Consider the following 49471-nt stretch of genomic DNA (forward strand, 5'->3'; position numbering starts at 1 on the left):
CGTTCGTCCTGAGCCAGGATCAAACTCTCCAACAAAAACTTGGAAAACATGTCCCGACAACAAAAAGTGTTGCCAAAGGAATCCCAACCAGCCAACCCACAAAAGGGTCAACCAGTCCGGGGTATAAAACAATTGGCACTGGCTTATCAAGCACCCTGTTGAGTTCTCAAAGAACAACCACACACCATCCGAACCCCCACCAAAGGGGACCCGTCCGGGGTCATCGCTCCACCCGACACTCTCGCGCCGAGCACTTTTACTACGTTACCTCACCGTCTCTGCCGTGTCAAACCGTGTGTCCCGGTCTGTCATGCTTCGTACGGGTCGGCACCGTCGATCGCACGCAGCGGTTCCCCGCCTCGCTCGACCGTCGGATTTCAGCAGGCCGGCCGCCGCGGTCTCCCGCTGGCTCGCCCGGTGCCCTGCCGATCGTCAACCATACCCGGTCGGTTCCGCCGCACCAAATCCGCCTCCCGGCGCATCTGGCGGGCACCGCCCGACCGGCGTCGCAGGAGTGGACTCCGTTCACGCCGGCGCCGATCGCGGCCCGGAGCATTTGGGTTTTCACCCTGTTTGCCCCGTTCCGCGCTGGCAGAGGAAAAGTTACGCGTCCGCGGGTTTGAACGTCAAATCGGCGGGTAGCGGCGCGCGTCACACCACCACGGTGCGGGTCACACCGCCGTCGGGAGCTGCCTCTCAACCAGTCGAGGAGCGCCGGAACCTACGGAGACCGCGGACACCGAGCACTCCGACGGCGGTGCCGATCGCGAGTGAAGCGCCGATCAGAAAAGCGTGGATCCACAGGAAACTGGTCGCCGGGAAGTCCCCGACGACGCCGCTCGTCCAGGAGCGCGGGTCCTGCCAGATGGCGACGGCGAAGCGGGGCCAGATCACCCAGGTCCAGATGCCCACCCCGACGAGGAAGAGCGCCCAGCCACGTGACAACACCATGGCGACCGAGTATGCCACCGGCACCAGGCTCGACTTCCCGGCTCGCGACACCCGGCGTCACCAGCCCTGTGGCCCGGCCCGCGCGGCGCGGCGCGGGCCGGGGCTGTGACGGTCAGAAGCAGGTGCCGATGCCGCCGATCGCCGGGTTCGCGCGGTCGTGGTAGTGGATCGTGCCGGACGCGTCTGCCATGAAGCCGCCCCAGATCGTGCACCCGCCCTGGACGTACGCCCGCGTCGGGCCGGCGGCGTACAGCCGGTTCCCGTCGTTCACCTGGGTCGGCAGGTATTGCGCCGCCAGGTAGACCTGGGTGCGGGTCAGCGCACCGACGTACGCGGACTTCACCGTGACCGTGCAGGCGTAGCCGACGAGCGGGTTGTACATCAGGTGGACGGTGCCGAGTTGCTCGCCGGTCTGTGCGTGGTGGATCGGGTCCTGGTCCCGTGCGACGTAGCCCGGGCCGCACAACGCCTGGGGAGTGACCGGGTTTGCGGCGGCCTGCGCGGCGGCAGCGGGCCCGACGAGCAACCCCGCCGCGACCGCGAGCACGATTGCGGTCCCACGAATGGCACGGAACATGATTGTCACCCTTCTCCGGGAGGCGGATTCGGGATCAGAATGGTGTTCCGGTCTGGGCGGCTCGAATGTGCGGCCACGCCACTTGCGATCGGCCGGCGATGTGCCGGCAGCCAATCCGATACGGCCTGGCCAGCCGGAATGGCTCGACTCTCATCGAGAGACACCGATTATGAGGAAGTTCGCATCCGCATGTCCCGGTGAACCACAAATTGCTGGCCGGTGCAGTTCGAATGTTGCGGTTTTCCGTCGCGTACCCCTGAACCGGGCCGTCAGGCGCGGGCCGCGAGGGCCGCCGAGAGCCGGCCAAGGAACTCGCGGATGCTCTCCTCGCTGTGCGGGGCCTCGACCTGGTCGTTGAGCGGTCCCGGGTACCGCAGCGCCTGGGTGAGCGCGTCCAGGGTCTCCACGCGGTCGCCCGGGTAGCTCCCGCCCAGCACGCCGTCGGCGACCCGGGCGACGACCTTGTCGTCGAGTGTCGGGTCGAACTGGATCCCGTAGAGGATCCCGTTGACGTGACCCTTCCAGCTGTCGGTGCTCATGCTCCGCTGTCTCCTAGAAGATCCGGCTGCCGTCCCAGCTGTGGATCGGGACGTCGCCGAGGCCGTTCCGCTTGAACTCGGCGTCCAGGTTGGCCATGTGGCTCGGGTCGGGCTGGTAGTGGCCGCTCCGGGCGGTCGCGAGCTGAACCCTACCGTCCTTGACGACCAGCTCACCGGCGGCGGCGACCGGCTGGCCGTTGCCCAGGGTGGAATGGTGGAAGTCGCCGACCTTCTGGTACGTGGACGCGTAGATGTTGCCGTTGCGGTCCATCACGAAGATGGCCTGACCGTCGCCGCTGAACACGGTGCTGGAGCCGGACGTGTCGTACGGCCGGCCGTCCCTGGCGCTGCGCAGGACGCCGTCACCGTCGAAGAAGACGCGGTGCTCCTCGAGCTGTTCGGGGGTGAGCCGGCGCACCGGTGTCGGGAAGAAGCCGCCCGGCAGGTGCTCGTTCCGGTACTTGTCGAGCATCGGCTTCGTGTTGTGGTAGCGGGGCGTCAGGTGCGGCCCGGGAACGCCCGGTCGTGGACCGCGGCCGGGGCCCCGACCGCCCCTGCGGCTGAACCGGCGCAGCAGCGTCTTCGCCCGCTTCAACAGCTGCGGGATGATCTCCTTGACGACCCGCTCGACGACCTCCTTGACGATCCGCTGGATGGCCATCCGGGCGACGCCGATCGAGACCGGGATCTGGGCGAGCGAGGCGCCGAGGCTGGGCGCGGCGGCGGCCAACGCCATCGCCACCTGCACCACGAGGATCACCAGCTGGATGATCACGAGGATCTTCTGCGTGAGGGTGATGATCGCCATCACGAGCAGGGCCATGCCGATCAGCTCGGCGGCCTGCGCGCCGTCCTCCATCCGGCGCGGCGCGCCCTCCGCACCGCGCCACGCCTGCTCGAACGCGCGGACGTCCGCGCCTCGGTTGGCCCCCCAGACCTGCGCGGCGCCCCGCTCCGCGTCCCCGACGGCGGCACGCAGCCGACCGGCGAACGCGAACCACATCTGCGACGCCTCGAACAGCAGTTCCTCGTCCGCGGTCGGCCAGGTGAAACCGACCCAGCCCAGGGCCTCCGCGAGCTCAGGGGGCAGCTGCATGCCCACCGGGCAGCTCCATCCTGTTGAAGAGGTCGGCGTTGCCGGTCTCGATCGCCTCGTAGGCGTCCGCGCTGCCGGTGAGGTTCTCGGCGACCTCCAGCAGCTGGTCGGCCATCGACCGGTAGACGTCCAGGGCGTGCGTGAGCACTTCGACGTAGACGGCCCCGAAGAGCGAGCCCGCCTCGTCGGAGCCCCACGGGCTGCCCGAACCGGTCACCGTGCCCTCGAGGCTGGTGACCTCCCCACTGAGCTGCTGGCCCGTCGTGTCGAGCGACCCCGCGGCGGCACGTAGCGCCGGGATGTCGACGTCGATCCCGTCGGACATCCTGTCACCGCCGCTCGATCCGCCGGGTGGCGGCGTCGAGGTCGCTGATCATGCGGTCGAAACCGCGGAAGGCGTCCTCCGAGACGCGTTCGAGCTGCCGGGTCAGTGCCGCGGGGTCGGGCACCGCGCCGCCGAGCGTCTCCGCGCGCCGGGTGCGCTCGTCGTCCTGCGCCGCCCGGACGGCCTCCAGCACGTGTTCCGCGACGGCCGCGGTGCCCGCGCGCAGCAGGCTCGGGTCGATCACCAGCGACTCGAGGCGCCCGAAGGCCGACACCTCCGCCTCGACCAGTCCGTCCCCGCCGGTGCCGCGGCCGACCAGCGTGTCGACGTCCGGTGGCTCCGGCCGGTCCGCCGGCTGGGCCGTGCCCTCGCCGGTGGCCTGACGCAACAGCCGCATCGCTTCCTCCAGCGATCGGCTCAGGCCGGACGGATCGATGCCCCCCATTTCCATCACCTCACGGTCCGGTTTTCGTCCTCCCCCGGGACGGGCGAGACTACCAATGGCACGTCGCCGCCACCCAACCGGTGTCGCGTGTGGACCATGGCCCGTCGCCCGCCCCCGTGCAGGAGGAGACCCGTCCGTGTCGCACATCGAGAAGATCGCCACCGAACTGCGTACCCTCGGCACCGGCATCGAGCGGGCGCGGGCGTTGGCCGCGACCGCCGACCACCAGGCGCAGGAGGTCGCGCTGCGCGCCGCCGGCGCCGGCTTCGCGGCGGTCGCGGCCGGCATGACCCGGGTACGCGGTGCGATCGCCGCCCTGCAGGGGCGGCTCGGGGGTCTCACCACGTCGATCGGTGAGGCGACCACGGCGACCGCGGCCGTTCCCCGGGAGGCGACGCCGGAGGAGACGGTCGCCGGGCTTCGCCCGGTACGGGAGGGCATCGCGGGTCTGCGCACCGCGTCCGCCGCCACGATCGTCCAGGTCGGCGACGCACAGCAACTCGTCACGGTCGTCCTGCACGGAGGACAGCCGGGAGCGCTGCTGCAGACGCTGGAGAGCGTCAAGCAGGTCCTGCTGCAGGTGGTGCGGCAGACGTCCACGGCGGAGCGGAGCGTCGAGGAGGCGACCGCCGAGGCCCGGCGGTTGGGCGCATCCGGCACCTGACCGCCCGCGGCCTGCCGAGTTGACTCTCCGGCTCGCGGTGTGACCCGGGCGGGCTCGGCCATCCGCCGAGCCCGCCCGTTCCCGCTCCACCGGAGCCGGATCTGGTCACGCCGTCAGCGTTGCAGCGTCAGCAGGCCCGGCCGGTAGGGCAGGAGACCGTAGTCGCCCCCGGAGTTCGGGGAACGGCCCTGGTAGAGCAACCGCAGGTTGCAGGGGTCGACGGTCATCGTCTGATCGGCGTTGCTCCGGATCAGCTCGCCGTGGCTGATGTCGTTCGTCCAGGTGGCGCCGCTGTTGGCCTTGCCGGCGAAGGGGTTGCTCTCGGTCGCGGCCTGCGGCGTCCACGTACCGCCCAGGCTGGTGGCGGTGAACGAGCGGAAGTAGCGACCCTGCGCGCCGATCGCCTCGACCAGCATGAGGTACCGGTTCTGGCCCTGGAGCTTGTAGACCTGGACTCCCTCGAACAGGTTGTTCGTCGTGTCGGTCATGATCGTCGTGTAGTTCGAGCCGAAGCTGCCCGGGAAGTTCCCGATCGGCATGCTGGCCCGGTAGATCCTGCCGTTGTCACCGGCGAAGAACAGGTACATGTTCTGGTCGTCACCGATGAGAGCCTGGTCGATGGGCCCGGTGGAGGAGTTGGAGATGCTGCCGGTGAAGAGCGTCTGGTGGGCCGACCAGCTGTTCACGTTGGCCGGGTCGGTCGACGTCCGGTAGGAGAACGCCGGCCCACCCCACTGGTACGCGAGCACCCAGATGTTCCGCGGGGCGAAGTAGAACAGGCTCGGCGCGACCGCCGCGAACGGCATCGCGTTCTGGCTGGCCGAACCCATCTCCGACCAGTTCGTGAACAGGCCGAAGTTCATCGAGCCCCAGGTCGTGCCGGTGTCGTGCGTCGTCGCGTAGACGAGCTGCCTGCCGTTGTAGGGGGCGTGGGTGAAGTCCTTGAGCGAGACCCACCCCGACCTCGGTTGGGCGAGCGCACCCGTGGACGACCACCGGTACGTCGACGGGAGATCACACGTGCCGGTCGGCGGCGGCGACGTCGGCGGCGGTGTCGTGGGGTTGCTTCCGCCGTCGACCCGGACGAGTTGCCACTGCTGGTTGGGGCCGTTCCAGTCGTCGTACTGCACGATGTTTCCGCCGTCGGCGGTCGACAGGCCCTGCACTTCCACCACCTTGTTGCTGTGGCGGCTGATCAGCCGGACGTGGCCGGCGTCGGAGTCGGCCAACCGGAACTGCTGGTTGGTGCCGTTGTGGTCGGTCCACTGCACGATGCTGCCGCCGTTGGCGGTCGACCAGTTGTAGACGTCAAGGACCTTGCCGGACAGGCGCGATCGCAGCCGGTAGTAGCCGCCGCCCGAGTCCACGAACTGCCACTGCTGCTGGTAGCCGTTGTTCCGCGTCCACTGCACGATCCGCGCGCCGTCGTTCGTGGCCAGGTTGTACACGTCCAGGGCCTTGCCACTGTTGCGGTTGAGCAGCACGTACCAGGCGCTTGTGTCGACCGTCGCCGCGGCGGCGGGTGTCGACACCACCGCGGCGGCAGCACCACCGACGACCAGCGCCGTCGCGGCGGCGGCGACGACCCGCAGCAACCGCCCACGCCGCCGGGGCGGCGGCTCCACAGATGATGATCTACCAAAGGCGAACATGATCCTCCTTCGACGGCCAGGAGCCGACGGGCCACCGACGATGGGCGCACCGCGTGGTGCTTCTGGCCGGAGCTTGTGTCGATGCTGTTAGCGTTAACAAAGTTGCCTGGCGCACGCCTGATCTGAGAATCGACGAAGCGGGCTTGCCCGGTAAGCCACCGGCATCGTCGGCCTCAGCCATCGACTCTGGGCGATAACATGCCGTTCGTCAAGTCGTAACGTTGGCCGTCGACCGCCGTCGCGACCGGCGCGCAATCACTCGCGCCGCATCCCCGCAGGCGTCGCCCGCGTCCGGCCAGCGGCAGCAGGAGCTCACAGTCGCGGTTCAATGTTGGCGATAACATCGACGTTTGCACATCATTCGGTCAACTGGCGGCCGGATCAGGAGGCTGCGGCGGACCTTCCGCTGGGATCGGCCGACGTGGCGCCGTCAGCGGGACGGCGGGTCAGAACCCGGGGGCCGGAATCCGTGATGGCGACCGTGTGCTCGGAGTGGGCGGTGCGGGAGCCGTCGGCGGAGCGGATCGTCCAACCGTCGTCGTCGAACCTGATCTTGTCGGTGGAGCCGCAGAACCAGGGCTCGATGGCGATGGTGAGGCCGGGTTCGAGCTTCAGGCCGCGGCGCGAGCGACCGTTGTTGGCGACATGCGGCGCCTCGTGCATGGTGCGGCCGATCCCGTGGCCACCGAACTCGCCGTTGACCCGGTAGCCGTAGGAGTGGGCGACCTCGCCGATCGCAGCGGAGACGTCACCGAGACGGCCGCCGGGCTGCGCGGCGGCGATGGCGGCCTCCAAGGCGACCTCGGTGGCCTCGATCAGCTTCAGGTCGGCGGGGTCCGGAGTGCCGACGATGACGGAGAGCGCGGAGTCGGCGGCCCAGCCGTCGACACTGACCGCCATGTCGATGCTGAGCAGGTCGCCGTCGCGCAGAACATAGTCGTGCGGCAGGCCGTGGAGCACCGCGTCGTTGACCGAGAGGCACAGCACGTTACGGAACGGGCCGCGGCCGAACGACGGCGCGTAGTCCCAGTAGCAGGACTGGGCACCGCGTTCCTTGATCCGGTGACGGGCATGCTGTTCGAGGTCCAGCAGGTTGACGCCGACCGCGGCGAGACCGCTCAGCTCGGCGAGCAACTCGCCGACGAACTGGCCGGTCACCGCCATCCGGCCGATCTCCTCGGCGGACTTGAGCTCGATCACGACAGCCTCCCTCTCCGGACCGGTATTTTTATACCATCCCCGCCGGGCCGTTCCGGAGGGATATCCTGCTCGCATGGTTCGCCAACCACTCACCGCCGAACAGATCGCGGCGGGCCAACGTCTCGGAGCCGCCCTCCGGGCAGCGCGGGCCGGCCGCAGCCTCGTCGAGGTGGCCCTGGCAGCCGGCATCTCCCCCGAAACGCTACGCAAGATCGAGTCGGGCCGCCTTCCGGCGCCGGCGTTCGGCACCGTGGTCTGCCTCAGCCAGGCCCTCGACGTCCCCCTCAGCGACCTTGCCGACGTCTGGCTGGCCGACCTGTCCGTCCGACAGGCGTCCTAGCGACCAATCCCGCAGAGCGGACCCCAGGCCTCCCGGCCGACCGGGCCGTGGGGGCCACCGCCCTGTCCCGGTACGGCCAACCATCGCGAGGGCGCTCGATCCATCCGGCGTGACGAGGGGTGCACGCGCTCACCGCCGCCCTGTGGGTCGGCGCCCCGGTGGCGCTGCTGACGGTCCGCCGCAGCCGGCACCACGTCGATCGCGGGGGCGACCCGATGGACTCGCGCGGGCACCGGGAACTTTCTGAGGCACCCGGCCGACTACTCGACCGGGAGACGGCCACCGGGCAACCCATGGCTCTACGGGCACGAGCCACCTCGACCCCGCAAACCTTCATTTCCGATCGGAGAAGTGGATGTCCGTGACCGAACTGCCCGGCGACCACCCGCCGAAGTCCGCCACCGCACCGGACGACGCGCGACCCGCCCGTCGGCCTGCGCCGCTCACCGCGCTGCTGACCCGGCTGCACTTCTACGCCGGCATCCTGGTCGCCCCGTTCCTGCTGGTCGCCGCCCTGACCGGCCTCGCGTACACGATCACCCCGCAACTGGACCAGGCGCTCTACGGCGACCAGCTGACCGTCGCCGCCGTCGGCGACCAGCCCAGGCCTCTCGCCGAGCAGGTCACCGCCGCCCGGGCCGCGCATCCCGACGGCACCCTCTCCGCCGTGGCACCCGGCACCGGCGACCGGACCACCCAGGTGGTGTTCTCGTCGGCGGAACTCGGGGACAAGCAGCACACCGTCTACGTCGACCCGTACACCGGCGAGGTCAAGGGGCAGCTCACCACCTGGTTCGGCTCCACACCGGCCACCACCTGGCTCGACGACCTGCACCGCAACCTGCACCTGGGCGACCTCGGCCGGCACTATTCCGAGATCGCCGCCAGCTGGTTGTGGGTTCTGGTCCTCGGTGGCCCCATCCTGTGGTGGCGCCGACGCAGCGCCACGCGCGTCCGGACGACACACCTGCTCGTGCCGGACCTCTCCGTCCGCAAGGGAGTCCGCCGTACCCGGGGCTGGCACGCCACCACCGGCGTCTGGCTCGCCGTCGGCCTGCTGTTCCTGTCCGCCACCGGTCTGACCTGGTCCCGCTACGCCGGCGCGAACTTCGGCGCCGGCCTGGACGGCCTGCGCGCCGGCACCCCGCAGATCTCCACCGCCCTCGACGGCGCCCCGGCCACCGGCGGTGGGGAGCACGAGCACGGCGCACCGGCGACCGGCACGGCAGACCATCCGGCGACCTACGACACGGTACTGGCCACCGCCCGCGACGTCGGCCTCTCCGGGCCGGTGGAGATCAGCCCCGCCGGGGAACCCGGCAGCGCATGGACCGTCACCCAGGTCGACAACACCTGGCCGGTGGCCAAGGACCGGATCGCCGTCGATCCCGCCACGGGCGTGGTCACCGCCCGCAGCGACTTCGCCGACTGGCCGCTGCTGGCGCAGCTCAGCAGCCTCGGCATCCAAGCCCACATGGGACTGCTGTTCGGCCCGGTCAACCAGATCCTGCTCGCCGCGCTCGCCCTCGGCCTGCTGTGCGTCATCGTCTGGGGCTACCGCATGTGGTGGCAGCGCCGCCCCACCCGCGCCGACCGCCGAGCACCGCTCGGCGCACCGCCCGCCCGCGGCGGGGTCCGAGGGCTTCCCTGGTGGGCGATGCTGCTCGGCCTGCCGGTCACCGTGGCGCTCGGATGGGCGCTGCCCTGGTTCGGCGTCACCCTACTCGCCTTCCTCGTCATCGACGTGATCCTCGGCGCGCTCGCCCGCCGACGACGCCGCGTGGTGCCGGTCTCCCCGGCCCCGGCCGGCTGATGACCGACCGGTCGTCCGGCCGTCACGAACCGGGTGGCGGCCGGACGGCCGGTTTCGACCGGCCCGACCGCAGATCAGTTCCGGAGGGAGCCGCGTAGGTCACCCGAGCCGTCGCTACCCCTGTGGTGTCTCGGTCCGGGAAAGCACCGAGCGCCAGTGCCGCCGCAGCTGCGCCGGGGACGTCAACACGCAGTCGCCGCAGGTGCCGCCGCCTGGGATGCGGTAGTAGAGGCAACAGTTGCGCCGCACCAGAAATCGTCGGGCCCGACCCTCGTCCGGCCGGACGAGGGTGCCGGTGCCGGCCAGCGGCGGCAGCTCCAACGCCTCCGCCAGCACCCCGCCGACCCGCTCGGCGTGTGCCGGCGCGGCGTCGGCGAGCACTCCGGTCGCGCCCGCCATCGCGGACGCGACGTTGCCCCACAGGACCTGCGGTGACAGTCGGAACCGGGCCCGGAACGCGTCCAGCAGCAGCCGCACCGGGCCCAGGACCGCCGTCTCGACAAGCGCCGCCGCGACCGCGCGATCGTCCAGGTCGTCGGTGGGCAGCGCGTCGAGCGGACCGTGCGCGAGCGACCACGCCCCGGCCGCGGACTGTCGCCACACGAGGCCGTCCCGGCCGGCGAGCGGCAGGGCGCCGCCGACGACGGCCGCCCCGAGCGGCGGGGACAACAGCCGCGCCGCCACGCCCAGGAACGTGATCGACGCGACGACGCGCACCGGCACCGCGTCTGCCGGCAGCTCGCACCGCGTACGCAGCGCGTCGGCCGCCGCGTCCACACGCTCGGTCAGGACGTCGCCGTTCAGCAGCTCGGCCAGTGGCCGCCAGCCCGCCCGGTCGGACAGCGCGGACCAGGTGAAGAAGGGTCCGAGCGCGGAGGCCGCCGCCAGCGCCGGTCGGGCGTCGCGGCGTTCGATCGGCGATGGCGGCGGAGCCACGTCATCGGCCGGCGGGCACGGCCACGGTGTGCTGCGACCGGCGCACGCCCCGGTCGACAAGCAGTCCGAAGACCAGTCCGAGCGTCGCCCAGACGACGAGCTGGGTTCCCAACGACGCCAGCCGGAAATTCCAGAGCAGGATCGGCGAGAAGCCCTCCGGGACCTCCTCGATCGACGGCAGCACCGCCAGCGCGAGCCCGACGACCAGGACGAAGGCGCCGACCCCGACGAGGCTCGCGTTCCAGGCGCCGAGCCGTGCAGCCTGCGCCCGGGCGAGGTGTCCGCCGAGCGCCACCGCGGCGAGCGCGATCACCATCATGAGGAAGAACAGCGAGGTGCGTCGACCGATGGTGTCGGGGTCGCCGGTCGCCGGCGGGTTGGCCGGGTACTTGAGCCACGGGACCAGCGCGACCACCACGAATCCGGTGAGCGCGACCAGCACCGCGGTCACCCGCGAGCCGAACCGGCCGATCCGCCCGTAGGCGGCGGCGAACACCATCGCGAAGATCCCACCGAGGGCGACGGCGTAGATGACCGACGCGGTGAGCAGGCCGACGGTGCTCTGCACCGTACGGCTGATGCCCTCCGGCCCGTCGGCGACGGCCGGCTCCGGTGCGGCGTTGGCCTCCTCGAACGCGATGGCCTGGTTGATCGGGCCTTCACCGACGAAGTAGGCGAACACGAACGCCAGGAGTCCGGCGGCGAGGCCGGCGAGCATTCCGCGGACGAGCAGGGCGCGGGGTGACAGCATGGTTGCCGACCCGGCCGTCAGTGGCAGGGGAAGCCGAGCAGGTGCCGGCCGTCGTGCACGAACTCGTGCACGTTCTCGCCGCTGACCAGCTGGAAGACACCCTGCTCGGTGCCGACGAAGTAAAGCAGCACGAGGGCCAGGACGGTGCCGAAGAGCAACCACGGCTGCAGCTCACGCCACGGGATGGCGACGGGCGTGATGGCCGGCTGGGGCAGGGCGGAAGACGGGGTGGACACGGGGCAACCTCCTCGGGATTACGCGTCCCACAACGGGTTCCGGTGACGGTGGCGGGTCTGACTTCCGCGTCCCGAGGTCTCCGGCGGACGCGGTCACAGTGGCGCGACCGTGCCGGAGTTGCACCGGCTTCCGCACATCGTCACTCGCCCCGGACGCTACGGTCGGCAATGCCGGGGTGTCAACCAGTACATCGCCGGTCATCGATGGCATGCGCGTCGGGGGTGAGACATAGGTGACACGCGGACGCGACATCTGGTGTTGCCTGCCCGACAGCAGCGGCAGATATGGTGTCCCACGCAACTGGTTCGGCCGCTCCCGCCCGGGAGTGGTCGAGGCAAGAGGGAATCCGGTGTGAATCCGGGACTGCCCCGCAGCGGTGAGTGGGAACGACCGCCGTCATGAAGCACTGGGCCCGTTCGGGCCTGGGAAGCGACGGCCAGTAGGCGACCGGGGTCCCCGGTCCGGCCCGCGAGTCCGAAGACCTGCCAGCGCGCCGTACGCGTTCGCGTGCGGCGGTCGGAGGCCGCGCGGGACGGCCGACGCCATCTGCCGGCCGCGGCCGGCACGCCGTCCGGCGACCAGTGGCGTTCTCCTGCGCGTTCGTCGACCTCGTCGACAGGCGTGAGGAGGGGACATGACGGCGACGCAGGAGCAGGCTGCGGTCGAGCCGCCGGAGCAGCGTCGGCAGGTTATGCGGGTCCGCAAGCGCAACGGTGACACCGAGCCGGTGGACGTCAACAAAATCGTCAAGGCGGTCGAGCGTTGGGTGGCCGACCTGGACGAGGTGGATCCGCTGCGGGTCGCGACGAAGACGATCAGCGGCCTGTACGACGGGGCGAGCACCGCCGAGCTGGACAGGTTGTCGATCCAGACGGCGGCCGAGCTGATCGGCGAGGAGCCTCAGTATTCCCGGCTGGCGGCGCGGCTGTTGGCCGCGTTCGTGGACAAGGAGGTCCGCGGGCAGGGGGTGGCGAGCTTCAGCCAGTCCGTCCGTTACGCGTACGGGCTGGGCCTGATCGGGGACGACACGGCCGCGTTCGTGGCCCGCAACGCCCGCAAGCTGGACGACGCCGTGGACCCGGCCGGTGATCTGCGGTTCGAGTACTTCGGGCTGCGCACCGTCGCCGACCGGTACCTGCTGCGCCACCCCGAGTCCCGGCTGGTGGTGGAGACGCCGCAGTACTGGCTGCTGCGAGTGGCCTGCGGGTTGTCCGAGACGCCGGTCGAGGCGATCGGGTTCTACCGGCTGATGTCGTCGCTGGCGTACCTGCCCAGTTCACCGACGCTGTTCAACTCGGGTACCCGGCACACGCAGATGTCGTCGTGTTTCCTGGTCGACTCGCCCCGCGACGAGCTGGACTCGATCTACGAGCGGTACCACCAGGTGGCGAAGCTGTCGAAGTTCTCCGGAGGCATCGGCATCGCCTGGTCGCGGGTACGCGGCCGCGGTGCGCTGATCCGCGGCACGAACGGCCGCTCCAACGGCATCGTCCCGTTCCTGAAGACCCTCGACGCCGGTGTGGCGGCGGTCAACCAGGGCGGCCGGCGCAAGGGGGCGGCGTGCGTGTACCTGGAGCCGTGGCACCCGGACATCGAGGAGTTCCTGGAGCTGCGGGACAACACCGGCGAGGAGTCCCGGCGCACCCACAACCTCAACCTGGCCAACTGGATTCCGGACGAGTTCATGCGCCGGGTCGAGGCCGATGGCGACTGGTCGCTGATCGACCCGTCCGACGCGCCGGAGCTGCCGGACCTCTACGGCGAGGAGTTCGACGCCGCCTACCGGATCGCGGAGAAGAAGGCGGTGCGGACGGTCCGGGCCCGGGACCTGTACGGGCGGATGATGCGCACCCTGGCGCAGACCGGCAACGGGTGGATGACGTTCAAGGACCCGTCGAACCGGCTGTCCAACCAGACCGGCGTGCCGGGCAACACGATCCACCTGTCCAACCTGTGCACCGAGATCCTCGAGGTCAACAGCGACACCGAGACCGCGGTGTGCAATCTGGGCTCGGTCAACCTCGGCGCCCACGTCACCGCCGACGGGATCGACTGGGAGAGGCTGCGCTCCACGGTACGGACCGCTGTGGTCTTCCTGGACCGGGTGATCGACATCAACTACTACCCGGCCGATCAGGCGGCGGCGTCGAATCCGCGTTGGCGGCCGGTCGGGCTCGGCCTGATGGGCCTGCAGGACGCGTTCTTCACGCTGCGTCTGCCGTTCGACTCGGCCGAGGCGAAGGCGCTGTCGACCCGGGTGCAGGAGGAGGTCTTCCTGACCGCCCTGGAGACCTCCGTCGGGCTGGCCGAGCGGTTCGGCCCGCACCCCGCGTACGCCGAGACCCGCGCCGCCCGCGGCGAGCTGCACCCGGACCTGTGGGGTGCCGAACCCACCCAGACCGAGCGGTGGTCGGCGCTGCGCGCGGCGGTCGCCGCGCACGGCCTGCGCAACTCGCTGCTGGTCGCGATCGCCCCGACCGCCACGATCGCCTCGATCGCCGGTTGCTACGAGTGCATCGAGCCGCAGGTGTCCAACCTGTTCAAACGCGAGACCATGTCCGGCGAGTTCCTCCAGGTCAACACGTATCTGGTCCGGGAGTTGAAGGCGCGGGGACGGTGGACGCCGGAGATCCGGGAGCAGATCAAGCGCGCCGAGGGTTCGGTGCAGGCGATCGGCGAGTTGCCCCCCGAGGTGAAGGAACTGTTCCGCACCGCATGGGAACTTCCGCAGCGGGCACTGATCGACCTGGCCGCCGCCCGGGCGCCGTACGTCGACCAGTCGCAGTCGTTGAACCTGTTCATGCAGGCGCCGACCATCGGCAAGCTGTCCTCGATGTACCTGTACGCCTGGAAGTCCGGGCTGAAGACCACCTACTACCTGCGCTCGCGACCCGCGACGCGCATCCAGCAGGCCACCGTCGCCGTCAAGCCGGTGGTCACCGCCGGCGACGCCGACGCGCTGGCCTGCTCCCTGGAGAACCCCGAGAGCTGCGAGGCCTGCCAGTGACCACGACGTCCGAACCCCGTACCGACATCCGGCACATGCTTCTCGACCCCGGCATGGACCTGACCCTGCGCCCGATGCGCTACCCGCACTTCTTCGACCGGTTCAAGGACGCCATCAAGAACACCTGGACCGTCGAGGAGGTCGACCTGCACTCCGACCTCGCCGACCTGGCCAAACTGTCCCCCGCCGAGCAGCACCTGGTGTCCCGGCTGGTCGCGTTCTTCGCCACCGGCGACACCATCGTCGCCAACAACCTCGTGCTCAACCTCTACCAGCACGTCAACTCCCCGGAGGGCCGGCTCTACCTGTCCCGCCAGCTGTTCGAGGAGGCCGTGCACGTCCAGTTCTACCTCAATCTGCTCGACACCTACGTCCCCGACGAGAAGGAGCGGTTCGCGGCGTTCGCCGCCGTCGAGAACATCCCGTCGATCCGGCGTAAGGCCGAGTTCTGCTTCCGCTGGATCGACTCGATCTTCGAACTGCGCGAGCTGAAGACCCGCGAGGACCGCCGGGCCTTCCTGCTCAACCTGATCTGCTTCGCCGCCTGCATCGAGGGCCTGTTCTTCTACGGCGCCTTCGCCTACGTCTACTACCTGCGCTCCCGAGGCCTGCTCAACGGCCTCGCCTCCGGCACCAACTGGGTGTTCCGCGACGAGTCGATGCACATGGCGTTCGCGTTCGACGTCGTGGACACCGTACGCGCCGAGGAACCGGACCTGTTCGACGACGAGATGGCCCGCCAGGTGCGCGACATGCTGGCCGAGGCGGTCGAGTGCGAGGCCCTTTTCGCCCAGGATCTCCTCGATCAGGGTGTCTCCGGGCTGTCACCGGCAGACATGCGCGAGTACCTCCAGCACGTCGCCGACCGGCGGCTGGCCATGCTCGGCATCGAGCCCATGTACGGCAGCCGCAACCCGTTCGCGTTCATGGAACTGCAGGACGTGCAGGAGCTGTCGAACTTCTTCGAGCGGCGGGTGTCGGCGTACCAGGTCGGGGTCACCGGGAGCGTCACCTTCGACGACGACTTCTGACGCCGTCGGGCGGCCGGCCCGCCGTCAGCCGGGACGGCGGGCCGCGCCGCCCGAATCCGGTTCAGTCCTTCAACGGGTACGGGACGAAGGTGCTGCGGTTCTCGTCCACGTCGAGCTGGCGGCTGATCGGGGCGGCGGCCCGCTGCGGGCAGGTCATCCGCTCGCAGGTCTTGCAGCCCGGGCCGATGGGTGTGGCGGCTTCCGCCGCGTGGAGGTCCATCCCGGCGGAGTAGACCAGCCGGTCGGCGTGGCGGGTCTCGCAGCCCAGGCCGATGGCGTAGACCTTGCCGGGCTGGTTGTAGCCGCCGTGGTGGCGGGTGATGGTGCGGGCGATCCACAGGTAGCGTTGCCCGTCCGGCATCGCGGCGACCTGGACGACCACCCGTCCGGGCGAGCTGAACGCCTCGTAGACGTTCCACAGTGGGCACGTGCCGCCGGTGTGCGAGAACGGGAAGCCGGTGGCGGACTGGCGTTTGGACATGTTGCCGGCCCGGTCGACCCGGACGAAGGAGAAGGGTACGCCGCGCGCCCGGGGGCGCTGCAGGGTGCTGAGCCGGTGGCACACCGTCTCCCAGCCGATCGCGAAGTGCTGGGTGAGCAGGTCGATGTCGTACCGCCGTTGCTCCGCCGCAGCCAGGAACTGCTCGTACGGCAGGATGAGCGCGGCGGCGAAGTAGTTCGCCAGTCCGACCCGGGTGAGGATCTGGGTCTGGGTCTCGTCGAACCGCTCCTCCTCCACGATCTCGTCGATCACGTCGGCGAACTCGAGCAGCGCGATCTGCGCCGCCATCCGCATGGCCTCCTGACCGGCCCGCAGCGAGGCCGACAGGTGCAGGGTGCGGGTCTGCGGACGGTAGCGGTGCAGTTCGTCGCCGAGCGAGGCCGCGTCGTCGCGGCGGACGTGGACGCCGTGCCGCCGGGCCAGCCGGTCCTGCAGTGTGGCGCGGACCTCGCCACGGCGCAGTCCGATGTCCGCGGCCAGGCGCTCCGCGGCCTCGTCCAGGTCTGGCAGGTAGTTCTGCCGGCGGTAGAAGAACTCGGTCACCTGGTCGTGCGGACTCCGGCCGAGTTTCTCCCGGTCGCCCAGCAGCTCGGCGAGTTGCTCGTCCGCCTGCCGGTACCGCCGGTGCAGGTCGATGACGGCCTCCGCCACCTCGGGCAGCCGGGTGGCGAGTTCGGTGAGATCGGCGACGCCCGACCGGCCGGCGAGCGCCTCGCGCAGCCCGGCGACGAGCCTCGGCGTGTCGCGGGGGGCGAAGACGGTCGGATCGACGCCGAACACCTCGGTGATCCGCATCAGCACCGGAACGGTCAGCGGCCGGGCGTCGTGTTCGATCTGGTTGAGATAGCTGGGCGAGATGTTCAGCAGGCGGGCGAGGTGCGACTGGCTGAGCGCACGGTCCTCGCGCAGGCGGCGCAGCCGGGCTCCCGCGAAGGTCTTGGCGATCGCCCTCACCTCCCGTGGTCGTTCACCCGGCCGCGCAATTGGCAGGTTGCAAACATACCCCTTCGCAACTTCGCAAAATGCGGCGGAAAATTCCCAGAACTTGGCTTTTTGCGTCCCTCGACCCGCCATCGTCGCCGTGTGACCGTTGGCGACACACCGGACCGGCATCGAGGTACGCCGCCGCGCGGCAGCCGATCGCCGGCGGGCATCGACATCCGAGGGGACGACATCATGCAGAACGCCGTCGAGCAGTTGCGTACCGAGTGGGAGACCAGTCCGCGCTGGCAGGGGGTACGGCGCAGCTACCGCGCGGAGGACGTGGTGCGCCTGCGCGGGGCGATCCAGGAGGAACACACACTCGCCCGGCACGGGGCCGAGCGGCTGTGGCGGCTGCTGCACAGCGAGGACTACATCCACGCGCTCGGCGCACTCACCGGCAACCAGGCCGTGCAGATGGTTCGGGCCGGCCTCAAGGCGATCTACCTCTCCGGCTGGCAGGTGGCCGCGGACGCCAACCTCGCCGGGCACACCTACCCCGACCAGAGCCTCTACCCGGCCAACTCGGTGCCCGCGGTGGTGCGCCGGATCAACAACGCCCTGCTGCGCGCCGCCCAGATCACCACCGCCGAGGGCGACACCACCGGGACCGACTGGCTCGCGCCGATCGTCGCCGACGCCGAGGCCGGCTTCGGCGGCCCGCTCAACGCGTACGAGCTGATGACCGCGATGATCGTCGCCGGAGCGGCGGGCGTGCACTGGGAGGACCAGCTCGCCGCCGAGAAGAAGTGCGGTCACCTCGGCGGGAAGGTGCTCGTCCCCACCGGCCAGCACATCCGTACCCTCGAGGCGGCGCGGCTCGCCGCCGACGTCGCCGGCGTGCCGTCGGTGGTCATCGCCCGCACCGACGCGCAGGCCGCCACGCTGCTCACCACCGACGTCGACGAGCGGGACCGGCCGTTCGTCACCGGCGAGCGGACCGCCGAGGGCTTCTACCGCGTACGCAACGGGGTCGAGCCGTGCATCGCCCGGGGGCTGGCCTACGCCCCGCACTCGGACCTGCTCTGGATGGAGACCAGCACGCCGGACCTGGAGGTCGCCCGCCGCTTCGCCGAGGCGATCAAGGCCGAGTACCCGGACCAGTTGCTCGCCTACAACTGCTCGCCGTCGTTCAACTGGCGCAAGCACCTCGACGACGCGACCATCGCGAAGTTCCAGCGGGAGCTCGGCCACATGGGTTACAAGTTCCAGTTCATCACCCTCGCCGGCTTCCACGCCCTCAACTACTCGATGTTCGACCTGGCCCGCGGCTACGCCGCCGACGGCATGTCCGCGTACGTGGCGCTGCAGGAGCGGGAGTTCGCCGCCGAACCGGTCGGCTACACCGCGGTCAAGCACCAGCGCGAGGTGGGCACCGGCTACTTCGACCTGATCAGCACCGTGCTCAACCCGGCCGCCGAGACCACCGCCCTGCGCGGCTCCACCGAGGAGGAGCAGTTCGCATGAGGTACGAGGTCATCGGCCCGATGGCCGAACGGTTCGACGAGGTCCTCACCGCCGAGGCGCTGGACTTCCTCGTCGCGCTGGACAGCGAGTTCGCCGCCCGGCGGGTGGCCCTGCTCGACACCCGCCGGGCCCGCCGGGACCGGTACGCCACCGGTCAGCTGCCCGACTTCCTTCCGGAGACCGCGGGGATCCGCGACGACCCGACCTGGCGGGTGGCGCCGCCGGCACCGGGTCTGGTCGACCGGCGGGTCGAGATCACCGGACCGACCGACCGGAAGATGACCGTCAACGCCCTCAACTCCGGGGCGAAGGTGTGGCTCGCCGACTTCGAGGACGCGTCGGCCCCCACCTGGCACAACGTCATCAGCGGCCAGCTCAACCTGATCGACGCGCTGGACCGGCGGATCGACTTCACCGACCCGCGCGGCAAGCGGTACGCCCTCGGCGAGGAACTGGCCACGATCGTGGTCCGTCCGCGCGGCTGGCACCTCGTCGAGAAGGGGATCGCGGTGGACGGGCGGCCCATCTCGGCCAGCCTGGTCGACTTCGGGCTGTACCTGTTCCACTGCGCCCGACGGCAGCTCGACGCCGGCGCCGGGCCGTACTTCTACCTGCCCAAGCTGGAGGGCCACCGCGAAGCGCGGCTGTGGAACGACATCTTCGTCTTCGCCCAGCAGTACCTCGGCCTGCCCCAGGGCACCATCCGGGCAACCACCCTGATCGAGACGATCACCGCCGCGTTCGAGATGGAAGAGATCCTCTACGAGCTGCGCGAGCACTCGGCGGGGCTGAACGCGGGCCGGTGGGACTACATCTTCAGCATCATCAAGAACTTCGGGCAGTGGCCGGACTTCGTCCTGCCGGACCGGTCCGAGGTCACCATGACGGTGCCGTTCATGCGTGCCTACACCGAACTGCTGGTCAGCACCTGTCACCGGCGTGGCGCGCACGCGATCGGTGGGATGGCCGCGTTCATCCCCAGCCGCGACCCGGAGGCCAACGAGGTGGCCCTCGGCCGGGTGCGCGCGGACAAGCGGCGGGAGGCCGGCGACGGGTTCGACGGCTCCTGGGTCGCCCACCCCGGCTTGGTCGACACGTGCCGGGAGGAGTTCGACGCGGTGCTGGCCGAGCGCCCGAACCAGCTCGACCGGCTCCGCGACGACGTCAGCGTCACCGCCGCCGACCTGCTCGCCGTCGACAAGACCCCGGGCCAGGTCACCGCCGCCGGGCTGCGCTCCAACATCGCCGTCGCCCTGCGCTACATCGACGCCTGGCTCGGCGGCACCGGCGCGGTGGCGCTGTGGAACCTGATGGAGGACGCGGCGACCGCCGAGATCGCCCGCTGTCAGGTGTGGCAGTGGCTGCACCACGGCACGCCGCTGGCCGGCGGCGGCTGCGTGACCGAGGAGCTGGTCCGGTCGGTCCTCGCGGAGGAGCTTGCCGCGCTCACCGCGGGGCGCGACGGCAGCGACCGGGACCGCGCCGAGCAGGCCGCGCGGATCGTCGAGAACACCGCGTTCGGCGAGGACCTGCCGGCGTTCTTCACCACCGGCGCGTACGCCCGGCACCTCGGTCCGGAACGCCTGCCCGGCGGGTCGACCGGCTGACCGCGGCCGGTGCCGCACCAGGAGCCGGGAAGGGGTCCGTGGCCCTTCCCGGCTCCAGCCGTTGCCGCACCCTCGAGCCGGGCGGAGGACGTTCCGGGCGAATAAGACACCATGCGTCGGGCGCCGATACGGTGGTGCTCCGGAAGGTCCGGCAAGGGAGGCGTCGAACAGACCGTGGGTGGCTATGGCGTGCAGGTCGCGCTGGTGTTCGTGTTGGTGTTGGTGAACGCGGTCTTCGCCGGCAGCGAGATGGCCCTGGTCTCGCTGCGGGAGAGCCAGGTGCAGCGGCTGGAGCGGACGTCGCGGGCGGGCCGGGTGCTGGCGAGGCTGGCGCGGGACCCGAACCGGTTCCTGGCCACCATTCAGATCGGTATCACCCTGGCCGGCTTCCTCGCGTCGGCTGCTGCGGCAGTGTCTCTGGCTGAGCCGCTCGTGGGTCCGCTGGGCTTCCTCGGCGCAGCGGCGGAGCCCGTGTCGATCGTGCTCGTGACGATCCTGCTGACCTTCGTCACGCTGGTGTTGGGCGAACTGGCGCCGAAACGGATCGCGATGCAGCGCGCCGAGGGATGGGCGCTGCTGGTCGCCCGGCCGCTGGACGCGCTGTCGACGTTCTCCCGACCGGCGGTGTGGCTGCTGAGCGCGGCCAGCGACGCGGTCGTCCGGCTGACCGGCGGGGACCCCCGCGCCCGCCGGGAGGAGGTCACGACCGAGGAGTTGCGGGACATGGTGGCCGCGCAACGAACCCTGACGCCGGAACATCGAATGATCATTTCCGGGGCGTTCGAGGTCGCCGAGCGGGTGCTACGGGAGATCCTGGTGCCCCGCCGGGACGTGGTCACCCTCAGCGAGTCGCTGTCCGCGGCGCAGGCCCTGCGGGAGTTGGGCAGGTCCGGGCAGACCCGCGCCCCCATCGTGGGCCGCGGCGGTCTGGACGACACGGTCGGTGTGGTGCACATGCGGGACCTGCTCGATCAGGTCGGCCCGGTCGCCGAACACGCCAGCCCGCCGCTGTACCTGCCGGAGACGTTGAAGGTGACCGAGGCGATCCGGGAGATGCGGTCACAGCGACAGCAGTTCGCCCTGGTCGTGGACGAGCGCGGCGCGATCGACGGCATCGTCACCATGGAGGACCTGGTCGAGGAGATCGTCGGGGAGATCTACGACGAGACCGACCGCGACGTGCAGGCCGCCGTACGGGAGCCGGACGGCGCGCTGCTACTGCCCGGCGGGTTCCCGCTGCACGACCTGACCGACGTCGGCATCGACCTCGACGAGGCCGTCCTCGAGGCCGGCGACTACACCACCGTGGCCGGACTGCTCCTTTCCCACCTCGGCCACATCCCTCAGGCACCGGGCGAGCGGGTCGAACTGCCGGGCCTGACCGCCGAGGTAGCGGAGGTGACCGGGCGGGCCATCACCCGTGTGCGTCTGCGCACCACCCCGAGGCCCGGCCACGAGAACGACACCGAATGACGCGCGGACGAGCGGATCACACCGTGTCGCCATCGGCCTCGATTGACGACCGGTGCACGGTTGCGTGGCAGGTGCGTGAAGAAATACGGGTGGCACCGCAGGGAAGGTTTCGGCGGTGCCGGAGCGGGGGCACAGTGGCTCGGCAGACAACTCTGGAGGGACGGCTCTCGTGGAAGTCACCGGCTTCTTCACCGCGATCATCATCGGCCTGATCATCGGCGCGCTCGGCCGGCTGGTCGTACCAGGCAAGCAGAACATCCCGATCTGGCTCACCCTGCTCATCGGCGTGGTCGCCGCGCTCCTCGGCACGCTCGTCGCCGGCGCCTTCGGCGTTGACGAAACCCCGGGCATCGACTGGATCGAACTGGCCATCCAGATCGTGTTCGCCGCCGTCGGCGTCGCGATCGCCGCTGGAACGTACGGTCGCCGCCGCGTCCACTGACCACCCACCACCCGCGCCGGCCCACCCCGCCCCCGGGGTGGGCCGGCGCGTCGCCACTACCGATCGACGGTCGGCTCCGACTTGACGTAGGTGGGGTGCAGATGGACGGGCTCGGCCGTACGGCGTTGCTGGCGGGCCCGTACCCGCAGATTGAGGAACTCGACGAAGATCGAGAAGGCGATGGGCCCGTACACGTAGCCCTTGGGGATGTGCTGGTCGAAACCCTCGGCGATCAGGCTGGCGCCGATGAGCAGCAGGAACGACAGAGCGAGCATCTTGACCGTCGGGTGCTCATTGACGAAGCGGCTGACCGCGCCGGCGGACACCAGCATGATGACCATCGCCACAACGACCGCGGCGACCATGATGAACAGTTGGTCGACCATGCCGACGGCGGTGATGACCGAGTCGAGGGAGAACACCACGTCGAGCACGAGGATCTGGGCGATGACCGCGGCGAACGACGCGGCCTTGCCGGTCCTGCCGTGTTCCGCGCCTTCGAGGTGTTCGTGGATCTCGTAGGTGGCCTTGCCGAGCAGGAACAGCCCGCCGAGTAACAGGATCAGATCACGCCCGGATATCTCCTGCCCGGCAACCTCGAACAACGGTGCGGTCAGCCCGATCACCCAGGACAGCGAGGCGAGTAACAGCAGCCGGGTCACCAATGCGAGCGACAGCCCGATCGTACGGGCCCGGGCCTGCTGATGCGCGGGTAGCCGGCCGGCGAGGATCGAGATGAACACGACGTTGTCGATGCCGAGGACGACCTCGAGCAGCAGCAGAGTCGCGAACGCGATCCACAGCTCAGGGCTGGTCAACAGTTCCATGTCGCTCCCGGTGGGGGGTTGAGGGGTCTAGCCGGCGCTGGTCCATGAACGTACAGCCGACGCGGGTGATCCGCTGAGGGGCGCCGGAGGCGGCGACTCCGATCTGTCCGTCACCCTGCGCAGGACCCCGTCAACCGGGTACGGGTACAGACATGTGTGCTGCTTACCGACAACGTCCAGGTGGCCCCTCGTGACCCCCGGCACCTGGCCACTCGTACCCAGCGTGATCGCGCTGCTCGCCGCGCTGGTGGTGATCCTGTTCGCCGGCAAAGCGTTGGCCCGTACGGCGGACGAACTGGCGGACCGGACCGGCATGGGCGAGGCGGTGGCCGGTGCGCTCCTGCTCGGCGCGGTGACCTCGCTGCCCGGCATCGCCACCACAGTCCTCGGCTCGCTGCGGGAGGACGCCGAGTTCGCCCTCGCCAACCCGATCGGTGGCATCGCTGTGCAGACGGTGTGGCTGGCCATCGCCGATCTGCTCTACCGGCGGTCGAACATCGAGCACGCGGCGGCATCCCTGGAGAACGTCATGCAGGCACTCGTCCTGGTGGCGCTGCTGTGCCTGCCCGTGGTGGCGTACGCGACGCCCGAACTCACCGTTCTCTGGGTGCACCCCGCGAGCCTGCTGATCCCCGTCATCTACCTGTACGGTCTGGTGCTGCTCCGCCGACTACGCCGCGAACCGATGTGGTTCGCCCGGCGCACCACCGACACCCGTCAGGACGTACCGGCCGCCACGACGTCCAGGCTGAGCATCCGACGGCTGTGGTTGCGACTGGCCGCGCTGGCCGCCGTGGTGGCCGCCACCGGCTACCTGATCGGCCAGGGCGGGCTCGGCGTGGTGGCCGCCTCCGGTCTGCCCAGCGGCCTCGTGGGCTTCACGCTCACCACGGCGATCACCTCACTGCCGGAGCTGATCACCCTCATTGCGGCAGTCCGCATCGGGGCACTGACCCTCGGCATCGGCAACATCCTCGGGGGCAACGCCTTCGACTCCCTGATGATCTTCGTCGCCGACGCCGCCTACCGACCCGGGTCGATCTACTCCGACGCGAACCTGTCGGGGCTCCTGTTCACCGGAATGACCACCCTGATGACCGCCACGCTTGCGGCCGGGCTGATCCTCCGGGAGCGTCGGGGAGTCGGCTTCGAGGGGGCCGCCATCCCGCTCATCTACCTGGCCACCGTCGTCCTGCTACTGATCCGACCCGGCTGATGAGCTTCCCCCGGTTTCCCGGACACCTGAGCTGAGGCGACACTGGTCGCCGAGGGAGGAGTTCGGATGCCCGCACCACACCCGCCGGAGTTTCGTCAGCGCGCCGTCGAGTTGGCCCGGCTGCGAGACAAGCCGATCCGCGAGATCGCCAAGGATCTCGGGATCTCCGAGTCGTGCCTGCGCAACTGGCTGGCCCAGGCCGACACCGACGACGGCACGCGCGAGGGCCTGACCAGCGACGAGCGCAAAGAGCTCGCGGCGCTGCGCAAGGAGAAGCGGCGCCTGGAGGTGGAAAACGAGATCCTGCGCCGGGCCGCTGCCTACTTCGCGCGGGAGAACGTCCTCCCAAAATGATCTACCCGGTCGTCGCCGATCTCGCCGCCGGTGGGATCGCGGTGGCGGTGGCGTGCCGGGTCCTCGGGGTGTCGACCTCGGGCTACTACGACTGGCGCGGTCGGCCGGCGTCGCCCCGAGCGGTGGCAGATCAGGCGCTCGGTGAGCTGATCCGCGACATCCATCAGATGTCGCGGGGCACCTACGGATCGCCGCGGGTGCACGCCGAGCTGCGACTCGCGGCAGGGGTGCGGTGCGGCCGCAAACGCGTCGAGCGGCTCATGCGCACCCACGGGCTGCAGGGCGTGTATCGGCGCCGCCGCAAAGGCTGCACGGTGCGGGACCCGCACGCGTCGCCGTCGGCGGATCTGGTCAACCGGCGGTTCGTCGCCGACCGGCCGGACGCGCTGTGGGTCACCGACATCACCCAGCACCGCACCCAGGGCGGCTGGGTGTACTGCGCGGTCGTGCTGGACGTGTTCGCCCGCCGGGTCGTGGGCTGGTCGATCGCCGACCACCTGCGCTCGGAACTGGTCATCGACGCCTTGGACATGGCCCGCTGGCGACGCCGCCCTATTGAGGGGCAGACCGTGGTCCACTCCGATCACGGCAGTCAAAACACCAGCTGGGCCTTCGGACAACGGCTGCGCACTGCCGGACTGCTCGGCTCGATGGGCTCCATCGGCGATTGCTACGACAACTCGCTGGTCGAGTCGTTCTTCGGCTCCATGCAGCTCGAACTGCTCGACCGTCAGCCCTGGGCTACCCGCTAGGAACTGGCCAACGCCATGTTCGAGTGGATCGAGGCCTGGTACAACCCACGCCGACGCCACTCGAGCCTTGGCAACCTGTCACCGATCGACTACGAACGACATCACACCCCGGCCGCAGCCGCGGCCTGACCATCAAACGGAAGCCGTCCGGCAAACCGGGGGAAGCTGACATCCATCAATCTACATACGTAGCAAGTTCCGCGACAGCAACCGTGACAGCAACCGTGACAGCAACCGGAGCGAACAACCACGACCACCAGCGCACAACGGAGTTGCATCAATGCGCACGGTAGTGGCGACACTCTGTTATCGAACACCTGCCACCATCTGCGAACAACCAGGCATCTAAGGCAGGGGTCAATCATGCGACTATTTGCGTTCCAACCCCCTCAGCCGTTCGAGAGAGTCGCGCACTCGGTCGACCAATTGCTCATCTGTGATGTCACCAGGGCCGCGAAGCGCGGGGTCAATAACATAATCGTCCAGCAGGTAGAAAACGTCGTAGAGGATGCGTTCGAAGTTCTCCCGAACTCGCTCGTTACCGTCCAACACCCGGCGCCGGGCAGACAGCCACGCTCTCGCAAACTCTGGGCCTGACATCTGCCCGTTGGCCAGATCGTTCATGAGTCGAAGCTGCCACGCCACACCCGTACCCGGCGTCACCTCGGACGGAGCTGACCAGGCACGATCCTGTGGCTTCTGCATGTTCATCAATGCCTCCCGGCTACCAGAGGTAGCCCTTGTTGACAATGCCAGAGAACTGGTTGTCACCAAGTCTATATGCGGTCCAGAACTTTCCGGTTCCTGCATTCAACATGACCATGTTGTTGGTTGAAGGATCAATAAACCCTACCGCCTGGCCTTGCCCTCGATAATTGAACCTGTAGATCTTCGTGCCGGGCGCAGTCATGTGCGAGCGCATCGCACCCTCAAACGCAGCAAGATTAGCCTTGTTCCTATTTCCAGTAATACCGAAGTCCGCAGCGTGCGCATCGTACTTTTTACTGAGGGTTTTGTTGTCAGCAAAGTCAGCCTTGTTGGCCCAACCAGCAGCCGCAGTTCCGCACCCATTCGTGTTGTGAACGAGGACCGGTGTGTTGCCGGCGAGCACATAGTACGTGTGGATGTCGGCGACGGTGAGGTTGTAGGCCATGCCTCGGCGGGTGCTGCTCCAGTCAAGCCCGCCTACAGCCACCGTTGCTCCGTCGGCGGCCAGCAGCAGGTCACCGGTGTCGAGGGCTTGGCCGTCTTGCCATTGCTGGTCGGTCTCATTCCAGAACGGATGGTCCTCGGTCGTAGTTACGTCACCACCGTCGACCTGGAGGTCTACCAGTTGATCCGCGTGCACCCAGAGGTGGGTTACTTTGCGAGCTCCCTCCTCCCCGGTTTCGGGGTCGGTGGCCATCACAAGGTCACCAACCTCGATATCCTTGATCGGTTTGGTGCTGCCGTCTGCCATCAGAACCTCGGTATGTCCGCCGAAGCTCTTCAGGCCGCACGCCACCTTGTCGGCGTACCTGGGTCCTTTCAACACTTTGAGTAGGGGTAGAAGGCCAGCCGTCTCGAGCGCGGCGCCGCGGGCATCACCATTCTTGATGGAGTCGTTGATCAACCACGCGCTCGACCCGGCCCCAAGAATCGGAACGTTGCTCCAGATCTCGTGCAAGGACTTGGTCCTCGCGTACACGTAGGCCCGCTCGGCAGAACACTCGTTGAAGTACGCGCACAGGTAGCTTGCTAGTGCTCGAGCCACGTCCTCATCCGAGCGGGAAGTGATGTGGCATCCGCCTGGCATCGCTCCATAGCCGCAGTAGTAGGCGGTGACGTAGAAGGCGAAGGGCTCGGGCGTTGCGGCCTGGGTGCTCGACCCGTTCCCGTCGCCACCACCACCACCGCCACCGCCGCCACCGCCACCGCTGCTTCCGCCACCTCCGCTGACGGTCCAGCCGCCGCCCGAGTTCGGGGTCGCGGTGACGTGGCACTGACTATCGCCGCAAGGCTTTAGCCCCGTGGGATCCGAGAATGTCGCCGGGTTGTTGTTGGCGTAGGCGTAGCCGTGCCATTGCTGGGGATCGGTGAGATCCATAATGGGGTCGACGCTGATGAACCGGCCGATGCTGGGGTCGTATTCTCGGGCGCCGACGTTGGTCAGACCGCTGGCGTCTCTGGGTTTGTCGAGGAAGCCGTGGTCGCCGGGCCAGGTGGGGTTGGTGCCGCGTGGGTTGCCGAATGGGTCGCTATAGCGGCGGGTGAGGGTGTTGGTGGTGTTGGCGATGGACAGGCTTGCGGTGTTGTGGTGGTCGCCGACGAGGGTGGAGACGCCGCCAAGTCCGGTGCCGGTGCGGACGGCCACGGTTTGTCCTGCGAAGGTGTAGTAGCGGGTAGCGGTTTTGGTTCCGCTGGCGACGGTGAGGTGGAGTTCCTGTCCGCCGGGGAGGTAGACGGTGGTGACGCCGTTTTCGCGGCGGATGAGTCGCTGGCCGTCGGGGGTGTAGACGTAGGTACTGGTTTTGCCGTTGGCGGTGGCGCTGTAAACCCGTCCTTCTTCGTCCCAGCTGATGGTGTGTGAGCTGGTGCCGGTGGGGCAGGTGTTGCTGGCGGTTCCTGCGGGCCGGCAGGTGGTGTTGCCGGAGGCGTCGTAGCTGTACTGGTAGGTCTTGTTTCCGCCGGGACCGGTTTCGCTGATCTGGGTGACGGCGTGGGGGCGAACGTTGCCGGGGGCGGGGTAGTTGTAGTCGCGGACGGTGTTGCCGGTGGTGGCGTGTCGGGTTTCGATGTCGCGGTTGCCGACGGCGTCGTAGGTGAGTGTGGTCCAGTAGGGGGCGGGGCCGCCGAGCCCGGTGGTGGTGGGGCTGGTGGAGCAGGTCGCGTTGGCCGGTGTCCAGGCCTCGGTGAGGCGGCGCAGCCCGTCGTAGGTGAAGCACTGGGCGTCGACCGCGACGCCGGCGGGCCGGTTGATGATGGAGGTGATGTTGCCGGTCTTGTCGTGGTCGTAGGTGGCGTCGAGGGCGTAGCCGGAGACGTTCTGGCGGAGCAGTTTCTGGTTCTTGAGCCGGTTGGTGCCGGTCTCGTAGTCGTAGGTGACGTGCTGGAAGTAGGTGCTTCCCAGGTCGAGCAGTAGCGGCTGCCCGTATGCCGACCAGGTGGCGCCGGCGGCGTATACGCCCCAGCCCAGTCCACCTGCCATCCAATCCGGCATGGAGACGGCGTCGTAGTAGGTGGTGACGGTTTCGGTTCCGAGGTTGCCTGCCGCTGGAAGCTCGAGGGTTTCGAGTTGTCCGTCGATGGTGTAGGTGTACTTCGTCGTGTAGGTCCCGGCGATGGCTGCCTCGCCCGTGGGCACGTTGGTTGAGGGGAGGGTGACGGACTGGCCGAGGGGTCGGTAGCCGTTGTCGTAGCCGGTGATGGCGGTGGTGTACTGGGCGCCGCTGTTCTCGTATCGGGTGGATGAGGCGAGTTGCCCCTTGACGACGGTGTCGTATGCCCATGTGGCGCGCAGCCGGTTGCCTGAGGTGAGCAGCCGCCACAGTTCGGTCTTTCGGCCGAGGTTGTCGTAGAAGTAGCCCAGCCGCATGCTGCGGCCTACCTCGGTGGTGCCGGTGAGCTGTCCGGCGTCGTCGTAGGTGGAGGTTGTTTCGCCGCGGTCCGGGTCGGTGGCCGAGGTCTGCTGGCCGCGCAGGTTGTATCCGTAGGTCCAGCGGTTGCCGGCGGGGTCGGTGACGGAGGCGAGCCGGCCGGCGTGGTCGTAGCCGTAGCTGGTGTCCTGGTGGGTGCCGGTGGGAGCGTCGCCGAGATACTGCCATAGCTGGGTGGTGCGGCCGCGGGCGTCGCTGATGGTGGTGGTGGCGGTGCCTCCGGTCGGCGGGTCGACCGTGACCCGGTCACCGCCGTAACTGGTGATGGTGCGCCACTGTTCGACGCCCTGCTTGAGGAAGATCTCGGTCGTGGCCCGGCCAGCGCCGTCATAGAGATATTCGGTACGGCCCGGAACGGTGGTCGACGGAATGAACAGGCTGGTTCCGGGTGCGCCGAGGTCGTGGTACTCGTGGTTGGTCGCGGCCACGAGGCCGCGGGCGTCGTAGCGGGTGTCGGTGATGACCCGTCCGCCGTTGTCGCCGGCGGCGGTGGACTGCGTCTGCCGCGGGCGTAGCAGCCCGTCGAACAGTTGGATGCTGGTCGTCTGCGACCCGTTGTGGATGAGCTTCTTGGTGGTGACCGTGTTCGGGCCGTCGGTGCGCACAAGGTAGCTGTGTTCCAGATGGGGCGTCTGGCTGGTTGTCCGGCCGGGAAGCCAGACCTTGAGCAGCCGGCCCAGTGGGTCGTAGGTCGCCTGGGTGACCTTGTTGTTCGGGTCGGTGACCTTCTTCGGTGTGCCGAAGGCCGGGTCGAGGTCGGTGGTGGTGGTGTGCGCGGTCAGGGGTCCGGATCCGTCGGGGTCCGGTGAGGTGACGGTCGTGCGGGTCAGCGGTCCGCCGTCGGCTGGGGTGTAGGTCGTGCTTGTGGTACGCCCGAGTGCGTCGGCGGCGGTCTTGACCCGGCCCTGGGTGTCGTAACTGGTGGTGGACGTGGTGACGTAGACCGGGGTGGTTCCGGAGTAGGACTTGACCTCCTCGGTCCGCGTCACGAGGCCCTTGGTCGGCGCCGCGCCGAAGGTGGCCGACCCGTCGTAGAAGCTGCGCTTGTCCGAGACAACGTCACCTGGACGCGACGCCGTGTCGGCGCACGTGGCCGAGACGGTTTCGGTGCGGGAGACGGTGCTGACGATGTGCAGGCCGGTGTTGCGGGCGTACTCGTAGCGGGTGCACACGTCGTCGTCGCTGGTGGCGGTGTCGCCCTGGTCGTCGACCTGGGTGGCCATGCCGTAGGTGTTGTCGAAGCTGGTGACGGTCTTGGTTCGCCGCACCCCGCCGGGCAGGGCCGGGGCGGTGGTGCGGGTGTCCACGGTGCGGGTGCCCAGCAGGAGCGCTTTGGTGCCGTCGGCGCCGGTCGCGGTCGCTGGTGACAGCCACGGGGTGTTGATGGTGGCGTTCAGTTCGGAGCCGGTGGCGCCGTTGTAGGTGATCTGTTCGCGGAGGAAGCCCGCGTACCGGTCGTGGTCGTCGATGCCGTCGACCTGCACCTGCCGGCTGCCGCTGGGCAAATGGTCGCCGTGCATTCCGCGGAAGTAGCGGTAGCGGGTCTTGGACTGGTTGCCGGGGTTGCCGACGAGCACGTCGACGGTGCCGTAGCCGCGGAACTCGCTCCAGGTGCGGTACTTCGGCTCGATGAGCTCGCTGTCGTCGTAGTGCCAGGCAGGTGCGTCGCCGTACACGTAGTCCGTGACCACCTCCGGGTCACCCGGCGCGATCGGATCGGCGTCGGCGACCACGTTGTCGACCCGGTACCTGTGGAAATACTCCAGCACCGGCTCCGAAGCGCCGTCCGGAGTCCAGTACACGGGCATACAGCGCCGGGTGTTCGACTGAGGCGTGCTCGGCAGGCTTGACGGGGTGCAGTCCGCCGGGTCGTAGTTGATCGTGATTCGGCCGCCGGTGCCGTTGTCGATCCCCGACATGCGGTAACGGATCATGGCTGGGCCGATGTCTCCTGCCGCGTCCACGCGGTTGGCCAACTGCACCCCGTTGAAGGTCACCTTTGGCAGAGTGAGCCAGGCGCCCCGCATACCCCTGTGCTCGATGCTGTCCAACCACATGACCGGGTTGCTCTGCCCGTCCCCTGGGTCGGGGAAGCGGTGGGCCAGCATCCAGGTCTCGATGTTGTCGTAAGCCGAACCGTTCAGCACCTTGGTGGTGACCGACGTCAGTCGCTTGCGGGTGAAGAACGCCGGGGACATCACGTTCGGGCAGGAGGTCGAGGAATCACAGATCAGATCGAACGGCACATCCGGCCAGTTCGCCTTGGTGGCATCCGTCAGGCTGCCGCAGTTGCTGAGGCACCGCTCCGCCACGTTGAACTCGACCCGCATCGGCGCGGTGGTGGACGCCTCCGACCCGAACCGCTCGCCGTACTCGACCGCCGCCAGGTAGCCGCCACGGTGATAGGTCGACGCCGCCTGGTTGAGGTTGCGGCCGTAGTAGTTGCTCTCCCGGCCGTAGATGTAGGTCATCGTGTTGCCGCGGGGGTCGACCACGTAGTCGAGGTTCCATCGCCAGGCCTGCTGGCAGTGCGAAGACGCGAAGCTGCTCTGGTAGCAGGGCTCACCCGGGTGGTTACCGAAGACCGGAACCGTCCATGCCGACGACAGATTCTCCGGGTCCGTGGCGGAACGCTTGTCTCGGCCGAAGAAGTACTGAGTGCCGTCGGTGGTGGTGACCTTCCAGTACTCGGTGTTGTTGTCCGCGTTCCAGGCACCGGATGACCGCTCGATCTTCGAGCCGTCATCCTCTTTGAACCGCCACGCGCCGGCGGCCTCGTCCTTGACCAGCTCCGAGGCCTTCCCGTTGAGCGAGATGGTGGCGTTGTCGCTCTTCCAGCACAGATCACCGGTCTCGTGCCCGGCATTGTTGGCTCCCGCCGGATCGTCGTCGTTGTCGTCAGCGCACGGGATGTACTTGCGCTCCACGTAGCCGGGCCACAGGTCCCAGCCGTCGCCGATCCATGACGTTTGGTTGTTGGTTGAGGCGACCCGCCCATCCACGGAGCCCGATGAGTACGACAAGGACAACTGCGGCACCGGTCCCGTCGACGGCGGCACCCGCAACGGGTACGACCAGGAGAAGTCACCGGTCTGCGTCGACACCTGCCACGTCGCCGACGACGACAGCGGCGTAGCCGACCAGTCACCCGCCGGCCCGGACGTGCCTGCGGACAGCGCGAACAGCGCCCCGGTGGACTCGACCGTCACCACCGACGAGGCCCGCTGTCCGCTCTCTCGGGAACGATTCTGCTCCTGGCTACTGCTGAGGGTGATCGCGGCTTCGACGGTCCGCGCCGCAGCGTCGTTGCGTGACTCGAGCGGGGTGCCGGTGCGGCATTCGGCGCGCTGCGGTGTGGTCGCAGCGCAGTCGGGCAAGCGGACGAGCCGGAGCCGAGATGCCCAGTCACCCCCGTAGGCGTGCGCGAACTGCGAATAGTTCACTCGCAGCTGAACCTGTCCCGAGGTGTCCTGCGGCCGTACCCGCAGCAGCACCCCCTCCACACCAGCGGCCTTTGCGGCGGATCGCTCCAACACGTCCACCCGCGCTCCGGCCGGAGCGCCCGACCCGTCCGCGCGGGATAGTTGCACGGGCAGGCCGCCAGGCTTCGCCGCGCTCGTCCGGCGCGCAGCGCCACCCGCCGGGATCTCAATGGAAGCCGAACCTGCGGTCGGCCACGTGACCGCCGACACCGTGAACGACGGGAGGCTCGGACGCTCGGGCACAGCACGGACCTTCTGCACACGACCGGGGGTGGTTGGCGTGTCGGGGATATCGGGCCAGGCTGCCATCCGCTTCTCCCGCCACCGGGGGTCGGCCTGCGGATCGCCGCTGGCGGCGGCCGGATCACCCCCGGAAGGTGCCACCAAGCCCAATCCGACGGTCAGCGCCACGGCAACGCCACCGATCACGACGCGACGAACCCGACCCGCCACAGCGGCACCGCTCCTGTTCACGTTGCTCCTTCACACCAGGTCGCGGCAGCGACCGTCGACGCTGACTGTCTCGCTTGCAGTGGGTGCTGCCGTCACTGAGGAATGTCCGTGATGTCACGGGAGCCGAAAGCGACACGGCGAATAGTCGCCTCGTCGAGTGCCACCCTGTACACCCGCACGTCATCCAGGTCGCCGGTCCAGCGCAGCTCGGTGTTCGCGCCGAGAGCCGCGTGCCCGATCCGCAGCTTGCCGACCGCGTCCCAGGTCGCCGTGTGCGACCTCACCCCGGCCAGTTCACCGTTGACGTACAGCCGCAGCTCACCAGTCCCGGCGTCGTACACACCAGCCAACGCCGTCCACTGGCCCGGTTGGATCGCGAAGCGCTGCGGGTCCTCTGGGCTGACCTGCGGGTTGAGACGGTGCCACCAGGTGCCGGCGGCGTCGCTGTTCGCCAGCCATAGCCCCCAGCACCGAGTCCCGAGCTCTGGCGGGCAGCCCCAGTCGATGATGCCGAGTCGGAATCCACTGGCGTACGTGCCGTCCTGGCTGACCGCCACGTCCGATCCGCTGGTGTCACCGGGCTTGACCAGGGCGGTGACCGTATAGCTACCTGTGGTCTGCACAACCGGACCGGCCGTCGTCGCCTGGGTCGTGGACCCGTCCAGGCGCAGCGCCTTGTCGGTCGGATAGTCACCGCTGAGCCAGGGCCCATCCACCCAGTTGATCGTGCCGCTGAGAGTGAGTGGACTCGTACCCGCTGAGTCAGTGCCGTTGCTGTCCAACCACCACCACGCCGCCTTCGGCGCCGTGTGGACCCAGAATTGGTACACCTTTGGGTTCGCGATCACCCAGCCGGCCATGTCTACCGTCCACACCCGCAGGGTGTGCAGGCCTGGTGACGATGGCGCGTACGAGACCAGGCTCGCCGAGTCACCGTTGGCGGCAGCGGAGACCTCGTGGGTGTGGGTGAGGCTGTCAAAGGAGTACCTGTACCGGTTCACGTCCGTCACACCGTTGGGCTTGAACGCGAACTTGCCCACCTGACCGATCCCCCCGGCCCAGGCGTTCTCGGTGTACTTCGCCTGGATGCCGGTACCCACCTCCTGCGGCACCACCACAGCCGCCGCCGCGGGCGGAGTCACATCAACCTTGAACTGGATGTAATCCGACCAGGTTTTCGACATCAACCCTGCGGAGTCCTTGCCCCACACCCGCACCGTGTACAGCACGTTCTCCGACAGCGCCGGCGGCGATGTCTGCGGCGACACCTTCGAACCCGAGCTCACCAGCGCCGACTCGCCCTGCCACAACAATGTCGACCCGCTGTGGTAGATCTGGAACACACCCCGGACCGTCTGCCCGTACGCCCCGTCAGGGTCGGACACCGTCGCGGACAACTGCGGCGTCGTATCCCGCGTGATGAACCCGCTCGGCCCGGACCCGACCGTCTCCGAAGGATCCAGCGACGGAGTCCCAGGGACGTTCGGATACCGATTGAACGTGATCGACAACGTGGCGTCACTGCGGAACTTACGCCAGTAGCTCTGCATGTTGCTCTCGTTAGCCGCCCGCAGCCCAACGGTCAGCGAAACCCAACTGTTGTCAGCCGCGGCCTGAGCGCCAGAGGTGGCATCCCACTCCTCCCACCCGGTGCACTGGCCATTCGGCGCCTGCGAGTCCATGCTGGGAGCCGTTCCACCGTCATCCCAGTGCGCGTGGTGATTGCTCCAGGTCGACAAGGAAGTAATCGAGTTCACCCGATACAGCCGTACCCAGCCCGTCTGGTCACAGCTGTAGGCGTGGGTCTTGTATGCCTGGAATTTGGCGGAGGAAACCTTCGATCCACGGATTGCCGCTGGGATGTTGTACTCCCACACCAAACGCTTACGGCCTGTCCTGACACAGCGAGCGAACACCCGTCGAACACAACCCCACACCGTTGTCACCGGAGAACTTGTGGTAGCTCTCCGCCGGCCACGCCTCAGCGATCATCGTCCAGTCGTTGGGCGTAACACCCTCACCAGCATCGAACGTCGGATCGATGAACACCGGCCACACCGTCTCCGGGCTGGTCAGCATCTCCCGGTCCGGCGTGATCGTCACCGCTTCCCCGTCGAACTCCGCCGGCATCGCGGCCACCTGGTCCTCCGACGCGGGAGCCACACCCCGCTCCACAAGCAGCGGCGCGTCGTCGAACGCGCGGGCGCCGAAGCTGCGTAGCGGAGCGTCAGACGAGTCCACCCCACCGGAGGAGTCCCACATCAGCGGAGTCGGCGAGGCGAAAACCTCAAGCCCAGACCCGTCGACAACACTGAGCCCACCGTCGTGCTCCCGCACCGACAGCCCGCCCTCAGTCCGCAACGGAAAACTCAGCCGCGACAACGCCGGGTTCGCCGCAGCCTCCGGCGTATGCACCACCAGGACCTCGGTGAACCCGGTACCGTCCTCGTCCACCGACACCCGCAGGTCAACATCCGGCAACACCGATTCGTAGACCAGAGTTCGCCCCGACACCGACGGCGCCGGCAGCGATCCCAACGGCGAGGACAACTCCAGCGCCCGGCCCTCGTGCTCGATACGCGCCAACGGCGCGTCCCCGCCAGGACTGAACCGCATTGGCAACACCGGAGCCGTGGGCTCAATCCCGCCAGCGCTGACCCTGAGCATCGGATCCACCGAACGCCACTCGCCGTCCACGTACGCCCGCTCAGCGACGGTTGCGGCCCTCCACGTCAACTCCCCCGTCTCCTCCGCCGTCGTCGTCACCCACGGCGTACGCGCCGACAACACCTCCACCCGCTGCCCGCACTCCACCGCCAACCGCACCGCCTGCGCCTCATCCTCAACGGCGGACACACACCCAACCGGCGACGACGCCCACGCCGGGGGCGACGCCGTCACGGTGACAACCGGCAGCAACGACATGGTCAACACACCGGTGACACCCGCCACGAGCGGTCGATCCGGCCTCCGCCGCCCCGTGGCACGCCTTCTGTAGACGACCGAGACCGGCGCCGACAATCGCTTGGTAGACGGACCTGCCGGCCGACCCGACCGCCGCAACCGGCGGACGGACGCCCGCCACGCTGCGCCCCAACCCAACCGATTCACCAGGCCCTCCCCGTACGGTGGATCATCGACGAGGGAACGGTATCGATGCGGACGGCCACTGCACAGACCCCGACACAACTGGTGAGGACGGACCAGTCAAGCCCGGACACAACCACCCAACAAGATCACCTACCGCAACCGGCTCCAGGCTGAAGAAGCGAGCTTCCTTCACCGAGCCGTCATCGGGCACCAGCCAGGCGGCCCACAACACCTTCCCGAGGGACGGCCAAGATGACAGACGCTGGCGTTGAGACTGCAGTCTGCGACCGACCGCCCGGGCACCCGGGCACCCGGGCACCCGGGCACCCGGCAGAGAAGATCCACAACGATGACCACAGTGGACAACTGTCGTACGCCCACGTACCGGCATCCCGACCATGATCCAGACAAGGCGACACGCAAACGCACTGGTCAGCAGGGACCAGCACGAACCCCGAACCCCCGCCGAACAGCACAGTGACAACGCAGCATGTCGTGCGCCGGTTGATAGTTGACACTGCGGCCTCGGTTGATGTTTGACACCTGGTCGGCCTGGTGCTCGTTGCGTCTGTAACTCAGGCGGGAGGAGCACCGGGTGGGACTCGCGGAGTTGAGCGTCATGGAGCAGCGGTTTCACGCCGTGATGGAGTGCCTGGGTGGAACTCCGAAGACGGAGGTCGCGGCCCGGTATGGGGTGTCGCGGCAGACGATCCACAACTGGCTGGCCCGGTATGCCGCCGAGGGCGTCAAGGGCCTGGAGGACCGGTCGCACCGGCCGCGTGTCTGCCCGCACCGGGTTGACGCCTCGACGGAGGCGTTGGTGTGTGAGCTGCGCCGGGATCATCCGCGGTGGGGTCCGCGTCGGCTGCGGTTCGAGGCAGGGCGTCGTGGTGTGACTCCTGCGCCGGCTCGGGCGACGGTGTATCGGATCCTGCGGCGCAACAATCTGGTTCCGGCGGTGCCTCGGAAGCGTCGGCGGGAGGACTATCGGCGGTGGGAACGTCCGGAGCCGATGGAGCTGTGGCAGATGGACATCGTCGGTGGTGTCCTCCTCACTGACGGCACCGAGGCGAAGATCGTCACCGGCTTGGACGATCACTCCCGATACTGCGTGATCGCGACCGTGGTGCGTCGGGCGACCGGCCGGGCCGTCTGCGCCGCGTTCGCCGCCGCCCTGACCCGGTTCGGGACGCCGGGTGAGGTGCTGACCGACAACGGCAAGCAGTTCACCGGCCGGTTCACCAAGCCCCGCCCGGGTGAGGTGCTGTTCGAGCGGATCTGCCGGGAGAACGGCATCGTGGCCCGAAATACGAGACCCCGCACCCCGACGACCACCGGCAAGGTCGAGCGGTTCCACCAGAGCCTGCAAGGCGAGTGCCTGGACGGGCGGGTGTTCGCGACCCTGGAGGAGGCCCAGGCCGCGGTGGACGCGTTCGTCGTCGAATACAACTACGACCGGCCCCACCAGGGTATCGATGACGCCTTCCCCGCCGACCGGTTCCACCGACCCACTCAAGGACAGAGCCAACCGCCGGCAGACGTCCTGCCGCTGCGCCTGCCGTCCGGGCTGCTGCCCAGCGCACCACCGGCCCCGAGGAAGCCACCCGTCGTCGAGGTCGACACCGCTTCGGTGACCGTGTCCACCGGCCGACCGCAGCCGGTGCAGGCTCGTCCGGGTCGTTCCGCCGTCGGGCAATCTGACCGTCGCCCAGCAGCAGGTGTGGCTCGGCCCCGCCCTCGCCGGCACCTCGGTCACGATCTGGGTCGACACCGACCGGCTGCACGTTTTGACTGCCGAGGGCGCCCGGATCAAGTCCAGCCCGTCGCGGCTGTCCCAACGTGACCTCGCCCGCCTACTGGCCGACGGCGGCAGCCCCGCCGGACCACCGCCATTGCCGCAGCCCGAGCCGCAGACCACCGCCGTCGAGGTCGACCGGGTCGTCAACGCCTGCGGCGGGATCAGCATCGCCGGCCGGCAGATCAGCGTCGGCGTGCCCCTTGCCGGCCAGCGGGTCCGGGTTCGCGTCGACGGCATCCTCCTGCACGTCATCGACGACGCCGCGCAGCTGCGCCGCACCCTGCGCTGCCCACTCCCGCCCACCGCGCTCGGCCGCATCCGCGACGCCCGACCCGCATCCCCGATCCCACCACCGGCCACCGCCCCGACCATCGAGCGCGTCGTGTCGGTCAACGGCAGCTTCCAGGTCGCCGGACAGAAGATCCAAGTCGGGAAGGTCCACGCCCGCAAACTCGTCACCGTTGCCCTCGACGAGCACACCGTCACCGTCTACGACGCCGACACCCCGATCACAGCCGTGCCCCGCCGCAGCACCACCGAACTGAACCGCACCAGAGCCAAACACCAGATCACGATCCCGAGTCAGGCTCAGCAGCCTCGCCTTCGTGCGTGACCTAGCGACTTGTCGGCGGCTATGGGGTTGACCTCAGCCCGAGCGCACTGTGTTCGATGACGCCCGCAGGGAGGTCGGTGCGTCCAGACTCCTGCGATGTCAGCGCGACCAGCTCCGCGCGCAGATCCACGGCGGGTTCACCGAGCACGATCGCGCTGAGCACAAGCTCGACCATCACCCGGTCGTATCGATCGGAGCTGCGACGGTAACGCGACGGGTCGGACTCCACCGTCGCCGCTGAGATACGCAAACCACCGCCGCTAACAGGCGAGAACGACGCTTCGAAGATCCCGTTGCCGGTCCAGCTGCGATGCAGGAACGCGACCTGGTCCTCAACGAACACGTTCCACTTCTCGTCCATGTCGCGAGCCTCGTAGCCGAGCTTGATCCGTTCCCACTGCTCGTCGGACCACGTTCGGGTCGGCAGCTCGGCCATCGGCATCGGTGCCACGATCGGCAACACGTGCGGCAACGACGACCGAGTGACCAGCGACGGTTCGATCATCAGCAGATCCTACGGGCGCGACGGCTGACAGGACCACGACGACTCAGAAGCCTGACACGCTTACCATCAACCGCAAGCACCAGACCTATTCGATCACTACTTGGCGTCAAGCGTCCTGCGACGCCGATCTGTCAACCGTCATGCGAGACCAGGCACAGTGACAACGCAGCACCACGGTCCGAACATGTGGAAGATCGCGGCACATCGCGGGAAACAATCAAGGCCGTGACCGGCGCTTACGCTGGTCACGGCCTTGGTCGCTTGGCGCGCCCGAAGGGACTCGAACCCCTAACCTTCTGATCCGTAGTCAGATGCTCTATCCGTTGAGCTACGGGCGCTGGTGCTCAGCCAGCCTACACGACCGGCTTTCGCGCGGAGACTCCGGGATTCGAACCCGGGAGGGGCTTTAAAACCCCAACCGCATTAGCAGTGCGGCGCCATAGACCAGACTAGGCGAAGTCTCCCCGGCGGCCCTCGCAGGCCACCGGGCCCGAGGATACAGGTCCCCACCCACCGGGAGCAAAGCGACTTCCTTCCGAACGCCGGCCGGGCTTCGCGAGCCCTCGCGATTCAGCGCTGTGCTGGAACGTGATCAAGACTACGCTGCATCGATATGCACGAGCAGCCGCCGAGCGAGTCTCATCGTCGAGAGCCTGCGGAGAAGCGGCGTCGTTCCCCGCGGGCGACGTTCACCCCGCCTCCTGCCCCCGTGGAGCCCGCGCCGGCGGCCGAGGCCCAACGGGCGCGACAGCGGCGGGCGAAGCCGGCGCCGACCGTGCTGTTCCAACCGCCTGCTGCTCAGCCTCCCGCGCCCCGCCAACCGGTCTCGCCACCGCAGGCCGCGTCGCCACCGCAGGCCGCGTCGGAACCGCCGGCCGCCGACATCGTGGAGGTGAACATCCCTCAGCGTGGCGGGGAGATTCCACCATCGGCAGAGCCGCCGTCGGAGGCGATGGCGGAGGACACCCGTGGGGATAAGCCGGACGGCGGCACCGAGTCCGGCGTGACTGACGACACAGGAAGCGCGGCCGCTGGAGCGGTGGCCGTGGTGGACCCGGCTGAGGCAGCGGGGGCGGGCGCCAAGCAGGCCGAGGCCATCAAGCAGGCCCGGGCCACCAAGCGGACTGCGGCACCCACCCAGCCCTCTGCCGCCGAGCAGAGCCGGGACCCCGGAGAGGCCGCGGCCGCCAAACGGACCAGGGCCGCCAAACGGGCCACGACGCCAACCAAGCGGGCTGCGGCGCGCGCACCGGAAGCGGCGGCACCGGCTACCGAGATCGACCCGGGTTCGACGGGCGGTGGGCAACAGGGTGCGCTGGCCGCCGACGAGGCGAAGCCGGCCCGGTCGGCCACCAAGCGCGCCACCGCCGCTAAGACGCCCGCACGCAAGACCGCGGCTGCCACCACGAAGAGCCCCACCGCGGGGAAGCGCTCCACCGCGGCGAAGAATCCCGCCGTCGAGCAGGGCCCTGCCACAACCAGCGCCACCGGAGCGACAAACGCCACCAGGACCAGGCCTCCGGCCCAGGAAGCGCCCCACCCCACCAGCACCACCACGACCACGCCCGCCGCAAAGGAGCGGTCCGTCACGACCGAGCCCGCCGCGTCGCGTACGCCTGAGGTGGTCGCCCGCCGGGTGCTCGATCATCCGGGGTTCGCTCCGGAGCTGCTCGCCCTCGCCGCCGTCGAGGGCATCGGGCCGCGGGCGCGCGAGTGGGCCGACGGGCTGCGGTCGGCGTACCCCGGGGTGACGGGCGACGGGCTGGCCCGGCTGGCGACCCGGCGCTACGTCCGGCAGGCCGGGGCGGGCGGGGCGGCCGCCGCGCTGGCCGGCGTGTTCGCGCCGGTGGCTGAGCTGGCGGCGGTGCTGTGGACGCAGGCGAGCCTGGTGCTGCACCTGGCGGCGGCGTACGGGCGCGATCCGGCGCACCCGGACCGGGCGGTGGAGTTGCTTGTCCTCACCCAGGTCCATCCGGACGCGGACAGCGCCCGGGCGGCGCTCGCGGCGGCGCGGGCGCTCGACGGTCCGGGCGAGGGGCCGTGGCCCCGGGCGGCGGAGGCGGCGTGGCGGCTGGCCGCGCCGCTCGCCGCGCAGGCGGGCGGCTGGCTGGCGTTGCGGCTGGCGTCCCGGCTGCTGCCCGGTGCGGCGGCGCTGGCGGCCGCGGCGGGCGACGCCGCGGCTACCGAGCGCCTGGCGGCCCGTGCCGTCGCGGCCTACCGGCCGTCGCGGGTCGCGCGCCTCGGCTGAGATCCACTCCGTGCGCTCCCGAGCCCGGCGGCGGGACAATGCCGCCGGCATCCGAGGGTCCGCGGCGCGCCGAGAATCCATGCCGCCGGCATCGTCGTGGCGGTGCCGCCCGCGCCGACTGGTCAGAGCCAGTCGAACCATTCTCGCGGCAGCAGGCTGTAGCCGACGAAGGCCACGATGTCGAGCAGCGTGTGCGCCACCACCAGCGGCATCACCCGCCGGGTCCGCAGGTAGAACAGGCTGAACACCACGCCCATCACCGCGTTGCCGACGAACGCGCCGAAGCCCTGGTACAGGTGGTAGGAGCCGCGCAGCAGCGCGCTGGTCGCGACGACCGCGGCGAGCCGCCACTGGAGCTGCCGGAGCCGGGTGACCAGGTAGCCGACCACGATCACCTCCTCCAGCACGGCGTTCTGCACGGCGGCGAGGATCAGCACGGGGACCGCCCACCACAGGTCGGGCAGCGCGGCCGGCACGAGCGTGGCGTTCAGGCCGAGCTGGGCCGCGGCCCAGAACAGGGCGAGGCCGGGCAGCCCGATCAGCGCGGCCAGGCCGGCGCCGCGGGCGAGGTCCTGACCGGGACGCCGGGCGTCCAGGCCGAGGGTCCGGGCGGGGTCGCCGGGGTCCCGCGCCAGCAGGTGTACGGCGAGCAGCACCGGCAGCAGCGCGAACGCGATGCCGAGCAGTTGGTAGGTGAGGTCGAGGTACGGCCGCGCGGACCGGGAGGTGTTCAGCGCGGCGGTCTGCGCGGACAGCGGACCGTCGGCGGTGAGCTTGGCGACGATCGACACGAGGGCGTAGACGGCCGACTGGCCGAGGGACAGGCCGAGCACCAGTAGCGTCTCGGTGCCCAGGGTCCGGCGGGCCACCGGGCGGTCCAGCTCGAGGGTCACCGCACCACTGTGCCTGACCGCGCGCCCGAGCGTGGCGCCGAGGAGACCTCACGAGCTGGTCGCACATTCTGTGCGACCGGTCGACACTCTCCGTGGACATTCTATGGGTGCCCGATCCCCGTACGGAGAAGGAGCACGCTTCCGTGGACGACGTCGCGCGGCTACTGAAGGAGAGCTGGACCCTGGTCGAGGAGCACCGGGACCGGCTGAGCGGTCACTTCTACGCCCGGCTCTTCCTGCTGGACCCCGAGCTGCGCCAGCTCTTCCCGGTGCAGATGACCGGCCAGGGCGACCGCCTGCTGGAGGCGATCATCACCGCCATCCACACGGTCGACGACCCGGAAAGCTTCGACGAGTACCTCCGCTCGCTCGGCCGGGACCACCGGAAGTACCACGTGGCGGCGAAGAACTACGAGACCATGGGCGTCGCGCTGCTGGACGCGCTGCGCAGCACCGCCGGCGACGGCTGGAATCTGGAGTACGACCAGGCCTGGCGGGACGCGTACGCGGCGATCTCGGAGAAGATGCTCGCCGGGGCGGCCGCGGACGAGGACCCGCCGTTCTGGCACGCCGAGGTGCTGACCCACGAGCGGTACGGGCCGGACACGGCCGTGCTGACCGTCCGCGCCCTGCAGCACCCGCTGCGCTGGCGCGCGGGCCAGTACGTGAGCGTCGAGGTGCCCCGCTACCACCCGCGGGTGTGGCGCACGTACTCGGTGGCCAACGCGCCGAACGACGACAACGTGCTGGAGTTCCACGTCCGGACGCCGCAGGGCGCGGGGTGGGTGTCCGGTGCGCTGGTACGCCGGGTGAAGCCGGGCGACCTGCTACGCGTGGCGGCGCCGATGGGTTCGATGACCCTGGACCGCGAGTCGGAGCGGGACATCCTCTGCGTCGCCGGAGGGGTCGGGCTGGCCCCGGTCAAGGCCCTCGTCGAGGAGTTGGCGAGCTACAACCGGACGCGCTGGGTGCACGTCTTCTACGGGGCTCGGACGCGCGACGACCTGTACGGGCTTCCCGAGCTCCGGGAACTGGTCGCCCGGCATCCGTGGCTGTCGGTGACGCCGGCGTGCAGCGAGGACGAGGACTTCGACGGCGAGCTGGGTGCCATCTCCGACGTGATCGCCCGGTACGGCCCGTGGACGGCCCACGACTGTTACGTCTCCGGGTCGGCGCCGATGGTCCGGGCGACGCTGCGCGTACTCGCTGAGGACGGCGTGCCGCCGGAGCGCACCCGGTACGACACCTTCGGCGGGCTGTGAAAGGCGTTTCTCCCCCCAGGACCGGGGCGCGTGCCTCCGCCCGCTCAGGCACGCGCCCCGGTCCCCCCGAACGGGCGGACCGGCACCGCCCCGCACGACCACGTCCGCCCGGCCGTCCTTCCCACCCGGGCGGACGTGGTCGTGCCGCCGGCGTCAGTAGCGCCAGGGCTGGCCGGAGTAGCCGTACTCCTCGACGGGCACCAGTGGCATCCCGGGGGTCATCCGGTCGACGTAGAGGCGCCCCTCCAGGTGGTCGATCTCGTGTGCGACGAGCCGCGCCATGCCGTACTCGAACGAGGTGATGATCCGGCCACCGTCGAGGTGGGCGTGTTCGACGTCGATCCGGAGCGGGCGGGGAACCAGGCCGCGGTGGTCGAAGAAGGAGAGGCAGCCCTCGTACTGCTCGTCGGCGTCCGGCGACGCGTCGACGACGCGCGGGTTGAACAGGACGACCGGCTCGACGGACCGGTCCGGCGGCCGGACGAGCGCGGCGGCCCGGCCGATGCCGATCTGCGGGGCGGCGATCCCGACGCCCTTGCTGAACGGGTGCAGCTCGTCGAGCCGGAGCAGCGCCGCGGCGAGCCGGTCGACGACGTCCCGGGCGGTCTGCTCCTCGCGCGGCAGGTCGAACGGTTGGGCGGGCTGGCGCAGCAGGTCGGCGCCGCGCTGGAGGATGCCGAGGCCGCGCATCCGGTCGCTGGGCCGGACCCGGCCGGATTCGTCCGCGTCGGCCTCGGGCCGGGCCCGGAACCGCCACTGCATCCGGTAGCGGGCGTTCAGCGGCGGCTCGTCGGTCGCCCAGTCGAAGATCATCCGGTCGCCCTCGTCGCGGCGGGCGACCGGGGTGCGCAGTGGGCCCTCCTCCGCCGAGAGCGAGGTCTCCGCGCCCCAGACCTGCGGGTCGAGGGAGGCCGGCAGGTCCAGGCGTACGGCGAGGTGCCGGGTGGGCACCCGGACCGCCCGCTGGAACCAGGGCCCCCACTTGTCCGCGCCGACGTGGTACGCGTACTCGATGGTGGCGCGGTCGCCGGGGTAGAGGGGGAAGCGGCGGTCGGCGTTCTCGAAGAGCAGCCAGATCTCCTTGAACGCGTCCCGGTCGTGCTTGGCCCGCCAGTGCATGGCCTCGCGCTCGTCCCCGTCCAGCCGGTGCGCGCGCAGTTGCAGTTCGGCGAAGGTGAGCGGGTGCTCGCGGTGGTGGCGGTTGGAGCGGCCCGGGTCGCTGGGGTAGCGGTCGACGGCCACGCGCACGAGGTAGCGGGTGACCGGTTCGGTGCCCGCGTTGTAGAGCTCCCGGCGAATCACGCACCGGTACGTGTCGTCGAGGTAGGTGAGAGTGGCCTGTTCGCGTTCGACGATCAGGCCGGTGCCGGGTGGGAGCCACTGCCCGGGGGCGGGCGGTTCGCGGTGGGCCCGGTCGCCGCGGGCGTGCCGCAGGTCGTCGTACTCCCGGAAACGCTGCCAGATCGCTCCGCTGGCCTCCAGGACGGCCTCCGCCCGGCGGGCGAAGTCCTCGGTGGGGCGGTGTCGGCGCCCCTCGACGTGGCTGACGTACGAGGGGTCGAATCCCATGAGCGTCGCCAGCTGTTTCTTGGACAGGCCCCGCCCGGTCCGGTGGCGGGCGAGTTCGGCGGCGAAGGAGTCGGCAGCCCGATCGAGCGGTGAGGTCGTCATCAGCTTCCTCGTGGCCGGGAGTATTCAGTTTCACGTTCTGTCGCCGGTCGTGTACGGAACTGCCACCTTGTCGACAGGACCATTGACTCTGCAACGACAAGCGTCGATACTCCGTCGGTCGTTTCCCGGACCGGACCACGGGTAGTACGCCGTCGAGCGGGAGCAGAGCGAAATCAGGTGAGGCTTCCCTTAGACTGATCGCAGGGGGTTAGGCTAGCCTTAGCTCAGACGGTCGGCGCTTCGGACGGGGGACAGCCAGTGACAGCGGTCATGCCGGGGCGGGAAGCCGCCGCCACGCTGGCCCCGGTCACCGCCACCCTCCGCCAGATGTTCGGCACGGACGACATCCCGGGGCTGGCTCCCGGCCTGCTGGTGGCCGACGAGTCGGGCTGGTCACCGGCGACCTGCCTGGTGGACGGCACCCGGCTCCCCGAGTTCCTGCAGGCGGCCGGCACCCGGTGGGGTGGCACGCCGCACGCCTGCGCCGCGCTCGCCTGGAAGTCGTACAGCTACTGGACCGCGCTGCCGGCGGTGCTCGGCTGGGCCTCGGCCCGCCGGGTGCCCCTGCTGGACCCGTCGGACGTGCTGATCCACTTCGAGGACCACCGGCCGCTGCTGACCCTTGGCCTGCGCCGGTCGACCAGGGTCGCCGTCCTGCCGGGCGACCCGCTGGCGCTGGCCGGCCTGCCCGAGGTGCGGGTGGTGTCCGGCGAGGCGGAGTTGCTCGGGGCCCTGCGGGCCTCGCTGCTCGACGCCCACCTCGCCCCGATGATCTCGGCCATCCAGGCGGAGGTGCGGGTCGGCACCCGCACGCTGCTGGGTTCGGTCGCCTCCGGTATCGCGCACGGCATCCTGCGGGCCGCGGACGGCCTGCCGGGCTCCACGGTCGCCACGATCGACACGCTGCTCGGCGCACTCGATCTGGACGACCTGGTGGAGTTGGTCCCCGGCCCGGCCGGCGAGCCGACCGTCCAGCGCCGCACCTGCTGCCTCGCCTTCACCCTCCCCAAGCCCAAGATCTGCCAGGGCTGCTGCGTCCGGCCCGCCTGACCGCGCCGGCCCCGGCGGCTGTGCCTGGCGTCGGGTCAGTCGGTCAGATCCCGCACGTCCCAGAGCCAGACACCCCCGGTGTACGTGGGCCGCACGCCGGTCAGCTCGGTCATGCCCCGGCGTAACGCGTCGGCGTGCCGGTGCGGGCCAAGCACCACTGCACCGGCCCGCCAGTACCGCAGGTCGTCGACGGCTGCGACCCGCGCCTGCGGGGTGATCGGCGGCACGGCGCCGGTGCGCCGGATCTGACCGAAGAAGTCGCTCGTCGGTCGGGGTGGCGCGGTGAACAGGGCCACCCGGCGCCGGCCCGGGCGGGTGTCCGGGCCGAGGAAGTAACCCCGGGCGATGGGCATCTCCAGCCGGGTCTCCGCCGACCAGCGCAGCGGGTCGGCGTAGTGGGTGTCCGGCAGCGGCAGGGTCACGATGCTGCGCCCGCCCGCCACGTACGGTCGCCACGCCCCGGAGGTGACGAACGCGGGGGTCGGGTCGAGCCGTACCGCCGGCAGCGGGGTGGGCAGGAGCGGCACCAGGGCCATCGCCAGCACGGTGACCGTGGCGAAGCGGATCTGCGGCCGGGCCGACGGGTGGCGGCCGGCGAGCACCCGGGCCCGTTCCGCCCCGTACGCGAGCAGCAGCCCGATGACCGGGGTGATGGCCAGCGCCCAGCGGGTCGGCACCACCGAGTGCAGGACCGGCAGGTTCTCCAGCACGGCCCAGGGCGCCGGCACGCCGGTGCCCCGGCGGTTGAACTGGATCTCCCGCCCCAGCGACAGCACCGCGAAGAGCACCGCGAGCGCGGCCAGGGCGCGGACGACGACGTCGCGCCACAGCCACCAGGTGAGCGCGCCGACGAGCAGCAGCAGCGGCCACCCGAAGAACGCGTTCTCCTCGGTGGGGTTCTTCGCCAGCCCCTTCGCGCCGCGTTCGTCACCGGCCAGCGACTCGCGGGAGTACGCCACGAAGGAGGCCAGGTCGGTGGAGTAGCCGCGGATGAGCGGGGACAGGCCCCGGTACGCGCCGGGACCGAAGAACTGGACGTAGAGCGGGTACGCCAGGACGATGAACGCGGCCAGGGCGGCCACCGCCAGCCCGGCGAGGAAGGGGCGCGTCCGCCGGCGCAGTGCGGGCCGGCCGAGGGCGAGCGCGGCCACGACGACACCGAGACCGATCGCGGTCATCAGCAGGATCTCCAGGTTGAGGAAGGCCTGCCAGACGATCACCAGGGCGAGCAGGAGCCCGTTGCGCAGCCAGCGACCCGGCTCGGCGAGCCGCAGCGTGCGCCAGATGATCAGCGGCACCACGAACTGGGAGACGATGTTGGGATGAGCGTTGGCGTGCGACACCATCGCCGGGGCGTACGCGCAGAACACCGCCCCGAGCCAGGCCGGCCCACGGGACCGGACGAGGACCCGGGAGAGAAGGAAGTACCAGGACGTCGCGGTCGCGGCCATTCCCAGGGTGAGAAAGAGCAGAAAGGAGGCCCGGGGGCCGGCCAGCAGAGTGACCGGTGTCATTGGTATAGACACGGATAATACGGACGTATTAGCCATCAGATTGACGGTCTCCGGCACGTTCATCTGCTGCGACGTGAACGGATAAACGAAATCGGTCACCACCCGGGCGCCGTGCGCCATCATCCACTCGAACTGGGACTGGTCGGTGCGGTTGTCCCGGATCCCCTGGCCCGGGTCGAGCCAGAGCCGGAGGGTCACCCAGAGCGCCAACCCGAGGAAACTGAGCACGGCAAGCAGGTCGAGCGACCAGCCGGGCGGCCACCGCCACTCCTGGTCGGACCCCTCGGTCGCCATCCCGCCCCCGGAGGCGCCGCCGGGCGAGCCCGATTCGGGAGTAGTCATAACAATTCAGAGAGTAGTCACGCTATCGCGCCACCGTGACAGGTTTCGGTGGACTGGGTAGCATGTGCCGGGTTCGCCGACCCCCGATCTCGTGCCCGCCCCCCGACCACATTTCGGCCACCTCGGTGCCCCGATTTGTTCGACCTTCGGCGCGGATGATTCACTCTGTCGGTCCAGGCGCGGGTCGAGTCACACCGTGAGGAATCGACGCATGGCAGAGATCACCGGAAATCAGCGCGTGCAGTCCGAGGTGCTGGAGGGCCTCGCGACCGCGGTGAACCACCGTCGCTGGTTCGTCGAGCTGGCCCTGCCCTACCTCGGTGACAACCCGATCGAGATCGGCAGCGGCCTCGGCGATTACGCGCTGGAGTGGGCCGACCGCGTACCCCGTTTCACCGCCACGGAAGCCGACCCCGACCGGCTGGTCGCGCTGAAGGAGCGGCTCGCCGCCGAGCCGTCCGTCGAGGTCCGCCAGATGCTGCTGCCGCACTCGGAGCGCGGCGACTACAGCGCCGCGGTGTCGTACAACGTGCTGGAGCACATCGAGGACCACGTGGGCGCGCTGCGCAGCATGCGCGACCTGGTCCGGCCCGGCGGTGCGGTCGTCATCATCGTGCCCGCCTTCGAGTTCGCGATGAGCCCGGCCGACGTCGCCACCGGCCACGTCCGGCGGTACACGAAGAAGACGCTGGCCGCCGCGATGACCGAGGCCGGCCTGACGGTCGAAAAGATCCACTACGCGAACGCGCTCGGCCTGATCGGCTACTTCATGGCGACAAAGGTCTTCCGGCTGATGCCGAAGGAGGGCCCGATGGTCAAGGTCTACGACACGTTGGTCCTCCCGGTCACGAAGGCGGCGGAACAGCGGGTCCGTCCCCCGTTCGGCCAGTCCGTCTTCGCAGTCGCCCGCACCCCCTCCCAGCCGAGTTGATCAAGAGGTTTTCGTCAGATCCACGGACGGAGCCAGACCAAAACCTCTTGATCAACCTGACGGAGGCGGGCGGGGTCAGGCCTTGACCTGGTGGGTGGGGCGGATCACGGCCCGGGCCAGGGTGTGGAAGGCCAGGTTGAAGCCGACCTGCGCCGGGGTCGAGTCCGGGGTGACGTCCAGGCCCTCGACGTCCAGGGCGTGCACCGCGAAGAGGTAGCGGTGCGGGTGGTCACCGCCGGGCGGGGCGGCACCACCGTAGCCGTGCTCGCCGTAGTCGTTGCGAACCGTGAACGCGCCGGCCAGGTCCTCGCCGCTGGCGCCGCGCGGCAGCTCGGTCACGGTCGCCGGCAGGTTGACCAGCACCCAGTGCCAGAAGCCGCTGCCGGTGGGCGCGTCGGGGTCGAAGCAGGTCACCACGAAGCCCTTGGTCTCAGCCGGGAAGCCCGACCACGCCAGGTGCGGGGAGACGTTCTCGCCCCCGACGCCCGGGTGGACGTGCGCCATGTCCATGGGCTCGCCGTCCTGCACGTCGTCGCTGGTGAGGTTGAACGACGGAACCGTCGGCAGCAACTCGTACGGGTCCGGGGCGATCGGTCGTTCCAGGGTCATCGGGACGGATCCTTCCGGTAAGGGCGGTTCTCCTGCGCACCTTCATACCCCGCGAACGGCACCGAGCGAACCGGAAGCAGGTCGACGAAGCCATCGTCGCCTAATGGGTCGTACCGAGTTGTTGTAGGACACTCGGCTCCGGTAGCCGCCGGCCGGTGAGCACTCTCGTCGCCTGGATCTTGAGAATCCT

General features: G+C 69.5%; 39 protein-coding genes, 2 tRNA genes, 1 pseudogene and 1 riboswitch. Of the genes and pseudogenes, 18 read left to right on the forward strand and 24 right to left on the reverse strand.

Going from position 1 to position 49471, the window contains the following annotated elements; all coding sequences use genetic code 11:
- Positions 1-696 precede the first annotated feature (696 nt).
- The 6 genes from ABTW87_RS27925 to ABTW87_RS27950 form a co-directional block, all read right to left on the reverse strand.
- Complete coding sequence (locus ABTW87_RS27925) at positions 697-951, reverse strand: SCO4848 family membrane protein (protein ID WP_350654160.1); 255 nt, start codon at positions 949-951, stop codon at positions 697-699.
- Between the two features lie 112 nt (positions 952-1063).
- Positions 1064-1528: a hypothetical protein gene (locus tag ABTW87_RS27930; RefSeq protein WP_350654161.1), complete on the reverse strand. Its 465-nt coding sequence runs from the start codon at positions 1526-1528 to the stop codon at positions 1064-1066.
- Positions 1529-1797: 269 nt separating this feature from the next.
- Positions 1798-2067, reverse strand: coding sequence for a hypothetical protein (locus tag ABTW87_RS27935; protein ID WP_350654163.1), 270 nt, complete (start codon positions 2065-2067; stop codon positions 1798-1800).
- Positions 2068-2080: 13 nt separating this feature from the next.
- Positions 2081-3163 (reverse strand): IQM protein middle domain-containing protein, encoded by a 1083-nt coding sequence (locus tag ABTW87_RS27940; RefSeq protein ID WP_502891661.1) that lies wholly within the window; start codon positions 3161-3163, stop codon positions 2081-2083.
- On the reverse strand, positions 3147-3488 hold the full coding sequence (locus ABTW87_RS27945; RefSeq protein ID WP_350654167.1) for a WXG100 family type VII secretion target: 342 nt from the start codon (positions 3486-3488) through the stop codon (positions 3147-3149). The genes ABTW87_RS27940 and ABTW87_RS27945 overlap by 17 nt, the downstream gene beginning before the upstream one ends.
- A gap of 4 nt (positions 3489-3492) precedes the next feature.
- The gene (locus ABTW87_RS27950) at positions 3493-3933 is read right to left on the reverse strand and encodes a YbaB/EbfC family nucleoid-associated protein (protein WP_350654169.1); all 441 of its coding nucleotides are present in this window, start codon (positions 3931-3933) and stop codon (positions 3493-3495) included.
- 136 nt (positions 3934-4069) lie between these two features.
- Here ABTW87_RS27950 and ABTW87_RS27955 point away from each other — a divergent pair, with 136 nt between their 5' ends.
- Positions 4070-4597, forward strand: coding sequence for a DUF6244 family protein (locus ABTW87_RS27955; protein WP_350654171.1), 528 nt, complete (start codon positions 4070-4072; stop codon positions 4595-4597).
- Positions 4598-4710: 113 nt separating this feature from the next.
- Here the strand turns inward: ABTW87_RS27955 and ABTW87_RS27960 are convergent, their stop codons facing one another.
- Positions 4711-6249, reverse strand: a complete 1539-nt coding sequence (locus ABTW87_RS27960; RefSeq protein ID WP_350654173.1) for a non-reducing end alpha-L-arabinofuranosidase family hydrolase — start codon at positions 6247-6249, stop codon at positions 4711-4713.
- A 381-nt stretch (positions 6250-6630) separates the two neighbouring features.
- Entirely contained in the window at positions 6631-7449 is an 819-nt protein-coding gene (gene map, locus ABTW87_RS27965) for a type I methionyl aminopeptidase (protein WP_350654175.1), read from the reverse strand.
- A 73-nt stretch (positions 7450-7522) separates the two neighbouring features.
- Here map and ABTW87_RS27970 point away from each other — a divergent pair, with 73 nt between their 5' ends.
- Positions 7523-7789, forward strand: coding sequence for a helix-turn-helix domain-containing protein (locus ABTW87_RS27970; protein ID WP_350654177.1), 267 nt, complete (start codon positions 7523-7525; stop codon positions 7787-7789).
- 355 nt (positions 7790-8144) lie between these two features.
- Positions 8145-9602 carry a PepSY-associated TM helix domain-containing protein gene (locus ABTW87_RS27975; protein WP_350654179.1) on the forward strand — a complete coding sequence of 486 codons (1458 nt, stop codon included), beginning with the start codon at positions 8145-8147 and terminating at the stop codon, positions 9600-9602.
- Between the two features lie 114 nt (positions 9603-9716).
- On the opposite strand, the gene ABTW87_RS27980 is transcribed toward ABTW87_RS27975, so the two are convergent.
- Genes ABTW87_RS27980 through ABTW87_RS27990 form a run of 3 tightly spaced genes read right to left on the reverse strand, consistent with a single transcriptional unit; the run spans position 9717 to position 11525 of the window.
- Complete coding sequence (locus ABTW87_RS27980) at positions 9717-10538, reverse strand: (2Fe-2S)-binding protein (RefSeq protein WP_350654181.1); 822 nt, start codon at positions 10536-10538, stop codon at positions 9717-9719.
- Position 10539: 1 nt separating this feature from the next.
- Entirely contained in the window at positions 10540-11289 is a 750-nt protein-coding gene (locus tag ABTW87_RS27985) for a CbtA family protein (protein WP_350654183.1), read from the reverse strand.
- Positions 11290-11306: 17 nt separating this feature from the next.
- Positions 11307-11525, reverse strand: coding sequence for a CbtB domain-containing protein (locus tag ABTW87_RS27990; RefSeq protein WP_350654184.1), 219 nt, complete (start codon positions 11523-11525; stop codon positions 11307-11309).
- A 283-nt stretch (positions 11526-11808) separates the two neighbouring features.
- A riboswitch (cobalamin riboswitch) is annotated at positions 11809-12031 on the forward strand.
- 129 nt (positions 12032-12160) lie between these two features.
- Here ABTW87_RS27990 and ABTW87_RS27995 point away from each other — a divergent pair.
- Together ABTW87_RS27995 and ABTW87_RS28000 are read left to right on the forward strand one after the other, a co-directional pair.
- Complete coding sequence (locus tag ABTW87_RS27995) at positions 12161-14533, forward strand: ribonucleoside-diphosphate reductase subunit alpha (protein WP_350654185.1); 2373 nt, start codon at positions 12161-12163, stop codon at positions 14531-14533.
- A gap of 35 nt (positions 14534-14568) precedes the next feature.
- The gene (locus tag ABTW87_RS28000) at positions 14569-15564 is read left to right on the forward strand and encodes a ribonucleotide-diphosphate reductase subunit beta (protein WP_350654214.1); all 996 of its coding nucleotides are present in this window, start codon (positions 14569-14571) and stop codon (positions 15562-15564) included.
- A 61-nt stretch (positions 15565-15625) separates the two neighbouring features.
- On the opposite strand, the gene ABTW87_RS28005 is transcribed toward ABTW87_RS28000, so the two are convergent.
- Positions 15626-17020, reverse strand: a complete 1395-nt coding sequence (locus ABTW87_RS28005) for a short-chain fatty acyl-CoA regulator family protein (RefSeq protein ID WP_350654186.1) — start codon at positions 17018-17020, stop codon at positions 15626-15628.
- A gap of 222 nt (positions 17021-17242) precedes the next feature.
- Here ABTW87_RS28005 and aceA point away from each other — a divergent pair, with 222 nt between their 5' ends.
- From aceA to ABTW87_RS28025, 4 genes are all read left to right on the forward strand, one after another.
- Complete coding sequence (gene aceA / locus ABTW87_RS28010; RefSeq protein ID WP_350654215.1) at positions 17243-18514, forward strand: isocitrate lyase; 1272 nt, start codon at positions 17243-17245, stop codon at positions 18512-18514.
- A complete protein-coding gene (gene aceB / locus ABTW87_RS28015) occupies positions 18511-20121 on the forward strand; it encodes a malate synthase A (RefSeq protein WP_350654187.1) in 1611 nt (536 codons plus the stop codon). Before aceA ends, aceB begins: the two co-directional genes overlap by 4 nt.
- Positions 20122-20295: 174 nt before the next feature.
- Positions 20296-21594: a hemolysin family protein gene (locus tag ABTW87_RS28020; RefSeq protein ID WP_350654189.1), complete on the forward strand. Its 1299-nt coding sequence runs from the start codon at positions 20296-20298 to the stop codon at positions 21592-21594.
- 169 nt (positions 21595-21763) lie between these two features.
- Positions 21764-22036: a GlsB/YeaQ/YmgE family stress response membrane protein gene (locus ABTW87_RS28025; protein WP_350654191.1), complete on the forward strand. Its 273-nt coding sequence runs from the start codon at positions 21764-21766 to the stop codon at positions 22034-22036.
- Between the two features lie 56 nt (positions 22037-22092).
- Here ABTW87_RS28025 and ABTW87_RS28030 read toward each other — a convergent pair whose 3' ends face one another.
- A complete protein-coding gene (locus tag ABTW87_RS28030) occupies positions 22093-22863 on the reverse strand; it encodes a TerC family protein (protein WP_350654193.1) in 771 nt (256 codons plus the stop codon).
- A gap of 190 nt (positions 22864-23053) precedes the next feature.
- Here ABTW87_RS28030 and ABTW87_RS28035 point away from each other — a divergent pair, with 190 nt between their 5' ends.
- The 4 genes from ABTW87_RS28035 to ABTW87_RS30310 all read left to right on the forward strand — a co-directional run bounded on the left by ABTW87_RS28035 (position 23054) and on the right by ABTW87_RS30310 (position 25314).
- Positions 23054-24079, forward strand: coding sequence for a sodium:calcium antiporter (locus tag ABTW87_RS28035; RefSeq protein ID WP_350654195.1), 1026 nt, complete (start codon positions 23054-23056; stop codon positions 24077-24079).
- A 66-nt stretch (positions 24080-24145) separates the two neighbouring features.
- Entirely contained in the window at positions 24146-24433 is a 288-nt protein-coding gene (locus tag ABTW87_RS30300) for a transposase (protein WP_422733832.1), read from the forward strand.
- Positions 24430-25185: an IS3 family transposase gene (locus tag ABTW87_RS30305; RefSeq protein WP_502891659.1), complete on the forward strand. Its 756-nt coding sequence runs from the start codon at positions 24430-24432 to the stop codon at positions 25183-25185. The genes ABTW87_RS30300 and ABTW87_RS30305 overlap by 4 nt, the downstream gene beginning before the upstream one ends.
- Positions 25186-25188: 3 nt before the next feature.
- Positions 25189-25314, forward strand: a complete 126-nt coding sequence (locus ABTW87_RS30310) for a hypothetical protein (protein WP_502891662.1) — start codon at positions 25189-25191, stop codon at positions 25312-25314.
- Between the two features lie 240 nt (positions 25315-25554).
- Here the strand turns inward: ABTW87_RS30310 and ABTW87_RS28045 are convergent, their stop codons facing one another.
- The 4 genes from ABTW87_RS28045 to ABTW87_RS28060 form a co-directional block, all read right to left on the reverse strand.
- The gene (locus ABTW87_RS28045; RefSeq protein ID WP_350654197.1) at positions 25555-25896 is read right to left on the reverse strand and encodes a colicin immunity domain-containing protein; all 342 of its coding nucleotides are present in this window, start codon (positions 25894-25896) and stop codon (positions 25555-25557) included.
- A gap of 13 nt (positions 25897-25909) precedes the next feature.
- Positions 25910-32776 (reverse strand): polymorphic toxin-type HINT domain-containing protein, encoded by a 6867-nt coding sequence (locus ABTW87_RS28050; RefSeq protein ID WP_350654199.1) that lies wholly within the window; start codon positions 32774-32776, stop codon positions 25910-25912.
- A 71-nt stretch (positions 32777-32847) separates the two neighbouring features.
- Positions 32848-34632: a LamG-like jellyroll fold domain-containing protein gene (locus ABTW87_RS28055; protein WP_350654201.1), complete on the reverse strand. Its 1785-nt coding sequence runs from the start codon at positions 34630-34632 to the stop codon at positions 32848-32850.
- A gap of 7 nt (positions 34633-34639) precedes the next feature.
- Complete coding sequence (locus ABTW87_RS28060; protein ID WP_350654203.1) at positions 34640-35680, reverse strand: hypothetical protein; 1041 nt, start codon at positions 35678-35680, stop codon at positions 34640-34642.
- 775 nt (positions 35681-36455) lie between these two features.
- Between ABTW87_RS28060 and ABTW87_RS28065 the strand changes: the two are divergent.
- Positions 36456-38256 (forward strand): annotated as a pseudogene (locus tag ABTW87_RS28065) (IS481 family transposase).
- A gap of 19 nt (positions 38257-38275) precedes the next feature.
- Here ABTW87_RS28065 and ABTW87_RS28075 read toward each other — a convergent pair.
- The 3 genes from ABTW87_RS28075 to ABTW87_RS28085 all read right to left on the reverse strand — a co-directional run bounded on the left by ABTW87_RS28075 (position 38276) and on the right by ABTW87_RS28085 (position 39225).
- Complete coding sequence (locus ABTW87_RS28075) at positions 38276-38761, reverse strand: hypothetical protein (RefSeq protein WP_350654207.1); 486 nt, start codon at positions 38759-38761, stop codon at positions 38276-38278.
- Between the two features lie 262 nt (positions 38762-39023).
- Positions 39024-39099 (reverse strand) — tRNA-Arg (locus ABTW87_RS28080).
- A 35-nt stretch (positions 39100-39134) separates the two neighbouring features.
- Positions 39135-39225 (reverse strand) — tRNA-Ser (locus tag ABTW87_RS28085).
- Between the two features lie 539 nt (positions 39226-39764).
- On the opposite strand from ABTW87_RS28085, the gene ABTW87_RS28090 reads away from it, so the two are divergent.
- The gene (locus ABTW87_RS28090) at positions 39765-41009 is read left to right on the forward strand and encodes a hypothetical protein (protein ID WP_350654208.1); all 1245 of its coding nucleotides are present in this window, start codon (positions 39765-39767) and stop codon (positions 41007-41009) included.
- 122 nt (positions 41010-41131) lie between these two features.
- Here the strand turns inward: ABTW87_RS28090 and ABTW87_RS28095 are convergent, their stop codons facing one another.
- Entirely contained in the window at positions 41132-41902 is a 771-nt protein-coding gene (locus tag ABTW87_RS28095; protein ID WP_350654209.1) for a CPBP family intramembrane glutamic endopeptidase, read from the reverse strand.
- A gap of 143 nt (positions 41903-42045) precedes the next feature.
- Between ABTW87_RS28095 and ABTW87_RS28100 the strand changes: the two genes are divergently transcribed.
- A complete protein-coding gene (locus tag ABTW87_RS28100; RefSeq protein WP_350654210.1) occupies positions 42046-43164 on the forward strand; it encodes a globin domain-containing protein in 1119 nt (372 codons plus the stop codon).
- A 153-nt stretch (positions 43165-43317) separates the two neighbouring features.
- Here ABTW87_RS28100 and ABTW87_RS28105 read toward each other — a convergent pair whose 3' ends face one another.
- Complete coding sequence (locus tag ABTW87_RS28105) at positions 43318-44835, reverse strand: peptide deformylase (RefSeq protein WP_350654211.1); 1518 nt, start codon at positions 44833-44835, stop codon at positions 43318-43320.
- 270 nt (positions 44836-45105) lie between these two features.
- Between ABTW87_RS28105 and ABTW87_RS28110 the strand changes: the two genes are divergently transcribed.
- Complete coding sequence (locus ABTW87_RS28110) at positions 45106-45885, forward strand: hypothetical protein (protein WP_350654216.1); 780 nt, start codon at positions 45106-45108, stop codon at positions 45883-45885.
- A 35-nt stretch (positions 45886-45920) separates the two neighbouring features.
- On the opposite strand, the gene ABTW87_RS28115 is transcribed toward ABTW87_RS28110, so the two are convergent.
- On the reverse strand, positions 45921-47741 hold the full coding sequence (locus ABTW87_RS28115) for a DUF6311 domain-containing protein (RefSeq protein WP_502891660.1): 1821 nt from the start codon (positions 47739-47741) through the stop codon (positions 45921-45923).
- Between the two features lie 211 nt (positions 47742-47952).
- Between ABTW87_RS28115 and ABTW87_RS28120 the strand changes: the two genes are divergently transcribed.
- The gene (locus ABTW87_RS28120; protein WP_350654212.1) at positions 47953-48672 is read left to right on the forward strand and encodes a methyltransferase domain-containing protein; all 720 of its coding nucleotides are present in this window, start codon (positions 47953-47955) and stop codon (positions 48670-48672) included.
- Between the two features lie 75 nt (positions 48673-48747).
- On the opposite strand, the gene ABTW87_RS28125 is transcribed toward ABTW87_RS28120, so the two are convergent.
- Positions 48748-49281, reverse strand: a complete 534-nt coding sequence (locus ABTW87_RS28125) for a YbhB/YbcL family Raf kinase inhibitor-like protein (RefSeq protein WP_350654213.1) — start codon at positions 49279-49281, stop codon at positions 48748-48750.
- Between the last annotated feature and the right edge of the window lie 190 nt (positions 49282-49471).

This window comes from Micromonospora sp. NPDC126480, assembly GCF_040302465.1.
Taxonomy (GTDB): Bacteria; Actinomycetota; Actinomycetes; order Mycobacteriales; family Micromonosporaceae; genus Micromonospora.

What these genes read in the sequence shown, in the direction of transcription:
- ABTW87_RS27960 (WP_350654173.1), bottom strand. Translation starts at nt 6,249, where the DNA reads ATGTTCGCCTTTGGTAGATCATCATCTGTGGAGCCGCCGCCCCGGCGG.
- aceA (WP_350654215.1), top strand. Translation starts at nt 17,243, where the DNA reads ATGCAGAACGCCGTCGAGCAGTTGCGTACCGAGTGGGAGACCAGTCCG.
- ABTW87_RS27930 (WP_350654161.1), bottom strand. Translation starts at nt 1,528, where the DNA reads ATGTTCCGTGCCATTCGTGGGACCGCAATCGTGCTCGCGGTCGCGGCG.
- ABTW87_RS27945 (WP_350654167.1), bottom strand. Translation starts at nt 3,488, where the DNA reads ATGTCCGACGGGATCGACGTCGACATCCCGGCGCTACGTGCCGCCGCG.
- ABTW87_RS27950 (WP_350654169.1), bottom strand. Translation starts at nt 3,933, where the DNA reads ATGGGGGGCATCGATCCGTCCGGCCTGAGCCGATCGCTGGAGGAAGCG.
- ABTW87_RS30305 (WP_502891659.1), top strand. Translation starts at nt 24,430, where the DNA reads ATGATCTACCCGGTCGTCGCCGATCTCGCCGCCGGTGGGATCGCGGTG.
- ABTW87_RS27985 (WP_350654183.1), bottom strand. Translation starts at nt 11,289, where the DNA reads ATGCTGTCACCCCGCGCCCTGCTCGTCCGCGGAATGCTCGCCGGCCTC.
- ABTW87_RS27975 (WP_350654179.1), top strand. Translation starts at nt 8,145, where the DNA reads ATGTCCGTGACCGAACTGCCCGGCGACCACCCGCCGAAGTCCGCCACC.
- ABTW87_RS27935 (WP_350654163.1), bottom strand. Translation starts at nt 2,067, where the DNA reads ATGAGCACCGACAGCTGGAAGGGTCACGTCAACGGGATCCTCTACGGG.
- ABTW87_RS28030 (WP_350654193.1), bottom strand. Translation starts at nt 22,863, where the DNA reads ATGGAACTGTTGACCAGCCCTGAGCTGTGGATCGCGTTCGCGACTCTG.
- ABTW87_RS28125 (WP_350654213.1), bottom strand. Translation starts at nt 49,281, where the DNA reads ATGACCCTGGAACGACCGATCGCCCCGGACCCGTACGAGTTGCTGCCG.
- ABTW87_RS28045 (WP_350654197.1), bottom strand. Translation starts at nt 25,896, where the DNA reads ATGAACATGCAGAAGCCACAGGATCGTGCCTGGTCAGCTCCGTCCGAG.
- ABTW87_RS28105 (WP_350654211.1), bottom strand. Translation starts at nt 44,835, where the DNA reads ATGACGACCTCACCGCTCGATCGGGCTGCCGACTCCTTCGCCGCCGAA.
- ABTW87_RS28075 (WP_350654207.1), bottom strand. Translation starts at nt 38,761, where the DNA reads ATGATCGAACCGTCGCTGGTCACTCGGTCGTCGTTGCCGCACGTGTTG.
- ABTW87_RS27995 (WP_350654185.1), top strand. Translation starts at nt 12,161, where the DNA reads ATGACGGCGACGCAGGAGCAGGCTGCGGTCGAGCCGCCGGAGCAGCGT.
- ABTW87_RS28060 (WP_350654203.1), bottom strand. Translation starts at nt 35,680, where the DNA reads ATGTCGTTGCTGCCGGTTGTCACCGTGACGGCGTCGCCCCCGGCGTGG.
- ABTW87_RS28115 (WP_502891660.1), bottom strand. Translation starts at nt 47,741, where the DNA reads ATGACTACTCCCGAATCGGGCTCGCCCGGCGGCGCCTCCGGGGGCGGG.
- ABTW87_RS30300 (WP_422733832.1), top strand. Translation starts at nt 24,146, where the DNA reads ATGCCCGCACCACACCCGCCGGAGTTTCGTCAGCGCGCCGTCGAGTTG.
- ABTW87_RS28120 (WP_350654212.1), top strand. Translation starts at nt 47,953, where the DNA reads ATGGCAGAGATCACCGGAAATCAGCGCGTGCAGTCCGAGGTGCTGGAG.
- ABTW87_RS27925 (WP_350654160.1), bottom strand. Translation starts at nt 951, where the DNA reads ATGGTGTTGTCACGTGGCTGGGCGCTCTTCCTCGTCGGGGTGGGCATC.
- ABTW87_RS27940 (WP_502891661.1), bottom strand. Translation starts at nt 3,163, where the DNA reads ATGCAGCTGCCCCCTGAGCTCGCGGAGGCCCTGGGCTGGGTCGGTTTC.
- ABTW87_RS28000 (WP_350654214.1), top strand. Translation starts at nt 14,569, where the DNA reads ATGCTTCTCGACCCCGGCATGGACCTGACCCTGCGCCCGATGCGCTAC.
- ABTW87_RS28110 (WP_350654216.1), top strand. Translation starts at nt 45,106, where the DNA reads ATGCCGGGGCGGGAAGCCGCCGCCACGCTGGCCCCGGTCACCGCCACC.
- ABTW87_RS27970 (WP_350654177.1), top strand. Translation starts at nt 7,523, where the DNA reads ATGGTTCGCCAACCACTCACCGCCGAACAGATCGCGGCGGGCCAACGT.
- aceB (WP_350654187.1), top strand. Translation starts at nt 18,511, where the DNA reads ATGAGGTACGAGGTCATCGGCCCGATGGCCGAACGGTTCGACGAGGTC.